This window comes from Pseudomonas sp. 43mfcvi1.1, from assembly GCF_900115935.1.
GTDB lineage: Bacteria > Pseudomonadota > Gammaproteobacteria > Pseudomonadales > Pseudomonadaceae > Aquipseudomonas > Aquipseudomonas bijieensis.
In genome coordinates this window covers 1-55,558 of sequence record NZ_UETT01000021.1, presented here as the reverse complement: position 1 = coordinate 55,558, position 55,558 = coordinate 1, and the positions used below count along the sequence as shown (strand labels likewise).

Annotated in this window: 61 protein-coding genes (1 of these 61 cut by a window edge); 18 read left to right on the top strand and 43 right to left on the bottom strand. The window is 60.7% G+C overall.

Annotation, left to right across the window (positions count from 1 at the left end; all coding sequences use genetic code 11):
- Both ribD and nrdR read right to left on the bottom strand, forming a co-directional pair.
- A protein-coding gene (gene ribD, locus DTP52_RS29215) for a bifunctional diaminohydroxyphosphoribosylaminopyrimidine deaminase/5-amino-6-(5-phosphoribosylamino)uracil reductase RibD (protein ID WP_109756436.1) crosses the window boundary here: on the bottom strand, window positions 1-1,102 show its 5' portion. Its footprint begins 32 nt before the window's first position; the window shows 1,102 of its 1,134 coding nt (coding positions 1-1,102); the start codon lies at window positions 1,100-1,102; its stop codon lies off the left edge, out of view.
- Complete coding sequence (gene nrdR / locus DTP52_RS29210; protein WP_013694316.1) at window positions 1,099-1,563, bottom strand: transcriptional regulator NrdR; 465 nt, start codon at window positions 1,561-1,563, stop codon at window positions 1,099-1,101. The genes ribD and nrdR overlap by 4 nt, the downstream gene beginning before the upstream one ends.
- Before the next feature lie 127 nt (window positions 1,564-1,690).
- Between nrdR and DTP52_RS29205 the strand changes: the two genes are divergently transcribed.
- The 3 genes from DTP52_RS29205 (at window position 1,691) to trxA (ending at window position 3,869) form a co-directional block, all read left to right on the top strand.
- Entirely contained in the window at window positions 1,691-2,155 is a 465-nt protein-coding gene (locus tag DTP52_RS29205) for a YbaY family lipoprotein (protein ID WP_109756435.1), read from the top strand.
- On the top strand, window positions 2,152-2,811 hold the full coding sequence (locus tag DTP52_RS29200; RefSeq protein ID WP_109756434.1) for a methyltransferase: 660 nt from the start codon (window positions 2,152-2,154) through the stop codon (window positions 2,809-2,811). The genes DTP52_RS29205 and DTP52_RS29200 overlap by 4 nt, the downstream gene beginning before the upstream one ends.
- Window positions 2,812-2,996: 185 nt before the next feature.
- A complete protein-coding gene (gene trxA / locus DTP52_RS29195; protein WP_109756433.1) occupies window positions 2,997-3,869 on the top strand; it encodes a thioredoxin in 873 nt (290 codons plus the stop codon).
- A 156-nt stretch (window positions 3,870-4,025) separates the two neighbouring features.
- Here the strand turns inward: trxA and DTP52_RS29190 are convergent, their stop codons facing one another.
- On the bottom strand, window positions 4,026-4,373 hold the full coding sequence (locus DTP52_RS29190) for a hypothetical protein (protein WP_109756432.1): 348 nt from the start codon (window positions 4,371-4,373) through the stop codon (window positions 4,026-4,028).
- Window positions 4,374-4,503: 130 nt separating this feature from the next.
- On the opposite strand from DTP52_RS29190, the gene DTP52_RS29185 reads away from it, so the two are divergent.
- The 5 genes from DTP52_RS29185 to DTP52_RS29165 all read left to right on the top strand — a co-directional run bounded on the left by DTP52_RS29185 (window position 4,504) and on the right by DTP52_RS29165 (window position 8,686).
- Window positions 4,504-5,079: a DUF2796 domain-containing protein gene (locus DTP52_RS29185; protein ID WP_109756431.1), complete on the top strand. Its 576-nt coding sequence runs from the start codon at window positions 4,504-4,506 to the stop codon at window positions 5,077-5,079.
- Window positions 5,080-5,257: 178 nt separating this feature from the next.
- Window positions 5,258-5,968, top strand: coding sequence for an ABC transporter ATP-binding protein (locus DTP52_RS29180; protein WP_109756430.1), 711 nt, complete (start codon window positions 5,258-5,260; stop codon window positions 5,966-5,968).
- Between the two features lies 1 nt (window position 5,969).
- On the top strand, window positions 5,970-7,235 hold the full coding sequence (locus DTP52_RS29175; protein WP_109756429.1) for an ABC transporter permease: 1,266 nt from the start codon (window positions 5,970-5,972) through the stop codon (window positions 7,233-7,235).
- Window positions 7,236-7,246: 11 nt separating this feature from the next.
- A complete protein-coding gene (locus DTP52_RS29170) occupies window positions 7,247-7,765 on the top strand; it encodes a DUF3299 domain-containing protein (protein WP_109756428.1) in 519 nt (172 codons plus the stop codon).
- A 222-nt stretch (window positions 7,766-7,987) separates the two neighbouring features.
- The gene (locus DTP52_RS29165; RefSeq protein ID WP_109756427.1) at window positions 7,988-8,686 is read left to right on the top strand and encodes an OmpW family protein; all 699 of its coding nucleotides are present in this window, start codon (window positions 7,988-7,990) and stop codon (window positions 8,684-8,686) included.
- Window positions 8,687-8,821: 135 nt separating this feature from the next.
- Here DTP52_RS29165 and DTP52_RS29160 read toward each other — a convergent pair whose 3' ends face one another.
- Window positions 8,822-9,751: an NAD-dependent epimerase/dehydratase family protein gene (locus DTP52_RS29160; RefSeq protein ID WP_109756426.1), complete on the bottom strand. Its 930-nt coding sequence runs from the start codon at window positions 9,749-9,751 to the stop codon at window positions 8,822-8,824.
- On the bottom strand, window positions 9,744-10,628 hold the full coding sequence (locus tag DTP52_RS29155; protein ID WP_109756467.1) for a sugar nucleotide-binding protein: 885 nt from the start codon (window positions 10,626-10,628) through the stop codon (window positions 9,744-9,746). Before DTP52_RS29155 ends, DTP52_RS29160 begins: the two co-directional genes overlap by 8 nt.
- Window positions 10,629-10,994: 366 nt before the next feature.
- On the opposite strand from DTP52_RS29155, the gene DTP52_RS29150 reads away from it, so the two are divergent.
- A complete protein-coding gene (locus tag DTP52_RS29150; RefSeq protein ID WP_109756425.1) occupies window positions 10,995-15,296 on the top strand; it encodes a DEAD/DEAH box helicase in 4,302 nt (1,433 codons plus the stop codon).
- A gap of 143 nt (window positions 15,297-15,439) precedes the next feature.
- Here the strand turns inward: DTP52_RS29150 and DTP52_RS29145 are convergent, their stop codons facing one another.
- Entirely contained in the window at window positions 15,440-17,530 is a 2,091-nt protein-coding gene (locus DTP52_RS29145; protein ID WP_109756424.1) for a mechanosensitive ion channel family protein, read from the bottom strand.
- Between the two features lie 276 nt (window positions 17,531-17,806).
- Between DTP52_RS29145 and DTP52_RS29135 the strand changes: the two genes are divergently transcribed.
- From DTP52_RS29135 to DTP52_RS29120, 4 genes are read left to right on the top strand one after another with little or no spacing between them, the layout of a single operon-like run.
- Window positions 17,807-18,733 (top strand): DUF72 domain-containing protein, encoded by a 927-nt coding sequence (locus tag DTP52_RS29135; protein WP_109756423.1) that lies wholly within the window; start codon window positions 17,807-17,809, stop codon window positions 18,731-18,733.
- Window positions 18,730-19,542 (top strand): endonuclease/exonuclease/phosphatase family protein, encoded by an 813-nt coding sequence (locus DTP52_RS29130; protein WP_109756422.1) that lies wholly within the window; start codon window positions 18,730-18,732, stop codon window positions 19,540-19,542. Before DTP52_RS29135 ends, DTP52_RS29130 begins: the two co-directional genes overlap by 4 nt.
- A complete protein-coding gene (gene clsB, locus DTP52_RS29125) occupies window positions 19,539-20,837 on the top strand; it encodes a cardiolipin synthase ClsB (RefSeq protein ID WP_109756421.1) in 1,299 nt (432 codons plus the stop codon). Before DTP52_RS29130 ends, clsB begins: the two co-directional genes overlap by 4 nt.
- Window positions 20,824-21,825: a lysylphosphatidylglycerol synthase domain-containing protein gene (locus DTP52_RS29120; protein WP_109756420.1), complete on the top strand. Its 1,002-nt coding sequence runs from the start codon at window positions 20,824-20,826 to the stop codon at window positions 21,823-21,825. Before clsB ends, DTP52_RS29120 begins: the two co-directional genes overlap by 14 nt.
- Before the next feature lie 138 nt (window positions 21,826-21,963).
- On the opposite strand, the gene DTP52_RS29115 is transcribed toward DTP52_RS29120, so the two are convergent.
- The 3 genes from DTP52_RS29115 to DTP52_RS29105 all read right to left on the bottom strand — a co-directional run bounded on the left by DTP52_RS29115 (window position 21,964) and on the right by DTP52_RS29105 (window position 25,147).
- Window positions 21,964-22,722, bottom strand: a complete 759-nt coding sequence (locus tag DTP52_RS29115; protein ID WP_109756419.1) for a S9 family peptidase — start codon at window positions 22,720-22,722, stop codon at window positions 21,964-21,966.
- Window positions 22,712-23,815, bottom strand: coding sequence for a DUF3182 family protein (locus tag DTP52_RS29110; protein ID WP_109756418.1), 1,104 nt, complete (start codon window positions 23,813-23,815; stop codon window positions 22,712-22,714). The genes DTP52_RS29115 and DTP52_RS29110 overlap by 11 nt, the downstream gene beginning before the upstream one ends.
- Before the next feature lie 333 nt (window positions 23,816-24,148).
- Window positions 24,149-25,147: a GlxA family transcriptional regulator gene (locus tag DTP52_RS29105; protein ID WP_109756417.1), complete on the bottom strand. Its 999-nt coding sequence runs from the start codon at window positions 25,145-25,147 to the stop codon at window positions 24,149-24,151.
- Between the two features lie 98 nt (window positions 25,148-25,245).
- On the opposite strand from DTP52_RS29105, the gene DTP52_RS29100 reads away from it, so the two are divergent.
- The gene (locus DTP52_RS29100; RefSeq protein ID WP_109756416.1) at window positions 25,246-25,800 is read left to right on the top strand and encodes a cysteine hydrolase family protein; all 555 of its coding nucleotides are present in this window, start codon (window positions 25,246-25,248) and stop codon (window positions 25,798-25,800) included.
- A 91-nt stretch (window positions 25,801-25,891) separates the two neighbouring features.
- Here DTP52_RS29100 and DTP52_RS29095 read toward each other — a convergent pair whose 3' ends face one another.
- Window positions 25,892-29,191, bottom strand: a complete 3,300-nt coding sequence (locus DTP52_RS29095; RefSeq protein WP_109756415.1) for an AAA family ATPase — start codon at window positions 29,189-29,191, stop codon at window positions 25,892-25,894.
- Window positions 29,192-29,401: 210 nt separating this feature from the next.
- Between DTP52_RS29095 and DTP52_RS29090 the strand changes: the two genes are divergently transcribed.
- The 3 genes from DTP52_RS29090 (at window position 29,402) to DTP52_RS29075 (ending at window position 33,123) form a co-directional block, all read left to right on the top strand.
- Window positions 29,402-31,327, top strand: a complete 1,926-nt coding sequence (locus DTP52_RS29090) for an MAC/perforin domain-containing protein (RefSeq protein ID WP_109756414.1) — start codon at window positions 29,402-29,404, stop codon at window positions 31,325-31,327.
- 186 nt (window positions 31,328-31,513) lie between these two features.
- Window positions 31,514-32,368, top strand: a complete 855-nt coding sequence (locus DTP52_RS29080) for a hypothetical protein (RefSeq protein WP_109756413.1) — start codon at window positions 31,514-31,516, stop codon at window positions 32,366-32,368.
- Window positions 32,369-32,496: 128 nt separating this feature from the next.
- Window positions 32,497-33,123: a hypothetical protein gene (locus tag DTP52_RS29075; protein WP_176689036.1), complete on the top strand. Its 627-nt coding sequence runs from the start codon at window positions 32,497-32,499 to the stop codon at window positions 33,121-33,123.
- 126 nt (window positions 33,124-33,249) lie between these two features.
- Here DTP52_RS29075 and DTP52_RS29070 read toward each other — a convergent pair whose 3' ends face one another.
- Together DTP52_RS29070 and DTP52_RS29065 are read right to left on the bottom strand one after the other, a co-directional pair.
- A complete protein-coding gene (locus DTP52_RS29070; RefSeq protein ID WP_024778338.1) occupies window positions 33,250-33,765 on the bottom strand; it encodes a single-stranded DNA-binding protein in 516 nt (171 codons plus the stop codon).
- Window positions 33,766-33,774: 9 nt separating this feature from the next.
- On the bottom strand, window positions 33,775-35,172 hold the full coding sequence (locus tag DTP52_RS29065) for an MFS transporter (RefSeq protein WP_109756411.1): 1,398 nt from the start codon (window positions 35,170-35,172) through the stop codon (window positions 33,775-33,777).
- A gap of 179 nt (window positions 35,173-35,351) precedes the next feature.
- On the opposite strand from DTP52_RS29065, the gene uvrA reads away from it, so the two are divergent.
- Complete coding sequence (uvrA, locus tag DTP52_RS29060; RefSeq protein ID WP_109756410.1) at window positions 35,352-38,186, top strand: excinuclease ABC subunit UvrA; 2,835 nt, start codon at window positions 35,352-35,354, stop codon at window positions 38,184-38,186.
- A 71-nt stretch (window positions 38,187-38,257) separates the two neighbouring features.
- Here the strand turns inward: uvrA and bfr are convergent, their stop codons facing one another.
- From bfr to tuf, 31 genes are all read right to left on the bottom strand, one after another.
- Entirely contained in the window at window positions 38,258-38,722 is a 465-nt protein-coding gene (bfr, locus tag DTP52_RS29055) for a bacterioferritin (protein WP_014340470.1), read from the bottom strand.
- Window positions 38,723-38,880: 158 nt separating this feature from the next.
- Window positions 38,881-40,329 carry a catalase gene (locus DTP52_RS29050; RefSeq protein WP_109756409.1) on the bottom strand — a complete coding sequence of 483 codons (1,449 nt, stop codon included), beginning with the start codon at window positions 40,327-40,329 and terminating at the stop codon, window positions 38,881-38,883.
- A gap of 225 nt (window positions 40,330-40,554) precedes the next feature.
- On the bottom strand, window positions 40,555-40,941 hold the full coding sequence (rplQ, locus tag DTP52_RS29045; RefSeq protein WP_003176402.1) for a 50S ribosomal protein L17: 387 nt from the start codon (window positions 40,939-40,941) through the stop codon (window positions 40,555-40,557).
- 42 nt (window positions 40,942-40,983) lie between these two features.
- The gene (gene rpoA / locus DTP52_RS29040; protein WP_003186012.1) at window positions 40,984-41,985 is read right to left on the bottom strand and encodes a DNA-directed RNA polymerase subunit alpha; all 1,002 of its coding nucleotides are present in this window, start codon (window positions 41,983-41,985) and stop codon (window positions 40,984-40,986) included.
- A 22-nt stretch (window positions 41,986-42,007) separates the two neighbouring features.
- Window positions 42,008-42,628: a 30S ribosomal protein S4 gene (gene rpsD, locus DTP52_RS29035; protein WP_003176404.1), complete on the bottom strand. Its 621-nt coding sequence runs from the start codon at window positions 42,626-42,628 to the stop codon at window positions 42,008-42,010.
- A gap of 18 nt (window positions 42,629-42,646) precedes the next feature.
- Window positions 42,647-43,036 carry a 30S ribosomal protein S11 gene (gene rpsK / locus DTP52_RS29030; protein WP_002555466.1) on the bottom strand — a complete coding sequence of 130 codons (390 nt, stop codon included), beginning with the start codon at window positions 43,034-43,036 and terminating at the stop codon, window positions 42,647-42,649.
- Between the two features lie 30 nt (window positions 43,037-43,066).
- Window positions 43,067-43,423 (bottom strand): 30S ribosomal protein S13, encoded by a 357-nt coding sequence (gene rpsM / locus DTP52_RS29025; RefSeq protein WP_003186020.1) that lies wholly within the window; start codon window positions 43,421-43,423, stop codon window positions 43,067-43,069.
- A 130-nt stretch (window positions 43,424-43,553) separates the two neighbouring features.
- The gene (rpmJ, locus tag DTP52_RS29020) at window positions 43,554-43,670 is read right to left on the bottom strand and encodes a 50S ribosomal protein L36 (RefSeq protein ID WP_002555468.1); all 117 of its coding nucleotides are present in this window, start codon (window positions 43,668-43,670) and stop codon (window positions 43,554-43,556) included.
- Between the two features lie 30 nt (window positions 43,671-43,700).
- Window positions 43,701-45,029, bottom strand: coding sequence for a preprotein translocase subunit SecY (gene secY / locus DTP52_RS29015; RefSeq protein ID WP_003186029.1), 1,329 nt, complete (start codon window positions 45,027-45,029; stop codon window positions 43,701-43,703).
- Entirely contained in the window at window positions 45,030-45,467 is a 438-nt protein-coding gene (gene rplO, locus DTP52_RS29010) for a 50S ribosomal protein L15 (protein WP_003186032.1), read from the bottom strand.
- A gap of 3 nt (window positions 45,468-45,470) precedes the next feature.
- A complete protein-coding gene (rpmD, locus tag DTP52_RS29005) occupies window positions 45,471-45,647 on the bottom strand; it encodes a 50S ribosomal protein L30 (protein ID WP_003186033.1) in 177 nt (58 codons plus the stop codon).
- Window positions 45,648-45,649: 2 nt separating this feature from the next.
- Window positions 45,650-46,150, bottom strand: a complete 501-nt coding sequence (gene rpsE / locus DTP52_RS29000) for a 30S ribosomal protein S5 (RefSeq protein WP_003186035.1) — start codon at window positions 46,148-46,150, stop codon at window positions 45,650-45,652.
- A 3-nt stretch (window positions 46,151-46,153) separates the two neighbouring features.
- Window positions 46,154-46,504: a 50S ribosomal protein L18 gene (rplR, locus tag DTP52_RS28995; RefSeq protein WP_003186037.1), complete on the bottom strand. Its 351-nt coding sequence runs from the start codon at window positions 46,502-46,504 to the stop codon at window positions 46,154-46,156.
- 10 nt (window positions 46,505-46,514) lie between these two features.
- On the bottom strand, window positions 46,515-47,048 hold the full coding sequence (gene rplF / locus DTP52_RS28990; RefSeq protein WP_053125864.1) for a 50S ribosomal protein L6: 534 nt from the start codon (window positions 47,046-47,048) through the stop codon (window positions 46,515-46,517).
- 12 nt (window positions 47,049-47,060) lie between these two features.
- Window positions 47,061-47,453, bottom strand: a complete 393-nt coding sequence (gene rpsH, locus DTP52_RS28985; protein WP_017848802.1) for a 30S ribosomal protein S8 — start codon at window positions 47,451-47,453, stop codon at window positions 47,061-47,063.
- 210 nt (window positions 47,454-47,663) lie between these two features.
- On the bottom strand, window positions 47,664-47,969 hold the full coding sequence (gene rpsN, locus DTP52_RS28980) for a 30S ribosomal protein S14 (protein ID WP_003186042.1): 306 nt from the start codon (window positions 47,967-47,969) through the stop codon (window positions 47,664-47,666).
- Window positions 47,970-47,982: 13 nt separating this feature from the next.
- Entirely contained in the window at window positions 47,983-48,522 is a 540-nt protein-coding gene (rplE, locus tag DTP52_RS28975) for a 50S ribosomal protein L5 (RefSeq protein ID WP_003186044.1), read from the bottom strand.
- A gap of 20 nt (window positions 48,523-48,542) precedes the next feature.
- Entirely contained in the window at window positions 48,543-48,857 is a 315-nt protein-coding gene (gene rplX / locus DTP52_RS28970; protein WP_003186046.1) for a 50S ribosomal protein L24, read from the bottom strand.
- An 11-nt stretch (window positions 48,858-48,868) separates the two neighbouring features.
- On the bottom strand, window positions 48,869-49,237 hold the full coding sequence (gene rplN, locus DTP52_RS28965) for a 50S ribosomal protein L14 (RefSeq protein WP_002555479.1): 369 nt from the start codon (window positions 49,235-49,237) through the stop codon (window positions 48,869-48,871).
- 23 nt (window positions 49,238-49,260) lie between these two features.
- On the bottom strand, window positions 49,261-49,527 hold the full coding sequence (gene rpsQ / locus DTP52_RS28960; protein WP_003194644.1) for a 30S ribosomal protein S17: 267 nt from the start codon (window positions 49,525-49,527) through the stop codon (window positions 49,261-49,263).
- 2 nt (window positions 49,528-49,529) lie between these two features.
- Window positions 49,530-49,721 (bottom strand): 50S ribosomal protein L29, encoded by a 192-nt coding sequence (gene rpmC, locus DTP52_RS28955; protein ID WP_002555481.1) that lies wholly within the window; start codon window positions 49,719-49,721, stop codon window positions 49,530-49,532.
- On the bottom strand, window positions 49,721-50,134 hold the full coding sequence (rplP, locus tag DTP52_RS28950) for a 50S ribosomal protein L16 (RefSeq protein WP_003186052.1): 414 nt from the start codon (window positions 50,132-50,134) through the stop codon (window positions 49,721-49,723). Before rplP ends, rpmC begins: the two co-directional genes overlap by 1 nt.
- 12 nt (window positions 50,135-50,146) lie before the next feature.
- A complete protein-coding gene (gene rpsC / locus DTP52_RS28945; protein ID WP_003176422.1) occupies window positions 50,147-50,833 on the bottom strand; it encodes a 30S ribosomal protein S3 in 687 nt (228 codons plus the stop codon).
- Window positions 50,834-50,846: 13 nt separating this feature from the next.
- Window positions 50,847-51,179 (bottom strand): 50S ribosomal protein L22, encoded by a 333-nt coding sequence (gene rplV, locus DTP52_RS28940; protein ID WP_003103908.1) that lies wholly within the window; start codon window positions 51,177-51,179, stop codon window positions 50,847-50,849.
- An 11-nt stretch (window positions 51,180-51,190) separates the two neighbouring features.
- The gene (rpsS, locus tag DTP52_RS28935) at window positions 51,191-51,466 is read right to left on the bottom strand and encodes a 30S ribosomal protein S19 (protein WP_002555486.1); all 276 of its coding nucleotides are present in this window, start codon (window positions 51,464-51,466) and stop codon (window positions 51,191-51,193) included.
- 16 nt (window positions 51,467-51,482) lie between these two features.
- Window positions 51,483-52,307, bottom strand: a complete 825-nt coding sequence (gene rplB, locus DTP52_RS28930; protein WP_003186055.1) for a 50S ribosomal protein L2 — start codon at window positions 52,305-52,307, stop codon at window positions 51,483-51,485.
- Window positions 52,308-52,321: 14 nt separating this feature from the next.
- Window positions 52,322-52,621: a 50S ribosomal protein L23 gene (gene rplW, locus DTP52_RS28925; protein WP_002555488.1), complete on the bottom strand. Its 300-nt coding sequence runs from the start codon at window positions 52,619-52,621 to the stop codon at window positions 52,322-52,324.
- Complete coding sequence (rplD, locus tag DTP52_RS28920; RefSeq protein ID WP_003186057.1) at window positions 52,618-53,220, bottom strand: 50S ribosomal protein L4; 603 nt, start codon at window positions 53,218-53,220, stop codon at window positions 52,618-52,620. Before rplD ends, rplW begins: the two co-directional genes overlap by 4 nt.
- A gap of 12 nt (window positions 53,221-53,232) precedes the next feature.
- Entirely contained in the window at window positions 53,233-53,868 is a 636-nt protein-coding gene (rplC, locus tag DTP52_RS28915; protein ID WP_003186059.1) for a 50S ribosomal protein L3, read from the bottom strand.
- A gap of 80 nt (window positions 53,869-53,948) precedes the next feature.
- Complete coding sequence (rpsJ, locus tag DTP52_RS28910) at window positions 53,949-54,260, bottom strand: 30S ribosomal protein S10 (RefSeq protein ID WP_003186070.1); 312 nt, start codon at window positions 54,258-54,260, stop codon at window positions 53,949-53,951.
- Between the two features lie 158 nt (window positions 54,261-54,418).
- A partial coding sequence (tuf, locus tag DTP52_RS28905; RefSeq protein WP_109756408.1) for an elongation factor Tu occupies window positions 54,419-55,558 on the bottom strand: 1,140 nt, incomplete at its 5' end.

The window sequence follows — 55,558 nt, the reverse complement described above, 5'->3', positions numbered from 1 at the left end:
TGACTCGCCAGTCATCGCCCACGGCGCGGATTTCAGTGATTTTCAGTTCCGGGGCATCTTTCATCTGCGCCAGCGGCCAGTCCAACAGCGGCCGAGCCGAAGACCCGAGGAACTTGCCGGCGATGAAAATCTGGAATTCGTCCACCAAGCCTTGCCGTGCGAAAGCCCCCGCCAGACGCGGACCGGCCTCCACCAACACCTCGTTGACGCCCCGCCCCGCCAGCTCCACCAGCAGCCGACGCAGATCGACCTGTCCGTCCTCGCCCGCCACGATCATGCATTCGGGGCCGTTGGCGTACTGTTCTTCCACCGCCATGCAGGTAGCGACCAGCGCCGGGCCGGCCTTGAAGAACGCTGCGTCGAGCGGCACCCGCAAACGACCGTCCACCAGCACCCGCAGCGGCGGACGGCTCATGGCCAACGCGGTCTGCTCCGGGTCCAGCCCGAGTTCATCGGCGCGCACGGTCAGCCGGGCGTTGTCCGCCAGCACCGTATCGGCGCCGGTCAGCACCACACTGGCCTGGGCGCGCAGGCGTTGTACCGCCGAACGTGCGGCCGGACCGGTGATCCACTGGCTTTCGCCGCTTTCCATGGCCGTGCGGCCATCAAGGCTCATGGCAAGCTTGACCCGCACGAACGGCAGGCCGTGTTCCATGCGCTTGAGGAAACCTTCATTGAGCTTGCGCGCCTCGCCTTCCAGTACGCCGCTTTCAGTAGCGATACCGGCCTGGGCCAGCCGTTGCAGGCCTCGCCCGGCCACTTCCGGGTTGGGGTCCTGCATCGCTGCCACCACCCGTGCCACGCCGGCATTGACCAGCGCGTCGGCACACGGCGGCGTACGACCGTGATGGCTGCACGGTTCGAGGGTCACGTAGGCCGTGGCGCCCCGGGCCTGTTCAGCGGCAGCGCGCAGGGCGTGGACTTCGGCATGGGGCTCGCCAGCGCGGATGTGCCAGCCTTCGCCGACAATCTGCCCGTCACGCACGATCACGCAACCGACCCGGGGATTGGGGTGGGTGGTGTAGTGACCGCGCCGCGCCAACTCCAGGGCACGGGCCATGTAGTGGGCGTCGAGGACGGCCTGCTGCGCCGGAATAGTCATTCTTTCACCGGTTCGCGGGCCAGCCGGTCGATTTCTTCGCGAAACTCGTTCAGGTCCTGGAAGCGCCGGTACACCGAGGCGAAACGGATGTAGGCGACTTCATCGAGCTTCTGCAGCTCGGCCATCACCAGCTCACCGACCACCAGGGACTTGACCTCGCGCTCGCCAGTGGCCCGCAGCTTGTGCTTGATGTGCACCAGCGCCGCTTCCAGGCGCTCGACGCTCACCGGGCGTTTTTCCAGGGCGCGCTGCATGCCGGCGCGCAGTTTTTCTTCGTCGAACGGCTGGCGGCTGCCGTCGGTTTTGATCAGGCGCGGCAACACCAGTTCAGCGGTCTCGAACGTCGTGAAACGCTCACCGCAAGCCAGGCATTCGCGGCGGCGGCGGACTTGTTCGCCCTCGGCGACCAGTCGCGAGTCGATGACCTTGGTGTCGTTGGCACCGCAGAAGGGACAGTGCATGGTGGCAGGCAACAAAAAAAGGGAGGGCCATGGTAGCGCATCCCACTGGCAAGACAAGCCATAGGGTTTACGGTATACAGACGGGCTTACCGTCAGATCCATGGAATTTACCTTGCTGGAGCCACACATGCCGCTACGATCGCTCGTTTTGCTCAGTTTTTTCAGCCTGCTGATGGCGTGCAGCAGCGATGCCCCCAAACCGGCTGCGCCCGCGCCGGCCCCGGCGCCGAAACAGGCTCAGGAAAAGGCTCGCCAGGCTGCCGAGCTGGGGCCACTGCCAGCTTATCAGCGGGAATTGAGCGGCACCCTGCAAGGCGTACCGGCCGGGGCCGAGGTCGAATTGGCGCTGCTGGTGATCGATGACAAGGACCGTCCGCAGCAACTGCTCGCCAGTTCCAGCCTGATCGGCACCAACCAGGCCCTGCCCTTCCGCTTGCGTTTCAACCCCGATGCCTTCCCGGTCGGCGCCCGGGTGGAACTGCGCGGCCGTGCCAGCCAGTCCGGCCAATTGATTCTGCACCTGCCGGAACAACGCATCAGCCAACCGACCACCCAGGCGTTGGGCACCCTGCAATTCGTCAAAGCGCCATGAATGCACCGCAAGACCTGCAACGGGCGTTGGGCGAGTTACTGGGCGACGCGCGCCTGGTGGCCTGCCCGCTACCCGACACTGACTTGAAATTGTGGCTGATCGACGGCGACAACATGGACCGCGCCTTCAGCCCGGAAGAAACCCGCCGCATCCTCCACGAACCGCCTTACTGGAGCTTCTGCTGGGCCAGCGGCCTGGCGATGGCGCGCTACCTGGCCGAACAGCCGCAGTGGGTCGAGGGCAAGCGGGTATTGGATTTTGGCGCCGGTTCCGGCGTGGCGGGCATTGCGGCGCTCAAGGCCGGGGCGCTGGAGGTGGTGGCCTGCGACCTGGACCCACTGGCGATTGCCGCGTGCCAGGCCAATGCCGCGCTCAATGACGTAGAGCTGGGTTATTCGACGGATTTCTTTGCCGAGGCCGATCGCTTCGACCTGATCCTGGTCGCCGACGTGCTCTACGACCGGGCCAACCTGCCGCTGCTCGATCAGTTCCTCAGCCGTGGTCGCGAGGCGTTGGTGGCCGATTCCCGGGTGCGGGACTTCCAGCATCCGCTGTACCGGCGCATCGAAATGCTGGAAGCCATGACTTTGCCTGATCTGGCTGAGCCGGAAGAGTTTCGGCATGTGAGCCTGTACCACGCGCGACGCGAGCTTTAAAAGCATCGCGAGCAGGCTCGCTCCCACAGTTGTTTTGTGGTGCCGGCAAATTCTGTGACCTGAACAAATCCCCTGTGGGAGCGGGCCTGCTCGCGATAGCGGCCTATCAGGCACCACAAGCCCGGCTTTCAGCCACCCCCACCAAGCCGTATAGTTGCCCCATTCAAGCGCTCTACGAGATTCCCATGACTCAGGAAACGCCCTACATCTTCGACGCCACCACGGCCGACTTCGACCAATCGGTGATCGCCAACTCTTTCCACAAACCGGTGCTGGTGGATTTCTGGGCCGAGTGGTGTGCGCCGTGCAAGGCGCTGATGCCGATGCTGCAAACCATCGCCGAGAGCTATCGGGGTGAGCTGCTGCTGGCCAAGGTCAACTGCGACATCGAGCAGGACATCGTCGCCCGCTTCGGCATTCGCAGCTTGCCCACCGTGGTGCTGTTCAAGGACGGCCAGCCGGTTGACGGCTTTGCCGGGGCCCAGCCGGAATCGGCCGTGCGCACGATGCTCGAACCCCATGTACAGATGCCGCCGCCAGCCGCTGCCGACCCGTTCGAACAAGCCCAGGCGCTGTTCGACGACGGTCGTTTCGCCGACGCCGAAGCCCTGCTCACGGTGCTGCTGGGTGAAGACAACACCAACGCCAAGGCCCTGATCCTGTACGCCCGTTGCCTGACCGAGCGCGGCGAGCTGGGCGAAGCGCAGACCGTGCTCGACGCGGTGAAAAGCGACGAGCACAAGGCCGCCCTTGCCGGAGCCAAGGCGCAGATCCAGTTCCTCGGCCTGGCCAAGCATCTACCGGACGCCGCCGACCTCAAGGCCCGCCTGGCGAAAGACCCGCAGGACGATGAAGCGGTGTACCAGTTGGCGATCCAGCAACTGGCGCGCCAGCAGTATGAAGCGGCCCTCGATGCGCTGCTCAAGCTGTTCGTACGTAACCGCAGCTACAGCGAAGGCCTGCCCCACAAGACCTTGCTGCAAGTGTTCGAACTGCTGGGCAATGATCATCCGCTGGTGACGACCTATCGTCGCAAGCTGTTCGCGGCGTTGTACTAGTGGCCTGTACGGTTAATTCGAGTACTCAAATTCGAGTGCCAGGGCTTGCCCGGCAAGGCGCCATGACGAGTCGTAGCCCGCTACGGCGAGGAATGGCAACGCAGACTGGCAAGTTCTGGCGCCGAAGTTGAGTGCACGAATTAGCCACACAGGCCACTAGGCCCCGACCCAACTGTAGAGCGGCGTATCGGCGCCGCTCAGCACCTTGACCTCGGCACAGTGGCGCAGGCGCACCAACAGGCGCTTGCCCGCCGAGGCGCTGCCGGTCAGGCCTTCAAGCTGTTCCAGCAGGTCCGGGCCGCTCAGTTGCCCGGCCTTGCGCAGCAGTTCCTTGGCGATCTGCCACTGGGCATCGTCCTGATTGGCCGGTTTGGCCGCAGGCGTTGCCGTGCTGTCGAGCTTGGCCGCTTGCAACTGCGCGCCGAGCTGCGCCCAGTCGCCCTCATCCATTTCGATCGACAAGTCCACCGGCCAATCGCCGACGGTTCCGCGTATCCGCAACATCACCGTGCTCCTGAATATTTCATGTACGCATGCTCCCATGGGCCTTGCGCGACGCCAAGCAGACGGTCAAACTCTGCGCACTTTCGTTATAAGATTACATAACACAATTTGTACTTTCTGGAGACTCGTCATGCGTCGTCTGCTTCTCGCTTTGCCGTTCGCCCTGCTGCCATTGGCTGTCGCTCACGCGGCTGCCGAGCATGACCACGATCATGAGCACGGCAGCCTCGGCGCCCATGAGCACGGGGTCGCCCGCCTCAACGCCTCGCTGGACGGCGAGATCCTGGAGCTGGAACTGGAAAGCCCGGCAATGAATCTGGTGGGCTTCGAACACGCCGCCACCAGCGCCGCCGACAAAGCCAAGGTGGCCGCTGTCCGGGCGAAGCTGGAGAAGCCGGCGGCGCTGATCAATCTGGCCGATGCCAAATGCACCCTGGAGCAGAAGGTGCTAAAAAGCCCATTGTTCGGCGACGAACCGGACCACGAAGAGCCTGCCGACGAGGATGGCGACGAGCACCACGAACACAGCGAAATCCACGCTCAATACCGGTTCCGCTGCGTCGCGCCTGGTTCCTTGACCCATCTGGACCTGGCACCACTGTTCAAGGAATTCCCCGCCACCCAGAAAATCCTGGTGCAACTGATCGGCCCGAGCGGCCAGCAAGGTGGGGAAATGACGGCCCAGGCGCCAGCCCTGAAGTTCTGACTCCACCGAAGCCCACACCGTTGACCGGTTGCGAGCACAAATGTGGGCAACATAGATCCAGTGTGGGAGCGAGCCTGCTCGCGATGAGGCCGGCACATTCAGCCCGGATGTCGCCTGACACACCGCTTCGCGAGCAGGCTCGCTCCCACAGGTGCTCCATTACCTTGAAATCACAACCATGACCCAAGCACTCATCGAACTCTCCGACCTGGGCTTCAGTTGGCCCGGGCATCCGCCGTTGCTGGATATCCCGGCGTTTCGCCTGGAAGCGGGTGAAACCTTGTTCCTCAAGGGCCCGAGCGGCAGCGGCAAGACCACGCTGCTGGGGCTTCTGGGCGGAGTGCAAACGCCGGATCGCGGCAGCATCCGCCTGCTCGGCCAGGAGCTCAGCGAACTGGGCGCCGGCCGCCGCGACCGCTTTCGCGTCGACCACACCGGCTACATCTTCCAGCAATTCAACCTGCTGCCGTTTCTCTCCGTACGGGAGAACGTCGAGCTGCCCTGCCACTTTTCCAAGCTCCGTGCTCAACGGGCCATCCAGCGTCACGGCAGCGTCGATCAAGCCGCCGCCACACTGCTGGCGCATCTGGGGCTGACCGATCCAAGCCTGCTGGAGCGCCGCGCCGACTCGTTGTCCATCGGCCAGCAACAACGGGTCGCCGCCGCCCGGGCGCTGATCGGCCAGCCGGAACTGGTGATCGCCGACGAACCAACCTCGGCCCTGGACTACGACGCCCGGGAAAACTTCCTGCGGCTGTTGTTCGCCGAATGCCGCGAGGCCGGCTCGAGCCTGTTGTTCGTCAGCCACGACCAGAGCCTGGCACCGCTGTTCGACCGCAACCTGTCGCTGGCCGATCTCAATCGCGCCGCCACGCCACTCGAGGTCTGAGATGTATTTGTTCCGTCTAGCCATGGCCAGCCTGGCGAACCGCCGCTTCACTGCGATCCTCACCGCTTTCGCCATCGCCCTGTCGGTGTGCCTGCTGCTGGCGGTGGAACGGGTGCGCACCGAGGCGCGGGCCAGTTTCGCCAGCACCATCAGCGGCACCGACCTGATCGTCGGTGCGCGCTCCGGTTCGGTAAACCTGCTGCTGTATTCGGTGTTTCGCATCGGCAACGCCACCAACAATATCCGCTGGGACAGCTTCGAACACTTCGCCAGCAACCCGAAAGTGAAGTGGGCGATCCCCATGTCTCTCGGCGATTCTCATCGTGGTTATCGAGTGATGGGCACCACCGAGGCCTACTTCGAACACTACCAGTACGGTCGCCAGCAACACCTGGAATTGGCCGATGGCCGGGCTTTCGCCAGCGACCCGTTCGAAGTGGTGCTCGGCGCCGAAGTGGCCGAGGCACTGCATTACAAGCTCGGCGACAAACTGGTACTGGCCCACGGCGTGGCGGCGATCAGCCTGGTCAAGCATGACGACAAGCCCTTCACCGTGGTCGGCATCCTCAAGCGCACCGGCACCCCGGTGGACCGCACGCTGCACATCAGTCTCGGCGGCATGGAGGCGATCCACATTGACTGGAAGAACGGCGTGCCGGCCCAGGGCAATGGCCGCATCAGCGCCGACCAGGCCCGCAACATGGACCTTACGCCCCAAGCGATCACGGCATTCATGCTCGGCCTCAACAGCAAGATTTCCACCTTTGCCTTGCAGCGCGAGATCAACGAGTTCCGCGGCGAACCGTTGCTGGCGATCCTGCCGGGCGTGGCGCTGCAAGAGTTGTGGAGCCTGATGGGCACGGCGGAAAAAGCCTTGTTCGTGATTTCGCTGTTCGTGGTGTTGACCGGGTTGATCGGCATGCTCACGGCGATCCTCACCAGCCTCAACGAACGCCGCCGGGAAATGGCGATCCTGCGTTCGGTGGGCGCGCGACCGTGGCACATCGCGACGCTGCTGGTGCTCGAAGCCTTTGCCCTGGCCCTGGCCGGGGTCACCGCCGGGCTGGCGTTGCTGTACATCGGCATCGCCGCTGCCCAGGGTTACGTGCAGTCGGCCTACGGTTTGTACTTGCCGCTGGGTTGGCCGAGCGAATATGAATGGACGCTCATGGCTGGCATCCTGCTCGCTGCCCTGCTGATGGGCAGCGTGCCCGCCTGGCGCGCCTATCGCCAATCGTTGGCCGATGGCCTGTCGATCCGTTTATGAGGACAGTGAAAATGCCCCGCGCCCTGCTTGCGCTGTTGTTGATAGTCGCCCTGCCGCTGTGGGCGGCCGAGCCGAGGGACTTGGCCTGGTCGGAAATGATCCCGCCAGACGCGCCGCCGGAAGTGCCGAACATGACCCCGCTGCACGACCTGTCGAAGATGGGTGACGCGTTGGCCGCCGAATCCGCGCCAGCGGCCAAGCAGGACCTGCCCAACGCCCCGGTGGTCAAGGCTCTCGACGGCCAGCAGATTCGTCTGCCGGGCTACATCGTGCCGCTGGAAGTCAGCGAGGAAGGCCGCACCACGGACTTCTTGCTGGTGCCGTACTTCGGCGCCTGCATCCACGTACCGCCACCGCCGTCCAATCAGATCGTGCATGTGAAAAGCGAGGTCGGGGTCAAGCTCGACGAGTTGTACCAGCCGTACTGGGTCGAGGGGCCGATGCAGGTCAAGCCGTCCACCAGCGAACTGGCGGATGCCGGGTATCAGATGGAGGCGCAGAAGATTTATGTGTATGAGCTGCCGGAGTGAATCTGGTGGTGATGTGTTGGCAATGAAATAGCTATCGCGAGCAGGCTCGCTCCCACATTGGACCGGATTGCTTCTGAAAAAACTCGGTCGACTGTGGGAGCGAGCCTGCTCGCGATGGGGCCCTTGAATGCTCATCACACTTTCATTGAGCTGAGTCAAAAGACCTGCCCAGACGGCTTCGTACCATAGGACATCAATTTTGAAATGTCCTCTGGAGCCCCCATGCACAAGTCCTTGCTCAGCGCTTCCCTCGTCGCCCTCGCGCTCGCCGCCCCACTCGCCCAGGCCCACACCGCTGGCGACATCATCGTTCGCGCCGGTGCCATTACCGTCAATCCAGAGGCCGACAGTTCCAGCGTCAAAGTCGACCGTGGCCCGCTGGCCGGCGCCGACCTGGGCGGCAAGGCGACCATGAGCAGCGACACGCAACTGGGCCTGAACTTCGCCTACATGATCACCAACAACCTGGGGATCGAACTGCTGGCGGCCTCGCCGTTCGAGCACGACGTGAAGATCAAAGGCACCGCCCTGGGCGCGGCCAACAACAAGCTCGGCACCCTCAAGCACCTGCCGCCAACCCTGAGCCTGGTTTACTACCCGCTCGACGCCAAGTCGGCGTTCCAGCCTTATGTCGGCGCCGGCATCAACTACACCTGGATCTACGACGAACACGTCGGCAGCGAAGCCAGCGCCAACGGCTTCAGCAACTTTCGCGCAAGCAACAGCTGGGGCATGGCGTGGCAAGTGGGCGCGGACTACATGTTGACCGACAACATCATGATCAACGGCCAGGTTCGCTACATCGACATCGACACCACTGCATATGTGGACAACAACGCCGTGGCCGGCGGGACCCGGGCCAAGGTGAATGTCGATGTGGATCCGTGGATCTACATGGTGGGGTTGGGCTACAAGTTCTAAACGGAATTTAAAGGTAAGAAAAACCCTGTGGGAGCGAGCCTGCTCGCGATTGCGTTGGGTCAGCCAGCATCAATGCCAGCTGACAAACCGCTATCGCGAGCAGGCTCGCTCCCACAGTTTTTGGTGGAATAGGACTTAGCGTCCCAGCAGCCGCGCCAGCCCCACGCTCATCGGCGTTTGCGCTGGAAAGCTGAAGCGTTCCAAGAGGCGGCGATTGTCAGCCCGCGAATGACGGATGTCGCCGGAGCGCGCCGGGGCGTAGCTGATCGGTGGCAGGTCGCCCACCACGGCGGCCAGGGCCTGGAGCATTTGCTTGAGGGTCGTGGCCTGGTTCCAGCCGACGTTCACCGCGCCCACTTCCACCGCGGGCTTCTCGATGGCCTGCACCAGCAAGTCCACCAAATCTTCGACATAGACAAAATCCCGGGTTTGCTCGCCGTCGCCGAACACGGTGATCGGCAGGCCTTTCTGTGCCCGTTCGCTGAAGATGCTGATGACCCCGGAGTACGGCGAGGACGGATCCTGGCGCGGGCCGTAGATGTTGAAGAAGCGAAACACCACCGGCTCCAGGGCGTGCTGGCGGCGATAGAAGTCCAGGTAGAACTCGCTGGCCAGCTTGTCCGAGGCATACGGCGTGAGCGGGGCCTTGGGCGTTTCCTCGTCGATGGACTCGCCTTCGCCGTTGTTGCCATAAACCGCTGCGCTGGAGGCGAACAGCACCCGTTTCACGCCGGCCTGGCGCATGGCCTCGCAAACGTTCAGGGTGCCGATGAAGTTGCTCTGGTGGGTGCGCACCGGGTCGTCCACCGAAGCCTGCACCGAGGCCACCGCCGCCAGGTGCGCCACCGCGCTGCAACCGGCCATGGCCCGCGCCACCAGTGCGGCATCGGCGACATCGCCCTCGATCAGTTCGACCGCCGGGTTGTCCAGCGGCAGGTTGCTGCGCTTGCCGGTGGACAGGTCATCGAGGATGCGTACCGAATGTCCCTTGGCGAGCAAGGCGTCGGTCAGGTGCGAACCAATGAAACCCGCGCCGCCAGTGATTAAAACAGGGCCTTCAGCCATGACGATAAAACCTATCCAGTAAGCCCGGGAGTGCCGCGCGCCAGGCGCGGGGCTTGATCCCGAAAGTGTGCAGAATTTTCTTGCAGGCCAGGACCGCGTGCTGCGGTTCTTCCGCCGCGTCCGGCCGTGCGGCGTGGGCCTGGGGGGTGGGCGACTCAATTGCCAGGGGATGCAGGGCGCGGGCTTCGGTGAGGATCGCCTGGCCCAGTGCCAGCGGCGTGGTCGCCTCGTGGCCGGCGTAATGGTAGGTGCCCCACAGCGGCGCGGCGCAATCGAGTTGCTTGAGCACCGAGATGATCACCCGCGCGGCATCGTCCACCGGCGTTGGATTACCCCGCCGGTCATCCGCCAGCAGTAGCTCTTCAGGCTGCTCGGCCCGGGCCAGGAAACGTCCGAGGATGCCGTCGGCGCTGTCGTCCAGCAGCCAGCCGAAACGCAGCAGCACATGCTGCGGGCAGGTGGCGCGCACACTCTGCTCGATCCGCCACAACGCCTGGCCGCGTAGGCCCAAAGGCACGGGCTCGTCCTTTTCGCTGTAGGCGGTGGCGCGGGAGCCATCGAACACCCGATAGCTCGACGGTTGCAACAAGATGATGTTGTGATGCTGGCACAGCCCGGCCAGGCGCTCGACCGCGCGCTCCTGGCCGGCCAGGCGCTGCTCGCTGACGGCCTCGGCCTGAAACCAGTCGAAGTAGTACGCCAGGTTGATCAAGGCGTCCGGGCGGGTGTCGTCGAGCAGTTGCGTCAGGCTCGCGGCATCCCAACCGTCTTCGGGCGGGCGGGGGGCAAGAAAACCGATGTCTTCTTCTGCACCGAGGCGAATCAGCGCCTGCCCAAGGGCATTTCCGCCGCCCAGTAACATAAGGCGCATTCGCATAAAGTCAGCAGGCCCAGTCTGTTGGCACAAGAATTTGGTCGACAACGCCCACAGGCGTTGCCGGAATCGTTGCATTTTGCGGGTTTAGTGCGCAACCGTCATCCGTAAAGTGCAGATCATCAGGTTTGACGGTCTTTCAAGGCTGGTCGCTGACTTGTGGCGAGGGGATTTATCCCCGCTGGGCTGCGTAGCAGCCCCAACCAAGCAAATGAGGTGAATCTGACCCACCCAGGTGGCAATTACAGGGACTGCTGCGCAGTCCAGCGGGGATAAATCCCCTCGCCACAGGGACAGTATCAACCTCAAGCTCTGCACAGGTCCCGGACGGTACTTGCATCTTCCCCCTCCCACCCGCATAACTGCCCCATGAATCTGCCTCTCCCCGCCGACCACGCCATGGCAGGCTTTCACCCCGCCGTTCGCGCCTGGTTCAGCCAGACTTTCCCGGCGGTCACGGCCGCCCAGGCCCAGGCATGGCCGTTGATCGGCCAGCGGCGTTCGACCCTGGTGGCGGCGCCCACCGGTTCGGGCAAGACCCTGACGGCGTTTCTCGCGGTGCTCGACGAGCTGGTGCATCGCGGCCTGGAACAAGGCGGCCTGCCGGACCAGACCCTGGTGGTCTATGTCTCGCCGCTCAAGGCCTTGAGCAACGATATCCAGATCAACCTGCAAACCCCACTGGCCGGCATCACCGAGCAGTTGCAGAAAATGGGCTTGCCGCCCTTGCCTATCAGCACCGCCGTGCGCACCGGCGACACGCCGCAAAAAGACCGCTCGGCAATGCGCAAGACCGCGCCGCACATTCTGGTGACCACGCCCGAATCGCTCTACGTGCTGCTCGGCTCCGACTCCGGCCGGCAAATGCTCGCCAGCACGCGCACGGTGATTGTCGACGAAATCCATGCCATCGCCGCCAGCAAGCGCGGCAGTCACTTGGCCTTGAGCCTGGAGCGCCTGCAAGCCCTGTGCGCCGAACCGCTGGTGCGCATCGGCCTGTCCGCCACGCAAAAGCCCATCGAAGCGGTGTCACGTTTTCTCGTCGGCGAAGGACGCACATGTGAAATCGTCGACATCGGCCACGCCCGCCCCCGGGACCTGGATATCGAGGTGCCGCCCGTACCGCTCTCGGCGGTGATGGCCAATGACGTCTGGGAGCTGGTCTACAACCGTCTCGCCGAGCTGGCCCGGGAACATCGCACCACCCTGGTGTTCGTCAACACCCGGCGCCTGGCCGAACGCCTGAGCCGGCACCTGAGCGAGCGCCTGGGCAAAGACGCCGTAGCCGCCCATCACGGCAGCCTGGCCAAGGAGTTTCGCCTCGACGCCGAACAACGCCTCAAGCGCGGCCAATTGCAGGTGCTGATCGCCACCGCGTCCCTGGAGCTGGGCATCGATATTGGCGATGTCGACCTGGTGTGCCAGATCGCTTCGCCCCGTTCGATCTCGGCGTTCGTGCAACGGGTCGGTCGCTCCGGACACCAGGTGGGCGGCACGCCCAAGGGACGGTTGTTCGCCACCAGCCGTGACGACTTGATCGAATGCGCCGCCCTGCTCGATTGCGTGCGCCGTGGCGAGCTGGACATTTTGCACATCCCCAAGGCGCCGCTGGATGTGCTGGCCCAGCAGATCGTCGCCGAAGTCAGTTGCCAGGAATGGCCGGAACAGGCGTTGCTGGAGACCTTGCGTCGCGCCTCGCCCTACGCCGAACTGGACGACGATCACTACCAGGCGTTGCTGCACATGCTCGCCGAAGGCCTTAACGGTCGCCAGGGCGTGCGCAGCGCCTACCTGCACCGCGATGCCGTCAGCCGCACCTTGCGCGGGCGCCGGGGCAGCAAGCTAACCGCCGTGACCAGTGGCGGAACCATCCCGGACAACGCCGACTACAGTGTGCTGCTCGAACCCCAAGGGCTGAACATCGGCAGCGTCAACGAAGATTTCGCCGTGGAAAGCATCGCTGGCGATGTGTTCCAGTTGGGCAATACGTCGTACCGCATCATTCGCGTCGAGACCGGTCGCGTGCGGGTCGAGGACGCCCAGGGCCAACCGCCGACCATCCCGTTCTGGCTCGGCGAAGCCCCGGGGCGCAGCGCCGAACTGTCCCAGGCCGTGGCTCGCCTGCAAGCCCAGCTCGATCAACTACTCGGCGCCACGCCAGGCGATCTGCAACCGGCCCTCGACTGGCTCACCGGCACCTTGCAACTGAACTTGGCCAGCGCCGAGCAACTGGTGGACTACCTGGCCCCGGCACGCCGGGCCTTCGGCGCCCTGCCGTCCCAGGACACGTTGCTGATGGAGCGGTTTTTCGACGAGTCCGGCGGCACGCAACTGATCATCCACACGCCCTTTGGCAGCCGTATCAACCGCGCCTGGGGCCTGGCCTTACGCAAGCGCTTCTGCCGCACCTTCAATTTCGAATTGCAGGCTGCCGCCAGTGAAGACGCCATCGTGCTCTCGCTGTCCACCAGCCACAGCTTCGAGCTGGACGAGGTCTGGCGCTACCTCAACAGCCACAGCGCCGAACAGATCCTGGTCCAGGCGGTGCTGGATGCGCCGTTGTTCGGCGTGCGCTGGCGCTGGAATGCCAGCGTGGCCCTGGCCTTGCCGCGCTACAGCGGCGGGCGCAAAGTCGCCCCGCAGATCCAGCGGATGAAAAGCGAAGACCTGATCGCCAGCGTGTTCCCGGACCAGATCGCCTGCCTGGAGAACCTGGCCGGCGAGCGCGAGATCCCCGACCACCCGCTGGTGGAGCAGACCCTCGACGATTGCCTGCACGAAGCCATGGACAGCGAAGGCTGGCTGACGCTGTTGCGGCGCATGGAAGCGGGCGAGATTCGCCTGGTCAGTCGCGACCTGCCGGCGCCCTCGCCCCTGGCGGCAGAAATCCTCAGTGCCCGGCCCTACACCTTTCTCGACGACGCGCCGCTGGAAGAACGGCGAACCCAGGCGGTGATCAACCGGCGCTGGAGCGATCCACAGTCCACCGACGACCTTGGCGCCCTGGACGCCGAGGCCATCCAGTCAGTCCGCGATGAAGCCTGGCCGACGCCGGCCAATCTCGATGAAATGCACGAAGCGCTGATGAGCCTGGCCTGTATCGCCGACAGCGAAGCCAGCGCCCATCCGCCGTGGCTGGCCTGGTTGCAGACCCTGGCCGAACGCGGTCGCGCCAGCCACGTGCAGATCAGCGCCGAACGCGGGCTGTGGGTGGCGCTGGAACGGCTGACGTGTCTGCAAGCGGTTTATCCACAGGTCCAATGGCAACCGCCACTGACGCCCCTGGCCGGTTTCGATGAAGCCTGGGACAGCGACGCAGCCGTGGTGGAAATGCTTCGCGCCCGGCTCAGTGCCTTTGGTCCGCTGCCGTTGAAGGCCATCGCCTACCCACTGGGGTTGTCCACCCCGCAGGTCACCCAGGCCCTGGCACAACTGGAACAGCAAGGCTACGTGCTGCGCGGCCGGTTCACGCCGGGCACCGGGCAGGAGGAGTGGTGCGAGCGGCATTTGCTGGCGCGCATCCATCGCTATACGGTCAAACGTCTGCGCCGGGAAATCGAGCCGGTGATGTTGCAGGATTTCATGCGCTTTCTGTTCGACTGGCAGCATTTGTCGTCGTCGACCCAAGGCCGCGGAAATGCCGTGCTGCCATCGATCCTGAGTCAATTCGAAGGCTACCCTGGCGCCGCGTCAGCCTGGGACAGTGACCTGCTGCCAGCGCGAATCAAGGACTATTCGCCCGGTTGGCTCGATGAACTTTGCCGCAGTGGCAAATGGGTATGGATGCGCCTGAGCGCGCGCCAGAAACCTTCCGCCAGCGCCCTGCGCAGTACGCCGGTGGTATTGCTGCCGCGCAATCAGGTGGCGTTGTGGAGCAGCCTGGCCGGGCAAACAGCCCTCGATGAGCTTTCGCCCAAGACCCAAAAAGTCCATCAGGCCCTCAGCGAACACGGCGCGCTGTTTTTTGATGAACTGGCCCACGAAGCCCACCTGCTGCGCAGCGAACTGGAAATCGCCTTGCAGGAACTGGTGGGCGCCGGGCTGGTGAATGCCGACAGCTTCGCTGGCTTGCGCGCGCTGATCACCCCGGCCAGCAAACGCCAGGCCCGTAGCAGCCGGCGCGGGCGCGGCGCGTTTGTCGGTGGCATGGACGACGCCGGGCGCTGGGCCTTGTTGCGTCGCAGTTCGCCGCAACCCCAGGCAACCCCTATAGCGCCAGAGACCCTGGAACACATCGCCATGACCTTGCTGCGCCGTTATGGCGTGGTGTTCTGGCGCCTGCTGGAGCGGGAGGCCGATTGGTTGCCGAGCTGGCGTGAGCTGCTGCGCACCTTTCATCGCCTGGAGGCGCGGGGCGAGATTCGTGGCGGCAGGTTCGTCAGTGGCCTGGCGGGCGAACAATTCGCCCTGCCCGAGGCCATCCCGCTGCTGCGCGAAACCCGCCGCCGTCCCGCCGATGGCAGCCTGGTGGTGGTGTGTGGCGTCGACCCGCTGAACCTGGCCGGCACCCTGTTGCCGGGGGCGAAAGTGCCGGCACTGGCGAGTAATCGGTTGGTGTATCGCGATGGCTTGCCGGTGGCGGCGCAGATTGCTGGCAAGCAGCATCTTTGGGTCGAGTTGGATGGGCAGGGGATGGCTGAGCTGAGGAACAAGCTCATTCAGAAAGGTTGAGGTGGTTGCACTGGCCTCATCGCGAGCAGGCTCGCTCCCACAGTTGATTTGTGGTGAACGCAAATTCCGAATCCACTAAAGATCCATTGTGGGAGCGAGCCTGCTCGCGATGAGGCCAGCAGCCCGCCACAAAACCTTCCCAACTACTGAGGTTGATTGGGCACCTCATCTCGCTCTTCTTGCAACTCCTCGACAAACCGCTTCGGCATCACCACCTGCTGTGGATAAGTCTGCGCGAAATGCACCGCCGGGTGGTTATCCACAAGCTTCTTCAGGTGTTGGTTGAACGCCCGGCTCACCGCATATTGCCCACCGGACACGGTGCGGAACTGCGCCGTGAGCACCACGCCATTGAGGTCCATCTTGTCCACGCCGAACACATCCAGCGGCCCTTGCAGGTTGAACTTGAGGAACGGGTCTTCGGAGATCGCGCGCCCGGCTTCGCGGATCAGCTCGATGGCCTGGTCGACATCGGTGTCGTAAGTGAATTGCACGGAGAAAAACGCAAAGGCAAATTGCCGCGATTGGTTGGTCACGGCCTTGATCTGGCCGAACGGCACCGAATGCACGAAGCCCTTGCCGTCGCGCAGGCGCAAAGTGCGGATGGTCAGGCCTTCGACCGTGCCGGCGTGACCGGAGCTGAGCACCACCCAGTCGCCGATGGACAGCGTGTCTTCGATGATGATGAACAGCCCGGTGATCACGTCCTGCACCAGTTGCTGCGAACCGAAACCGATCGCCAGCCCCACCACCCCGGCACCGGCCAGCAACGGCGCGACGTTGATGCCCAGGTTGGCCATGGTGGTGATTGCGCAAATCACTACCAGGATGATTTTTGCCGCGTTGCGCAACAGCGGCAGGATGGTCTTGACCCGGGTGCTGGGCTGGCGGGCCCCGCGCTTGTTCAGCGGCGGTTTCAAGGCTTCCTGGATCGCCGTGTCGAGCACCACCCAGGTGAGCCAGGTCATCAGGAAGATCAGCCCGATGCGGCTCAAGGAATCGCTGATCGCCCGGCCCACGGCATTGCGTGAGGCGAACTCGAACAGGGAAATACCCCAGATCCGCCCGAGAATCTCGATGAACGCCACCGCCATGACGATCCTCAGCAAGGCATGCAGCAGGCTCAGCAGACGCCCCTTGTAGGCGCTGTTGCGCTGGATGGCTTCGGCCTTGGGCGATTTGAAGACATGTTGGAACACGGTGCTGAGAAACACCGTCGCGATCAGCAGGATGGTGGTGAACAAGGCACAACGCAGGGCTTTCTGGTTGTCCTCGCCAACACCGATCAGGCTCACCGCCGACACCAGTACCATCAACAGGATCGGCCAATACCAGAGCCCGGAGAAAATCCGCAGCGACTCCTGCAAGGCTGGCTGCTTCAAGCGCTGGGCCAGCGGGCGGTTGCGGATCAGGTGCGCCACGGGCCTGCGCATGCGAATCACCAGCCAGCCAAAGATCACCGAGGCGAACAAACCCGTGAATACCGCGATGCTGCTGGTGATGTTGCCACCCAGTTGCCGGGCGATCTGCGGGCTGGTCAGGGCATCGCTGAGGGCGGCGAGAAAGCCGATCATGAACAACGGCCGGGGACAGAAACGGCGGATCATCGCCACCGCCCGACGTTTGTGCCCGGCATTGAACATCACGATTACGCAAAGAAATACCGACGTGGAGAAAATGCCGCTGCTGGTGGCGTAGGCGAAGCACAGCGCCAGGGCCCGGCCAACCGAAACCTGCAGGAAGTGGCTGACGTACAGGGTCAGCGGCAGGCAGATCACCGCCGCAGCGGTGTATGGCAGCAGATAACCGAGCAAGTCACGCAGGCGCTGGCGGGTACGCAGCCAGCGGCGCCGCCCCAGGTGTCGCAACAACAGCCGCGCCCCCGACCAGATCAACGCAAAAACGCCGATCCAGACGCCCGACAACAACAGGAAATCCCCCGCCACGCGCCAGGAGGAACGGGACGTCTGGTCTACCAGCCGGTCCATCTCATCCGCCGCCCGATCCGCCCGCAAACGCCAGGCGTCCACCAGGCTCTGGTTGAGGTCGAGCTTGTCCTGGACGTCATCGATGCTCGAGCTGATCGCCCCCAGCAAACCGCCCTGTACCAGCGGCGCGGGCTCGGCGGGCGGTTCGTCGGGCTTGGAGGTGCCGGGGACAGCGGCGGTCCCGTAGGCGCTGGTGCCGCTCATCGCCAGCAAGAACAGCAGCAATACAGTGCTCAATCGAGACAAAACGCGAGGCTCCTTCACACGGGATCGGTAAGGAACTGATCAATATTGGGCCGGCAAGTTCGCTCCGAAGGTCAATACAAAACCTTGTGGCGAGGGAGCTTGCTCCCGCTGGGCTGCGCAGCAGCCCCAAGACACAGGGCCGCTGCGCGCCCCAGCGGGAGCAAGCTCCCTCGCCACAAGTTCACTGCCGCCGGGCACTCCATCGAAACTTTCCAGCGCGCGCGGCGGTCATCAAAAGACACAGGCTGCACGAGGTCATTGGCACGGGAGGGATACATGACGGCGATCCACATTGGTATTTCCGGCTGGCGCTACACGCCTTGGCGGGGGGACTTCTACCCCAAGGGGCTGACCCAGAAACGGGAATTGCAATTCGCCTCGCGCGCGGTCAACAGCATCGAAATCAATGGATCGTTCTACGCCCTGCAACGTCCCGAACGGTATGCCCAGTGGTACGCCGAAACGCCGCCCGGCTTCGTGTTCAGCGTCAAGGCCCCGCGGTTCATTACCCACATCAAGCGCCTGCGAGATATCCACAAGCCGTTGGCCAATTTCTTCGCCTCCGGCGTGTTGGAGCTCAAGGAAAAACTCGGCGCGATTCTCTGGCAGTTTCCCCCCAGCTTCAAATTCGACCCCGAGCTGTTCGAAGACTTCCTCAAGCAACTGCCCCACGACACCGAAAGCGCCGCCGCCCTGGCCCGCGAGCACGAACCACGCCTGGACGGCCACGCCAGCACCACGACGGACAAAAAGCGCCCGCTGCGCCACGCCGTGGAAATCCGCCACGAGAGCTTCATCGCCCCGCACTTCGTCACGTTGCTCAAGCGCTACGACGTGGCCCTGGTGATCGCCGACACCGCCGGCAAATGGCCCTATCGCGAAGACGTCACCAGCGATTTCGTCTACCTGCGCCTGCACGGTGCCGAGGAACTGTACGCCAGTGGCTACACCGACGCAGCGTTGAAACGCTGGGGCGAGCGGATCGCGGCCTGGAGTCATGGCAAGCAACCTGCCGACGCCCACTTGATCGACCCAAACAAGAAACCCCGGGCACGCAAGCACCGGGAAGTGTTCTGCTATTTCGACAACGACATCAAAGTCCGCGCGCCCTACGACGCACGGCACTTGCTGGAGCACTTCGATCTGGACAAAGACCTCGCTACCGCGCCCGGCGTGCGCCCGGCCGAGGGAGTATTGCCATGAGCATTCCGGAATCCACCGAAGCGAGCCGCGACCCGATCCAGCACTTGGGCCAGGACCTTGACCGGGTCAGCCGCTTCACCGTCCTGACGGTCAATACCCACAAGGGCTTCACTGCCCTGAATCGCCGCTTCATCCTGCCGGAACTGCGCGAGGCGGTGCGCAGCGTGTCCGCCGACGTGGTGTTTTTGCAGGAAGTGCATGGCACCCACGAACATCACCCCCAGCGCTACAGCAACTGGCCGAGCATGCCGCAGTACGAGTTCCTCGCCGACAGTCTCTGGCCGCAGTTCGCCTATGGGCGCAACGCGGTCTATCCGGCGGGCGACCACGGCAATGCGCTGTTGTCGAAATTCCAGATCATCCGCCACGACAATATCGACGTGTCCATCAGCGGCCACGAAAGCCGCGGCATGCTCCACAGCGTGCTGCGCCTGCCGGGCGCCGACGGCCCGCAAGTCCACGCCATTTGCGTCCACCTGGGGCTGCGCGAAGGGCATCGGGTCGAGCAATTGCAACTGCTTTGCCAGCGCTTGAGCGAGCTGCCGCCCGAGGCTCCCGTGATCGTCGCCGGGGACTTCAACGACTGGCGCGGCAAGGCCAGCGAGCTGCTCAAGCCCTGCGGCCTGCGCGAAGTGTTCGCCGAGCGGTTGGGCAAGCCAGCCCGCAGCTTTCCGGCCCGCCTGCCCATCCTGCGCCTGGACCGCATCTATGTGCGTAACCTCAAGGCCCATCATCCCAAGGTGTTGAGCGTACGACCCTGGTCGCACCTCTCCGACCATGCACCGCTGTCGGTGGAGATCGAATTATGAGCGCGACGGTGAACAAGGCGACGGTGGAGCAAATTGAAGTTCCGCCCACCGAGCGCAACCCGGCACTGGCCGATATCGAATACGGCTGGCACGGCAACAATCGCGTCAAGCTGCTGGAAAACGGCGAGGAATATTTCCCCAGGGTTTTCGAAGCCATTCGCCGGGCCGAGACAGAAATCCTTCTGGAGACCTTCATTCTGTTCGAGGACAAGGTCGGCTGCGAACTGCGGGACCTGCTGGTGGAGGCCGCCCAGCGTGGCGTGCGCATCACCGTCAGCCTCGATGGCTTCGGCTGCGGTGAGCTGACCACCGAATTCCTCGCCTCGTTGAGCGATGCCGGGGTGCGCTTGCAGATGTTCGACCCGGCGCCCCGCTACTTGGGGATCCGCACCAACTGGTTCCGTCGCCTGCACCGCAAGATCGTGGTGGTGGACGGGGTGATTGCGTTTATCGGCGGGATCAATTTTTCCGCCGACCACCTGGGCGATTTCGGTCCCGAGGCCAAGCAGGACTATTCCGTGGAGGTCAAAGGCCCGGCGGTGGTGGATATCCATCACTTCGCGCTGTTGCAGAGCGGCCGGCCCGCCCGGGCCAAATACTGGTGGCAACGCCGCCGCAGCCGCCGCAACGAGCTGGCGTTCAGCGACCATGACGGCCAGGTGCGCCTGGTCTATCGGGACAATCACGAACACCAGACCGATATCGAAGAGGTCTACCTGCAAGTGCTGCGCAGTGCCCAGCGGCGGGTGGTGATCGCCAATGCCTATTTCTTCCCCGGCTACCGGTTGCTGCGCGAGATCCGCAACGCGGCGCGGCGTGGCGTGCAGGTGCGGCTGATCCTGCAGGGCCAGCCGGACATGATGATCGCCAAGCTCGCCGCGCGCATGCTCTACAGCTACCTGCTCAAGGCCGGCGTGGTGATCTACGAATATTGCGAGCGACCGCTGCACGGCAAGGTCGCCCTGGTGGATGAGGACTGGAGCACGGTGGGGTCGAGCAACCTCGACCCGCTGAGCCTGTCCCTGAACCTGGAAGCCAATGTGCTGATCCGCGACCGGGCGTTCAACCGCGAGCTGTTCGAGCGCCTCGATTACCTGAGCCGCAACCATTGCACCGTCATGCCGGAAAACCACGCGCCCCGGGGCCTGTTGTGGCGCATGACCATCGGTTTCATGGTGTTCCACTTTTTGCGCCACTTCCCGGCCTGGGCCGGCTGGCTGCCGGCCCATAAACCGCGTCTGAAACCTTTTTCGCCGCCGACGGCGGTCCGGAGCGAACCCCATGAACCACTCTGAAGCGCATGCTGCGCCGAGAGATGCCCATGCGCCGGAGCAGGCCAAGCCCAAATCCCGCTGGAACCGCTGGAAAAGACCGCTGACCCTGGCGTTTTTCCTGCTGTTGATCGTGCTGTTCACCGCCCTGGCCCGGCGTATCGATTGGTCCGAAGTATTCGCCACCCTGGCCGACTTCAAGGTACGCACCTTGATCATTGCCGCCGCGCTGACCATCACCAGCTTCATCACTTATGCCTGCTTCGACCTGATCGGTCGCACTTACATCCGCCAGAAACTGGGTTGGCGGCAGATCTTGCCGGTGGGGGTGATCAGTTACGCGTTCAACCTCAACCTCAGTGCCTGGGTTGGCGGCATCGCCATGCGCTATCGGCTGTATTCGCGGCTGGGGGTCAGCACCGGCAACATCGCCAAGATCCTTGGCCTGAGCCTGGCCACCAACTGGTTCGGCTACATGACCCTGGCCGGGGCGGTGTTCAGCAGCGGCCTGGTGACAATGCCGCCGGGCTGGAAACTCAGCAGCGATGCGCTGCAAGGCGTCGGCGTGCTGTTATTGCTGGCGAGTGCCGCTTACCTGGCGGCCTGTCGGTTTTCCAAGCGGCGGGCCTGGACCGTTCGCGGCATGGAAATCAATCTGCCGTCCCTGCGCATGGCGGTGCTGCAACTGGCGTTGGGCGCGCTGAACTGGTCGTTGATGGCGGCGGTGATTTTCACTTTGCTGCCCAGCAAACTGGATTATCCAATGGTGCTCGGGGTATTGCTGATCAGCAGCATTGCCGGGGTCATCACCCATATTCCGGCGGGGCTTGGGGTACTGGAGGCAGTGTTCATCGCGCTGCTGCAGCACGAGGTGTCGCGGGGTAGTCTGCTGGCGGGGCTGATCGCTTACCGGGCGATCTACTTCATCTTGCCGTTGTTGATCACAGTCGTGATGTACCTGGTGATCGAGGCGAAGGCCAAGGCGTTGCGGGTCAAGCCCGGGCTTAAATGATTGGGTGCCTAGTCGGGGCCCATCGCGAGCAGGCTCGCTCCCACAAGGGATAGGTGGTGATCATCAATTTTGTGCTCACCGCTGATCCAACGTGGGAGCGAGCCTGCTCGCGATGACGCCCGCCTGAACGCCACACATCTACCGTTCCTGGATAATGCTCAACCGCTCTCCCACCACCATTTCCGTGATCCAGCCCACCAGGATCGAGGTGTAGGCCTGTTGTGACACAGGGTCGCTCAGCGCATGGTCGGCGCCGTCGATGATGCGGTGGGTCAGCGAATGGGTCTGCTGGCACGCCGCCCGGTAGCTCATGATCGTGGCATGGGGCACATGGTCGTCGGTCTCCGATTCCACCAGCAACACATCGCCGGTGAACTGCGAACACGCCTGCAAGGCACGATTGGTGCTGGCGTGTACCAGGGTGCTGCGGTAATCGAGCAGGTCGCTCTTGTCCAGGTCGCGCTTGGGCGTGTGCCATTGCTCGTCGCGGTACAGCGCCGGCACCCGCAGGGCCAGCCAGCGCACCGGGCGCAGCGAGGTCAGGATCGAGGCCAGGTAACCGCCATAACTGGTGCCCACCACGGCAATCGCCGAGGTATCCAAGGCTGGGTGGGCGAGCAAGCGGTCGTATGCCGCCAGCAGATCCCGCAGGTTGTCCTCGCGGGTGACCCGTGACAATGGGATCCCCGCCCCGCCGGTGTGCCCGCGCAGGTCGAAGGTCAGGCACACGCAACCGAGGCCGGCGATGCCTTTGGCCCGTTCCAGGTCCCGCTCCTGGCTGCCACCCCAACCGTGCACGAATAACACGCCAGGGACTTTCGACTTGGGGCTCAGGAACGTCCCGTTCATGCGTTCATCGTCGATCTCGATCTGAATGGTTTCACTTCTAGCCGTCATAGGATTGAACCGTTACATATTTGAGAAGGAAGTCGCTGTTGTGCGCCGCGCCGCGATAGACCTCCCTGGCGCCGGTCGGCAGCGCTTGGTCGAGGTAGGTTTCCACCGAGGACACTCGCACCGCGCTGGTTTCAGGCGTTTCGACGAACACCTGCAACGCCGCCAGTTCGGCGCTGCTGGCGCCGCCCATGCGCCACGACTGCTCCAACACACCGCCACGAGGCTGGCCGGCAGCATCCAGGCCCTGGGCGATGTCGTAATTGCGCCGCGACGCAAAAAAACTCGGATAGGCCTGGTTGGCGGCGTCATCGAACACTTGCGCCAGGCGCACCGCCTCGCGCACATCGTCGGGCAGTTCGAGCCTGAGCAACTCGATATAGCCGCCCTGCACCACTAGCAAATCCGACCCGCCGTACACCTCCAACCCTTCGCTGTCGTGGGTCAGGTGCTGCACGCCGCAATAGCTCAGGACCTTGCCGTTGATGAAGCTCTGGCCGACGCTCTGGGTCTTGACCTCGTTGAGGTGCTGTTCCAGCACCACCCCTTCGCGAAACAGCGCCTGGGCGTCCGGCGCGGCGGCTATTTCATCGAACTGGGCCAGGCTCTTGATCAGCCGTTGGCCACGTCCGGCACAAGCATGGATCGGCTTGAGGCGGATGGGCCCGGTGTACAGCAAGTGCTCAGCGGCCGGGCGCGCATCCTTGAGCGAAAAAACCGTCACGCCATCGAGCACCGCGCCTCGGGTGAGCTTGGCAAACAGAGGCGACCAGCCTTTGGGTGCCACGGCGTCCTTATTCAACAGACCATGGGTAATCGCCTTGGTGCAGATAAAATCGTGCTCGACATATCCACCCCACACATCCTCCGGCCCCTTGACCGCCAGGCGCATCAAGGCCTCGGGCCCGATCAGGGTTTGCGTGGGCAATAGGTATGGATCATGACCGCCATGGGGGTCATGACTGTCGCCATACTCCCACCCCAGGATCTGTGCCAGCCACTGGGCCAGTGCACGATTGGTCTCGACCTCATGGCGCGGCGCTTGTGGATTGACCGAATAGGCCACGACCCGTTTGTTGCGATTGACTGATGTCATGCGTTGCCCTTTTTCCTGCGCTCGATGGCTGTAGATAAGGGAGGGTGCAGAGATCAGGCCAACGGGGGCATGGACAGCGGCGGGTCAGCCAAGCGGGCGTATCGTGCGCAGTTGATAGCACCTGGCCCGTTTCATTCTGCACGACATACGGTCGGCATCCCGCAAATTGCACGATGCCCAGCAGCAGACGTCACCCCCTGTGGCAAGGGAATTCATGTGGGAGCAAGGCTTGCCCGCGATGCAGGCGCTGCGGTCTTTCAGAAATTGAGGCGCCTGTTCGCGGGCAAGCCTTGCTCCCACATAGCGGGGATAAATCCCCTCGCCACAAAGGAGTCACTGCTGTTTGGGAGAACCCAGCGGGTTCACCCCAAACCTCGCCCGATAATCACTCGGCGCCAATCCGGTGATTTTCTTGAATGTCGTGCGAAAGGCACTCGGGTCCTGGTAACCGACGGTCCAGGCGATGTGGTCGATGGTGCCATTGGTGAACTCGAGCATTTCCCGGGCCTTGCCGACTCGAAGGTGCTGGCAGTATTCGGTGGGCTTGAGCCCGGTGGCGGCGCGGAACCTGCGCAGGAAGGTACGTTCCTCCAGCCCGGCCCGTTCGGCCATCGCCCCGAGGGAAACCTCTACCGCGCCGCTGCTTTGCAGCCAATGCTGGACCTTGAGAATCGCCCCGTCGCCATGGCCGAGGATAGGCGCAAAGTTGCTGCCGCACTGGCTCGCACTGTCGCTGTGCTCGATCACCAGGAACTGCGCCGTACGCGTGGCGATGCTGGGCCCGAGCAGGCGGTCCACCAGGCGCAGCCCCAGTTCCGACCAGGCCATCAGCCCGGCGGTGGTGATCAGGTCGCCGTCGTCGACGATGGGTTTGTCGGCGTTGAGCTTGATCTTCGGGTAACGGGCGGCGAAGGACTTGGCCGAGGTCCAGTGGGTGGTGGCGCTGCGCCCATCGAGCAGGCCGCTTTCGGCCAGCAGGATCGAGCCGACGCACACCCCGCCCAGCACGGTGCCGCCCGCATGCTGCGCCCGCAGCCAATCCATCAGCGTTGGCGATGCCAGGTCGTCGTCGAAACCAGCGATGGAGGGCGGAATCAGCAACGCCACCAACGGACCCGCCGGGCCGGTTTCGCTGTCGAAGACCCGCCGCGGCGCCTCGTCGCTGCCGGCCTGCCAATGACTGACCCGCAGCCGCGGCAACTGCACGCTGGCGTGCTCGGCCGCGATCCGCTGGGCCACACCGAACAGATCGGTCAAGCCATGCACCGCCGCCAGTTGGGCACCGGGGTAGATGAGCACCCCAAGTTCGGCAACTGCCCTTTGCTGCGTCATTGTCAGTTTTCCCTCGCTTATTGTCGTTGCGGCCAATCCTCGAAGCGGCGACAAAAGCCAATACTGGCCTCACACCCAATCTGATCGAGGAAGCCCCCATGTCCAAGCAAGCGCTCATCGTAGTCGATATCCAGAATGACTACTTCCCCCAGGGCAAATGGCCGTTGGTCGGTGCCCAAGCCGCCGCCGATAACGCCGCCCGCCTGATTGAAGCCTTTCGCCAGACCGGCGACAGCGTGGTGCACATCCGCCACGAATTCACCTCCGACGACGCGCCATTCTTCACCCCTGGCTCCGAAGGTGCACAGTTGCACCCCAAGGTGCTCAACCGCGCCGACGAGCCGGTGGTGCTCAAACATTTCGTCAATTCGTTTCGCGAAACCGAACTGCAAGCCATCCTCGATCATCAGGGCATCGAGCAACTGGTGGTGGTCGGCAGCATGAGCCACATGTGCGTCGATGGCGTGGTTCGGGCGGCGGCGGACCTGGGCTACGGCGTCACCGTGATCCATGATGCCTGCGCCACCCTCGACCTGGAGTTCAACGGCGTCGTCGTGCCTGCGGCCCAGGTGCATGCGGCGTTCATGGCCGCGCTGGGGTTTGCCTACGCGAGTGTGGTGAGCACCGAGCAATTCCTGGCGGCCAATGGCTAAACACACGGCCCCTCTAAGAAATCGCAAAAAAAACCGCGCTTCGATGAAGTGCGGTTTTTGTCTCGAGTCTCTACGGTGTGCAGGGAAACGATCAAACATCCAGTACCTGCAACAACCTCGGCATCGTCGCCACGAATCCCATCTGCTGCGCTTCGCGCGCCACCCCTTTCAACTTCTCGCCGCTGGCTCGATCGGCGCTGCGCAGCCACTGCCCCGCCACATCGATCAACCGCACGTGATGGTTGATCCAGGCGCACGACGCCGACTCGGGCAACGCCGCCATCTGTTGCCCATGCCAGATCGCTTGTTCGGTATTGCCCGCCAACAGGCAGGTTTCAGCAGCGGCCACCCGAAAGCGCAAGGCATTATGGGCCAGGCAGGCCAGGGTGAGTTGGGCTTCGCCCGTCGCCAAGGCCTGTTGGCTGAGCTGCACATCCTCGCTGATCATCGCCAGGCTGCCGTAGACCCAGGGCCCGATGTAACGCTGCAGCTCGAAGCGTTCCACCAGGCTCGCCGCCTCCATGATCAAAGTCTGCGCCAGCCCGCGTTCGCCCTGGCGCAACGCCACCCGCGCCAACCCTTCCAGCAGGATCGCTTCGAAACGGCTGGCACCAAGGTTGCGCGCCAGCGCCAAAGCGCAGGTCAGCTCTTGTTCCGCCAAGGCATCCTGGCCGCCCGCCACCAGCACCCAGGCCGCAGTGAGTCGCGAGAACACCTGTGCCCGATGATTGCCCAGGCGGGTGCTGCATTCGATGGCCTCCATGGCATCGCGCAAGGCTTGCTCCGGCTGGCCCAGGTAGAGCTGCGCCGAGCCACGGGCGCTGCGATTGCCCGCCTCCACGTGTGCCCAGCCATTGCGCTCGCAAAGGCGTACGCATTGATCGAAAACCTCGTAGGCGGTCTGCATGCGCCCTTGTGCGTAATAGGAGTCGCCAATGCCACTCAAGGCCTTGGCCTCGGTTTGCAGGTCCCGGCCGATGCGGGCAAAGGACAAGGCCTCTTCATGGAGCCGGCGACATTCGGCGTAATCGCCCCGTGGAAAATAGATGTTCCCGCGCAAGTGATTCAGCCGCGCCAGCGCTGTATGGGCCTGCATGGCTTGGGCGATGGGCAGCATGGCCTCGATCAGGCGCTCCTCCTCGTCCAGGCAATCGAGGGTATTGAGGACAGCTGCCAACCCCAGCGCGGCCTCGATCTGATCCTGTGGTTGCTCGGCCAATGCCAATGCCCGCTGCAAATGCGCCCGTGCCTCCACGGTCTGGCCCAGGCCCGAGCACGCCTGGCCGCATAACAACGCAAAGGAAAAATTGCCCTGGGCACGCTCGGCATACGCCGAGCCTTGCCGGGCCAGGGCAAGAACGCTGTCGTACTGGCAGGCCAAGCGCTTTTCGGCCATGGCGAGCAACAGCGCGTCGAACGCCGCCGGATCGTTGGCTCGCAGCAAATGCTGGGCATAAAGCACCCGATCACGCTCGCGGTAAAGGCTCGCCACCTCACCGTGCAATTGCTCGCGAAGCAGCGTGGGCATCGCGTCGTAGAGACAGTGCATGACCAGGTCGTGAACGAACAGATAGCTGCCTGGCTCGACTTCCCGCAGCAAGCCCTGGCGCATGTCCGTCGTTGGCAGATAACCAGGCTGCCCCAGCGCTTCGCGCCACAGCGTCAGCTCGAAGCGATTGCCCAGCACGGCGGCGTAATGCAGGGCGCGACGTTGCTCGGGGGCCAGTTTGTCAAAGCGGGTCTGGACCAGATGCCGCAGACTGTCGGGAAAAACACCTTGCTGGCTGGATAACAGTTGCGTCAGGTACAGCGGATTGCCTTGGGCGCGGGCGACACATTCGGCCCGGTAGCACGGCTCGACCTCGGTGAATTGCTCCGCCAGGAGCGTGGCCTCCCGCGCCCGGATCGGCGCGATGTCGAGCAGGCTCATGGGGCTGGAGGAATGCGCACGAATCTCACCGTCCAGCGGATCACCTTCAGGGCGGGACGTCAGCAGCCAGACGACCGGTGCTTCGTCAGTAGCATCGAGCAGCTTGCCCAACAGCGTAAACAGCGCGGTATCGCCCCAGTGCAAGTCTTCGAGGCAGATCAACAAGGGCTGTTGCACCGCGACGCGCAGCAACACTTCGAGTAAAGCCTGGAACAGCCCCTGGGTACGGGCCTGGTTGCTCATCGCGCCATACAGGATCGGAGGCTCGACAGACGACACGCCCGTCAGCACTTGCAAGAACATTCGATGTTCGGCGGCCACTTTCAGGCGCGACAAGGCAGCGTCCAACAGTGACGCGCTGATGGGCGGCGCGCTCCCCAGGTTGAGCAGGCTGGCCACCAATTGACCCAAAGGCCACAGGCTGTTGTCCATGCCGAAATCCAGCACATCGCCGCGATGGCAGGCGAAACCACGCTGCCGGGCCATTTCGAAAAACTCGCTGACCAGGCGAGTCTTGCCAATGCCCGCCATGCCGCGCACATAGACGATGTGCCCATCCTGGCATTCCTGGGTGGCCTCGATCACCGCCTTGAACTGCAATAATTCGATGGCCCGTCCCACCAAGGGGCGTGGCGCGTTTTCGTCGAGGCTGCGCGGGCGCAGGCATTTACGATAGGCCCGAAACTCATCGTCACTGGACGAAAACTCAAACCGTGCTGCGAGTTGTTCCAGCAGGTTCTGCGCAACATACACCGGCGCGTGCCCATGACGATCCAGCAGCGGCTTTTGCGCGAGCAAGGCCGGCACGGCCGCAGGCTCCGTGGTTTCGGCACTCAGGCGCACAAGCCGCAGCAACAAGGCATGGCCGGGCGTGACGAAGTGTTCCCGGCTCAGCGCCAACGCGCAGAGCAGGCCCCGCTCGCTATCACTGCGATACGCTTGTGGAGAGCCGAACTGGGCAATCATCACCTCCTGCGTAATCCCCAGTGGAACGCCTCCGAACTGACGCACCAGACGCTCGATTTCCTCCGTCAACGCCGCTGCGGGCAGCCCATCGATCCGAAAGGACAGTTCAAGCACATAGCGGATAACGCTGTCATCGACCTGTTTCAGCGCCTGTTGCGCAAAGGCGGCCTGGTGCAACTCGCTCATCGTCTGTTGGATGTGGGCCAAAGCCGCCGAGGCGGGATCGCCCAGCAGCGCGCTCACATCGACCCCGAAGGCCGTCGCCAGGTGCCGAGCGGTGCGGTAAAGCACTGGCTTGCCGGTTTCGGCGCGTTTGATGGAAGCGATCGAGACGCACAAATGCCGGTTCAGGCACGCCTCGGCCAGGGTTTCCTGGCTCAGGCCATGCTGTTTGCGCAGGCCTTTCAACGACACGCCGTCCAGCAGGACACGACCATCGGATATCGAGGCATCGCGCTTGGGCAGGGCAGCAAAGGTGTTGTGTCGGGTGTCCATGTCGATAGCCCTCTACCCTGGGACAACGGCAGCCGATCGAGTGTACTCCAGCGTCTCCTCCGGATTCACGAAAAGATGGCATTTGGCCTGATACCAAACTGATACCGGACTGACACCGCTCTGGACTGTCCGGTTATCCCTCGCCTCCAGATACTCGCTCCCATCAATTGGCACCCAGTTGACACAAACCTGAACGATGAGAGAAAGGCGATGAACGATGGACTGAAGGGCAACGCAGGCGACGAATTGCGGGATATCGGCGGTTCGCAACTGCTGGGGCGTGGACTGAACCGGCTCGACTGGGCCGACGACAGCAAGGAGTGCCAGAAGGTTGGTGATACCGAGTCAGGCAAACGCGCCGTGCCGTACCGGAAAACGGCCTACAACGTGGGGAAAAACGTCACCATGTCCACGGTCGTGGCCAACGACAATTTCTCGACCGAGACGTTTTCCTCCCGCGACGAATACGAAAAGCATACCCGGACCAGTGTCGAGGCCTCCGGCAAATATGGCGCCTTTTCCGCCGGCTTCAAAGCCACCTTCGGCAGCGACATCAAGACGCTCGAAGAACGCGAAGCCGCGCTCTACAGTCACACGGTGCGGTTATGGAAACTGACCTTCGAAGTCAACCCCGCCAATGCCACTGAAGCGTTCAAGAAGCGTGTCGATGACCTGCCCAAGACCTTCGATCCAGGCAACCCGACGCCGTTCTTCAATTTTCTCGTCGATTTTGGCGTCGATATCGTCAGCGAAGTGACCGTCGGCGGCTCGCTGAACTATGCGATGACCGCCCTCAAGCACTTCCTCAGCCAGGCCAACACCCTCGATGCGATGGTCAAGGCCGAATACGGCGCATTCGTCAGTGGTAGCGCGACGACGTCGATCTCGGAAACGGTCAAGAAAAACATCGCCCATCGCAACGCCAACCTGACCACCCAGGGAGGCACGCACGCTATCGCTTTCAACGCAGTGGACCCCAGCAATTGCAACGCGGAGTTCGGCAAATGGCGTGAATCGCTGCCCGACGATCCGACGGTGGTGGAGTTGAAAATCGCGCCGGTCTATCGCTTCGTCAAGGAAGGCGAGACCCGTTCAGCCCTGGAGCAAGCCTACCAGTGGTACACCAGCTACAAAGCGGAAATTGAAGGGACTTGGCAAGAGTCGGTGGTTGTCCTCGGCCGCTCCGGACGGCAAACCACCCCCAAGGGCACGGCAACCGGCCCGGCCTTGCGAATGGTGTTCGTCGACAACAAAAGCAAGGAAACCAGCGATAGCTTTCACTACCCACCCGCAGCGACTGCATCTGCCACGGAGTTTGACCAGTTCTGGGATGCACTGGCCCTGCTGCTGAGACAAAAAAGCGGGCATAAATTGCTCCTGGCCACCGAGCGCTGGCCGCGCGACTCACGCTACTACCCGGGGTACGCCATGCGTGAAGCCCTGCTGTCCAATGGCGCCAGTGAGGTTTCACTCAAGCGCTGGGAAACGCTGACCAAGCACATGCAACCCAACCCGTTGTCCGGCCTGACCTATGTACTGGCGGGCAATGACGTCGAGGCGCCCGGTGTCGATGGACTCATTGCCGGTTTTGGCCAGGCGGGCAAGGATCTCAACCCGACGGTGAAGATCAAGGCGCGTCTTGCCCACGACTCGTTCGGCAAGGTCAAGCTGGTCAAAATGGATAAGACCGAGGAAGACCCTCGCACCGCCTTGTACATCGTGCGTAGCAATACCGGCGACAAACCGGCACTGGCGGTCGATTCGCAAAACAAAACCCGTATTGCCATGCAAACGCCCGACAGGCACAACCCCGGGCAATTCTGGTACATGCCCGAGCTGGAAAAACCTTATCCGGAAATCAACCACCCGGTCCTGTTGATCAATTACGAGACGGGGGCCTGTTTGCAGGGCATGCACGACCAGGGCGACTGCCGGCTCAAGCCCATCGAGCCGGGTCGCCAACAGGACGATGTCATTTGGGACCGGCGCGGCGATGAGGTGTTTCACCTGTTGATGGTCTACTACTGGATGGACGCTTTGTGCCTGACCCAGGTTGAAAAGCGCGCCGCCGTCCGGCCTTGGCGCCAGCCTCACGGCATGGATTGGTTACGCGAGCCGCATCGTCCGTATAGTTGATAGCCGATAGTTACCCCCTGTAGGAGCGAGCTTGCTCGCGATAGCGGTGGTTCAGCGTGCTTCAATGTTGAATGTGCCGCCGCCATCGCGAGCAAGCTCGCTCCCACGGATTCATGATTTGATTGACTGGTATTGGGCGACAGAACGCCCTTCCTCTAGCCCTCTTGCGTGCGTGGTCCCTATCCGATGCAAGTCTTCAACTGTGTCCCCTTTATCGGCGACGGCGTGGAAACAGCGCTCGATCCCCGTCGCTTCCCCTATCTGTTCAACGATCATGGGTTGGCACAGCCGAGTGCCCAGGTGCGTGGCAACCTGATCCCGCTCAACCCCGAGAACCCGGCCCTGTCCCTGGGCACTCGCTACTCCGGCATCAGTTGGAGGGACCGTGAGGTTCCCACGAGCACCGGTTCCTACTGGATCAAGACGTTCGATTTCCACGCCAGCGAAGTGCACTACGAACCGATCTGGGCAACCCGGGAAACGGCGCAAGCCTTCGGCATGACCCTGCTCGGCAACGGCGAATGCCTGCACTTCGAGTACGACCAACTGATCCTGGGCCAATACACCTACGGCAAATGGGCCGGCCACCAATCGCCCTACCTGGGCCCGGCGCGCCAGCGCGAACTGCTGACCTACAACCCGACCGACCTTGAATACCACAACTTTCCCCACGCGTTTTTTTCCCGCTACGGGCGCTTGCCGCTGGTGATCAGCGTCGCCCGCTGGCGGCCCGCGTCGAGGGAGATTCATTTGGCCGACCTATGGGTCAAGCCCGGCGATGCGCTGGTCCTGCCGCCCAAGCATTACCCTGACATTGCTCCCAGTGACGCCCTTGGCGTCGAAAACTGGCCGGCCGTCGTGGACATGCATGGCAATCGAAACTCGGCATTGGCCTGCTGGTTCGGGGACGGTGAGGACTGTTTGCTGACGGAGACGATCCTGGCCAATTCAACCTTGATGAACTCCCCCCAGGGCAAACCGCACTATCACGAAGAGAAGACGCCGACGCGGCATGAGTTGCCAGCCAATTATCGTCCTTGAAAGGCGTGGGCATGGGACAAAACAGCCCCCGGGGCTTACGCGCCCTGGGGCCATGGTGATTTTTACTAGGCATATTTGAGCAATAACGATAAGAATGGCCAGGTAGCGTCCCCCCAAGAGCCAGCCGCATGAAACGCACTCCCCCGTCGCGCCTGGTCTGCTCCCCGGGCCCGACCGACACCGTCGCATCGGCACCACCGCATCCCCCCACCTGGGATTACCCAAGCGAAATCCCCAGGACGGGATACCTGGGTACCATGTTGTACACCGTGGCGTTATTGCTTGCCTTGCCGCTCTACGGGTTGGCGGTGTTATCGATCAACCTGTTCTACGACGGACGAGGCCTGCCGAGCATTCATACAAAAGTGCTTGAAGACCCTCTGGTCTTGACGCTCATGTTCGTCAGCGCATTGGTGGCCATGGGCGTCATTCGCTGGCTCGCCGCCGGGCCTGAAGTGCTCGGCTTCTGTTTTGACGAAGACCAGCAATGCCTCACCTTCACCCAACGGCGCCCGGCCCGAGAAGCCAGCGAAGTATGTGTGCCATACAGCGCCATCCACTCCATCAGGCCCTACATGGCGAATGCTTTCGCCAATGGCTGTCACTTTGAGGTGTGCTTCGCCGGGGACAATGGCAAGCCGATCGAACGTCGATTCTGGGTGCATGTACCGGTGCAGGACATGGCGTTCCATGCCGCGTGGTTGAGGCAATCAGTTGGCGAGAGGATGCATGAAGTCGTGGTCTTGGATTTGTGAGCGGCCGAAGTTGCCCATTTCTCAAACCACGAACATACCTGCCTGTGCCAAATGCCCAATAAAAAGCCCCAAGCGCAGAACGCTTGGGGCTTTTCAGGAACTACCTGGGCAATTCCCAAGTAGGAATCAGAACGGAATATCGTCATCAAAGCTGTCGAAATCCGGAGCCGGTTGCGGCGCGGCCTGTTGTGGGGCCGGGCGTTCGCGTTGTGGCTGTGGAGCGGACTGCGGACGAGGCGCCTGCTGACGCGGAGCCGACTGCTGGTAGTTGTTGCCACCTTGTTGCTGGTCGCCCTGTGGACGGCCACCCAGCAGTTGCATGGTGCCTTGCATGTCGACCACGATTTCGGTGGTGTAGCGCTTGATGCCGTCTTTTTCCCACTCGCGGGTCTGCAGCTTGCCTTCGATGTACACCTGCGAACCCTTGCGCAGGTATTCGCCGGCGATCTCGGCCACCTTGCCGAACATCGACACGCGGTGCCACTCGGTCTTCTCGACCTTCTGGCCGGTCTGCTTGTCGGTCCACTGTTCGCTGGTCGCCAGACTCAGGTTGGTCACGGCGTTGCCGTTGGGCAGGTAGCGAACTTCAGGATCCTGGCCGCAAGTACCGACCAATATGACTTTGTTAACCCCACGGGCCATAACGTTCTCCTAGGCTTCGCACGTGGTCGGGGCCGGGTTGTTCACCAGGCGCTCGAGCGTCGCGCGATCCAATAATTCGGTGTCGAGTTTGATATACACGGCCGCCTCGTCGGCGACCACCACTGCATCGGTTACTCCAACGACGGCCTTCAGACGCTCGGTCAGGCCAGCCTCACGAATCGCCTCGGGCGATAAGGGCAAGCGCAGGCTCGTCACATAGGGAGGTTCGCGCATGGTAACAGCAAAGGCCAGCCAAAGTGCAGCCAGCGCGGCACATCCCAGGAACACAACCGACAAACCGCCATGCTGGAACAGCCAGCCACCGAGGATCCCACCCAACGCCGAGCCGAGGAACTGGCTCGTGGAGTAGACCCCCATCGCCGTACCCTTGCCGCCCGCCGGGGAAACCTTGCTGATCAGCGAAGGCAGCGAAGCCTCCAGCAGATTGAACGCGGTGAAGAACACCACGGTGCCAATCACCAGGGCCCGCAGGCTATCGCCGAACTGCCAGAAGAATAGCTCAGTGAGCATCAGCGTCACGACGGCGCCGAGCAAAACTCGTTTCATTTTGCGTCGTTTCTCGCCATAGATGATGAATGGAATCATGGCGAAGAACGAAATCAGCAGCGCGGTCAGGTAGACCCACCAGTGCTGCTCCTTGGGCAGGCCGGCCTTCTCGACCAGGGCCAGCGGCAGGGCTACGAAGCTGGACATCAGCATAGCGTGGAGCACAAAAATACCCAGGTCCAGGCGCAACAGGTCCGGGTGCTTGAGCGTCGGGATCAACGCCTGGCGCGCCACCCCGGACTCACGGTGCTGCAACGGCCCGGTGGCACGCGGCACCATGAACGCGACGATCAGGATCCCTACCAGCGCCATGGCCCCGGTCGCCAGGAACAGGCCCGACAGGCCAAAGGCACGGGTCAGCAAGGGACCGACCACCATGGCCACGGCGAACGACAGGCCGATGGTCATGCCGATCATGGCCATGGCCTTGGTCCGATGTTGTTCGCGGGTCAAGTCTGACAACAGCGCCATGACGGCCGCGGAAATGGCCCCGGCGCCTTGCAGGATTCGTCCGGCGATCACGCCCCAGATCGAATCGGCATTGGCCGCCAGCACACTGCCGAGGGCGAAGACGATCAGCCCCAGGTAGATGACCGGACGTCGACCGATGCGGTCGGAAATGATCCCGAACGGGATCTGGAAGATCGCCTGGGTCAGGCCATAAGCGCCAATCGCCAACCCGATGAGGGCCGGGGTCGCGCCCGCCAGGTCCATGCCATAGGTCGCCAGCACCGGCAACACCATAAACATGCCCAGCATACGGAAGGCGAACACCAGGGCCAGACCGCTTGCTGCGCGTGTCTCGCCGCTACTCATGCGTTCGCTGTGGGGATCTTGCATGGAAAAACCTCATGTGAACCGGCGGCGATTCTACCAGTCCCATCGATTGAGAGGGTATATGGCGACCGTTTGCCGCGCAGTCTTCATGTATGGCTGCAAACTCACTTTCAATAGTGTGCATCCATCCAGTATTTGCCCGTATACTCCTACGTTTTCGACGCCCGCCGAGCGAGGCCACTTTGGACAAGATCCTGATTCGTGGGGCCCGTACCCACAACCTGAAGAACATCGACCTGACCCTGCCACGGGACAAGCTGATCGTCATCACCGGCCTGTCCGGATCCGGCAAATCATCCCTGGCCTTCGACACCTTGTATGCCGAAGGCCAGCGACGTTATGTCGAATCGCTGTCGGCCTACGCCCGGCAGTTCCTGTCGATGATGGAAAAACCCGACGTCGATACCATCGAAGGCCTGTCGCCGGCGATTTCCATCGAACAGAAGTCGACCTCCCATAACCCTCGGTCGACGGTCGGTACCATCACCGAGATCTACGACTACTTGCGCCTGCTGTATGCGCGCGTCGGTATTCCCCGTTGCCCCGATCACGACATTCCCCTGGAAGCCCAGACCGTCAGCCAGATGGTCGACCTGGTGCTGGCCCAGCCGGAAGGCAGCAAGCTGATGCTGCTGGCCCCGGTGGTTCGCGAGCGCAAGGGCGAACACCTGATGGTCTTCGAAGAACTGCGCGCCCAGGGTTTCGTGCGGGCCCGGGTCAACGGCAAGCTCTGCGAGCTGGACGAACTGCCGAAGCTGGATAAACAGAAGAAGCATTCGATCGATGTGGTGGTCGACCGCTTCAAGGTCCGGGCCGATCTGCAACAGCGGCTGGCCGAGTCCTTCGAGACCGCGTTGAAGCTGGCCGACGGCATCGCCCTGGTCGCACCGATGGACGACGAGCCTGGCGAAGAAATCATCTTCTCCGCACGCTTCGCCTGTCCGATCTGCGGCCACGCCATCAGCGAACTGGAACCCAAGCTGTTCTCCTTCAACAACCCGGCCGGCGCCTGCCCGACCTGCGATGGCCTGGGGGTCAAGCAGTTCTTCGACACCAAGCGGCTGGTCAACGGCGAGCTGACCCTGGCCGAAGGGGCGATTCGCGGCTGGGACAGGCGCAACGTCTATTACTTCCAGATGCTCGGTTCGCTGGCGGCCCACTACAAGTTCAGCCTGGACAAGCCGTTCAACGAGCTGCCCGCCGACCAGCAGAAATTCATCCTGCAGGGCAGCGGCTCGCAGAATGTCGACTTCAAATACCTCAACGACCGCGGCGATATCGTCAAACGCTCCCATCCGTTCGAAGGCATCGTGCCGAACCTGGAACGACGCTACCGCGAGACCGAGTCGGCCAGCGTGCGCGAAGAACTGGCCAAGTTCCTCAGCACCCAGCCCTGCCCCGATTGCCGAGGCACCCGTCTGCGCCGCGAGGCGCGGCATGTGTGGGTCGGTGAAAAGACCCTGCCGGCGGTGACCAACCTGCCGATTGGCGACGCCACCGATTATTTCGGCGGCCTGAAACTGACCGGTCGTCGTGGCGAAATCGCTGACAAGATCCTCAAGGAAATCCGCGAACGCTTGCAGTTCCTGGTGAACGTCGGCCTGGACTACCTGACCCTCGATCGCAGCGCCGACACTTTGTCCGGCGGCGAAGCCCAGCGCATCCGCCTCGCCAGCCAGATCGGCGCCGGCCTGGTGGGGGTGATGTACATCCTCGACGAACCGTCCATCGGCTTGCACCAGCGGGACAACGACCGGCTGCTCGGGACTTTGAAGCACTTGCGGGACATCGGCAACACGGTGATCGTGGTCGAGCACGACGAGGACGCCATCCGCCTGGCCGACTATGTGGTGGACATCGGCCCGGGCGCTGGCGTGCATGGCGGGCATATCGTTGCCCAGGGCACCGCTGCCGAGGTCATGGCGCATCCCGATTCGCTGACGGGCAAGTACCTGTCGGGCCGGGTCAAGATCAAGGTCCCGGCCAAGCGCACGCCGCGCAACAAGAAGCTATCGCTGACCCTCAAGGGTGCTCGCGGCAACAACTTGCGCAACGTCGACCTGGAAATCCCGATCGGCCTGCTGACCTGCGTTACCGGGGTGTCCGGCTCCGGCAAGTCGACACTGATCAACAACACCCTGTTCCCCCTCAGCGCCACGGCCCTGAACGGCGCCACCACCCTGGAAGCTGCCGCCCACGACAGCATCAAGGGCCTGGAGCACCTGGACAAGGTGGTCGACATCGACCAGAGCCCGATTGGCCGCACGCCGCGCTCCAACCCGGCGACCTACACCGGGTTGTTCACGCCGATCCGCGAACTGTTCGCCGGCGTGCCGGAGTCCCGTTCAAGAGGCTACGGGCCGGGGCGGTTCTCGTTCAACGTCAAGGGCGGGCGCTGCGAAGCCTGCCAGGGCGATGGCTTGATCAAGGTGGAAATGCACTTCCTGCCAGACATCTACGTACCGTGCGATGTGTGCAAGAGCAAGCGCTACAACCGCGAAACCCTGGAGATCAAGTACAAGGGCAAGAACATCCACGAAACCCTCGAGATGACCATCGAGGAAGCCCGGGTGTTCTTCGACGCGGTGCCGGCCCTGGCGCGCAAGCTCCAGACGCTGATGGATGTGGGCTTGTCGTACATCAAGCTGGGGCAGTCGGCGACGACGCTGTCTGGCGGCGAGGCCCAGCGGGTCAAGTTGTCCCGCGAGCTGTCCAAGCGCGACACCGGCAAGACCCTGTATATCCTCGATGAGCCGACCACGGGCCTGCACTTCGCCGATATCCAGCAGTTACTCGATGTGCTGCACCGCCTGCGCGACCATGGCAATACCGTGGTGGTGATCGAACACAACCTGGATGTGATCAAGACCGCTGACTGGCTGGTGGACCTGGGACCGGAAGGCGGCTCCAAGGGCGGTCAGATCATCGCCGTAGGAACACCGGAACAAGTGGCCGAGATGAAGCAGTCCCACACCGGGCACTACCTCAAGCCGCTGTTGGAGCGTGATCGGGACTGATTTCACCCGAGCACGAAAAAGCCCCTGTCATCTCACCGATGACAGGGGCTTTTTGTTTTTCGGTGGGAGCGTCAGAACTGCGATTGCAGGTAGTTTTCCAACCCGATCAGCTTGATCAGGCCCAACTGCTTCTCCAGCCAGTAGGTATGGTCTTCTTCGGTGTCGTTGAGCTGGATCCGCAGGATCTCGCGAGTCACGTAGTCATTATGCTGCTCGCAGAGCTCGATGCCTTTGCACAGCGCAGCGCGGACTTTGTACTCCAGGCGCAGGTCGGCGGCGAGCATGTCGGGCACCGTGGTACCGACATCCAGGTCATCGGCACGCATGCGTGGTGTGCCTTCGAGCATCAGGATCCGACGCATGAGTGCATCGGCGTGTTGGGTTTCTTCTTCCATCTCGTGGTTGATACGTTCGTAGAGCTCGGTAAAACCCCAATCCTCGTACATCCGCGAATGGATGAAATATTGATCACGGGCTGCCAGTTCGCCTGTCAGCAACGTGTTGAGGTAATCGATTACGTCTGGGTGACCTTGCATCGCCCTACATCTCCACAAGCTTTTAAAGGTTGTAGTTTGAACCAAGCTGACCGCAAGGTCACGACCTCAACGCAATAAAAGCGAAGAAAATCCGAGAAAACCAGGCTAAATAACGCAAAAACCGCCCTAATGAGGGCGGTTCTGCTTCTCGTTTAGACTTAGTTCAGCGCTACGCCCAAGGCTTTTGCGATGCCTTCCCCATAGGCGACATCCGCCTTGAAGAAATGCTGCAACTGACGGTCAACGACATCTGCCGATACACCGGCCATCGCACCGGCGATATTGCTGATCAGCAGGGCTTTCTGCTCATCGTTCATCAGGCGGAACAACGCACCGGCGTGGCTGTAGTAATCGGTGTCTTCACGATGATCGTAACGGTCCGCAGCGCCACTGAGGGCCAGTGCCGGCTCCGCGTAACGCGGGGCCTGCTTCGGCGTCTCCACATAGCTATTAGGCTCGTAGTTCGGTGCCGCCCCGCCATTGCTGCCAAACGCCATCGCGCCGTCGCGCTGGTAGGTATTGACCGGGCTGCGCGGCGCATTCACCGGCAATTGCTGGTGATTGGTGCCCACACGGTAGCGGTGCGCATCGGCGTAGGCGAAGACACGACCCTGCAACATGCGATCCGGCGAGAGGCCAACCCCTGGCACCATATTGCTAGGGCCAAACGCCGCCTGCTCGACTTCGGCAAAGTAGTTCAGCGGGTTCCGGTTGAGTTCGAGCTCACCGACTTCGATCAACGGAAACTCTTTCTGCGACCAGGTCTTGGTGACATCGAACGGATTTTCGTAATGCGCGGCGGCTTGGGCCTCTGTCATGACCTGGATGCAGACGCTCCATTTCGGGAAATCGCCGCGCTCGATGGCATTGAACAAGTCACGCTGGGCGTAATCCGGGTCGGTACCCGCCAGACGTGCCGCTTCAGCCGGAGCCAGGTTCTTGATCCCTTGCTTGGTCTTGTAGTGCCACTTCACCCAGTGGCGCTCACCCTGTGCATTGATCAGGCTGTAGGTGTGACTGCCGAAGCCATGCATGTGGCGGTAGCCATCTGGAATGCCGCGATCGGAGAACAGAATGGTGACCTGATGCAGCGCCTCAGGCGAGTGCGACCAGAAATCCCACATCGCCTGGGCGCTTTTCAGGTTGCTTTGCGGCAGACGTTTCTGGGTATGGATGAAGTCCGGAAACTTCAATGGATCACGGATGAAGAAAACCGGCGTGTTGTTGCCGACGATGTCCCAGTTGCCTTCCTCGGTGTAGAACTTCAGGGCGAAACCGCGCGGATCGCGTTCAGTGTCGGCCGAACCACGCTCGCCACCCACGGTGGAAAACCGCAGGAAGGTGGGTGTCTGCTTGCCGATCGACTCGAACAACTTGGCGCTGGTGTACTGGGTGATGTCCCGGGTAACGGTAAACGTGCCGTAGGCGCCCGATCCCTTGGCGTGTACGCGACGCTCGGGAATGTTCTCGCGGTTGAAGTGAGCAAGCTTCTCGATCAGGTGAAAGTCGTCGAGCAGCAACGGGCCACGCGGGCCGGCGGAACGAGAATTCTGGTTATCGGCGACAGGAGCGCCGCTGGCGGTCGTAAGCGTTTTGGTCTGGCTCATGCTCAATCTTCCTAGGTCGGTCTTCAAACTGCCGGCTAATCGGCTGGAAAGGAGTATTGATCATGTTAGTGACAGTATCCAAATTCATTAAATCATGGACATCGATAGTCATTATCTAATGCTGAATACTTGCTGATAGCCAAGCCAGGCGAAACGGCTGCCTACTTTTCTATCAGGCACAAAAAACCGGGCACTAGGCCCGGTTCTTCGTTACAGACTGTCGTCTTACTCGGCGCTTACAGCTTCGCCAGCAGTAGCACGATCAACCAACTCGACGTACGCCATAGGCGCGTTGTCGCCAGCGCGGAAACCGCACTTGAGGATGCGCAGGTAGCCACCCTCACGGGTAGCGTAGCGCTTGCCCAGGTCGTTGAAGAGCTTACCAACGATAGCTTTCGAACGAGTACGGTCGAAAGCCAGACGGCGGTTAGCCAGGCTATCTGTCTTGGCCAGAGTGATCAGCGGCTCAGCAACGCGACGCAGTTCTTTGGCTTTTGGCAGAGTAGTTTTGATCAGCTCGTGCTCGAACAGCGACACCGCCATGTTTTGGAACATGGCCTTGCGGTGCGAGCTGGTGCGGCTCAGGTGACGACCACTTTTACGATGACGCATGGTTCATTCCTTACCAAACACAACGTTCGGTGATTACGACGATCAGGCAGTCGCCTTGTCGTCCTTCTTAAGACTTGCAGGCGGCCAGTTGTCGAGGCGCATGCCGAGGGACAGACCGCGGGAGGCCAGAACGTCCTTGATTTCAGTCAAGGATTTCTTGCCAAGGTTCGGAGTCTTCAACAGCTCTACTTCGGTACGCTGAATCAGGTCACCGATGTAGTAGATGTTTTCCGCCTTAAGGCAGTTAGCCGAACGTACAGTCAGTTCCAGATCGTCAACCGGGCGAAGCAGGATCGGATCGATCTCGTCTTCCTGCTCGACAACCACTGGCTCACTGTCACCCTTGAGGTCGACGAACGCAGCCAACTGCTGTTGCAGGATGGTTGCAGCGCGGCGAATAGCCTCTTCAGGATCCAGGGTACCGTTGGTTTCCAGATCAATAACCAGCTTGTCCAGGTTGGTACGCTGTTCGACACGGGCGTTTTCCACCACGTATGCGATACGGCGAACCGGGCTGAACGAAGAGTCAAGCTGCAAGCGACCGATGCTGCGGCTTTCGTCTTCATCGCTCTGACGCGAGTCGGCCGGTTCATAACCACGACCACGAGCTACGGTGAGCTTCATGTTCAGGGCGCCGTTAGACGCCAGGTTAGCGATTACGTGATCGGGGTTAACGATCTCGACATCATGATCCAGCTGAATATCGGCAGCGGTAACCACCCCCGAACCCTTCTTCGACAAGGTCAGCGTAACTTCGTCACGACCGTGCAGCTTGATAGCCAGACCTTTAAGGTTCAACAGGATTTCAATTACGTCTTCCTGTACACCTTCGATGGCGCTGTACTCGTGGAGCACACCGTCAATCTCGGCCTCGACTACTGCACAGCCGGGCATTGAGGACAACAGGATGCGGCGCAGCGCGTTGCCCAGGGTGTGGCCGAAACCACGCTCGAGAGGCTCGAGTGTGATCTTGGCGCGGGTTGGACTGACAACCTGCACATCAATATGGCGGGGTGTCAGGAACTCATTTACCGAAATCTGCATGGATGCACCTATTTTCTAGCCCTTACTTGGAGTAGAGCTCGACAATCAGGCTTTCGTTGATGTCGGCGGACAGATCACTGCGAGCAGGAACGTTCTTGAAAACGCCCGACTTCTTCTCAGTGTCTACTTCTACCCATTCTACGCGGCCACGTTGGGCACACAGATCGAGAGCTTGGACAATGCGAAGTTGGTTCTTTGCTTTCTCGCGAACAGCAACCACGTCACCAGCACGAACCTGGTAGGACGGAACGTTTACGGTCTGACCGTTAACGCTGATCGACTTGTGCGATACCAGCTGACGGGATTCGGCACGAGTAGAACCGAAACCCATACGGTATACAACGTTGTCCAGACGGCATTCGAGCAGTTGCAACAGGTTTTCGCCGGTTGCGCCTTTCTTGCCAGCTGCTTCTTTGTAGTAGCCGCTGAATTGACGCTCGAGAACGCCGTAGATACGACGGACCTTCTGCTTTTCACGCAGTTGGGTGCCGTAGTCGGACTGGCGACCGCGGCGTTGGCCGTGGATACCAGGTGCTGCTTCAATGTTGCACTTCGATTCGATCGCGCGCACGCCGCTCTTCAGAAAAAGATCGGTGCCTTCGCGACGAGCGAGTTTGCATTTTGGACCAATGTAACGAGCCATTCTTTACAATCTCCTGGATTACACGCGGCGCTTCTTCGGCGGACGGCACCCGTTGTGCGGGATTGGCGTCACGTCGGTGATGCTGGCGATCTTGTAGCCACAGCCGTTCAAAGCGCGGACTGCGGATTCACGACCTGGACCTGGACCCTTGACGTTAACGTCGAGGTTTTTCAGGCCGTATTCCAGCGCAGCTTGACCAGCACGCTCAGCAGCTACTTGAGCAGCGAACGGGGTGGACTTGCGGGAACCGCGGAAACCCGAACCACCGGAGGTAGCCCAGGAAAGAGCGTTACCTTGACGGTCGGTAATGGTCACGATGGTGTTGTTAAAAGAAGCATGGATGTGGGCGATGCCATCAACCACTGTCTTTTTAACTTTTTTACGAGGACGAGCAGCAGGTTTTGCCATGATTAAATTCCTGTCGATTCGCTGGGGCGATTACTTGCGGATCGGCTTACGCGGACCTTTACGGGTACGCGCGTTGGTCTTGGTACGCTGACCGCGTACTGGCAGACCACGACGATGACGCAGACCGCGATAGCAACCGAGGTCCATCAAGCGCTTGATTTTCATGTTGATTTCGCGACGCAGGTCACCTTCAGTGGTGAACTTCGCCACTTCGCCACGCAGCTGTTCAATTTGCTCGTCGCTCAGATCCTTGATCTTTGCCGCTGGGTTGACCCCAGTCACTGCACAAATTTTCTGTGCAGTAGTGCGACCAACACCATAGATGTAGGTCAGCGAGATAACAGTATGCTTGTTATCTGGAATGTTGACGCCTGCAATACGGGCCATTCAGTGGGACTCCAATTGACAGCTACCTACGCCCCGGAAGCCAAGAAATAGGGCGCGAGATAATATCGCTGTAATAACAAATAATCAACCCGGCAGCGCACTAGCTGCCGGGCTTAAAGCACAATCACACTCAGCCTTGGCGCTGTTTGTGACGCGGTTCCGCGCTGCAAATTACCCGAACAACACCTTCGCGGCGAATAATCTTGCAGTTACGGCACAGCTTTTTCACCGATGCACGAACTTTCATCACCAACTCCTCGAACCTTATGGACGCTACTCAGCGCAACATGCCGCTGCCGTAGCCCTTCAGGTTGGCTTTCTTCATCAGGGATTCGTACTGGTGCGAAACGAGGTGCGATTGTACTTGGGACATGAAGTCCATCACAACCACGACCACGATCAGCAACGAGGTCCCGCCAAGGTAGAACGGTACGTTTGCCGCAACCACCAGGAACTGGGGCAACAGACAGACGGCCGTCATGTAAAGAGCACCGAACATGGTCAAGCGAGTCAGAACGCCATCAATGTAGCGCGCAGACTGCTCACCTGGACGGATGCCCGGAATAAAGGCACCGGACTTCTTCAGGTTTTCCGCTACGTCTTTCGGATTGAACATCAACGCCGTATAGAAGAAGCAGAAGAAAATAATCCCTGCACTAAACAGCAGAATATTCAACGGCTGACCAGGAGCGATCGACTGCGAGATGTCCTGCAACCAGCCCATACCTTCAGACTGGCCGAACCAGGCACCCAACGAAGCCGGGAACAGCAAGATGCTGCTCGCGAAAATAGCCGGAATTACACCGGCCATGTTCACCTTCAACGGCAAGTGGCTGGTCTGCGCAGCAAACACCTTGCGGCCCTGCTGACGCTTGGCGTAGTGAACAGCAATACGACGCTGACCACGCTCGATGAACACCACGAAACCGATAATCGCTACTGCCAGCAGACCGATGGCAACCAGGGCGAAGATATTGATATCACCCTGACGCGCAGACTCGAAAGACTGCCCGATCGCTCTCGGAAGACCGGCGACGATACCTGCGAAGATCAACATCGAGATACCGTTGCCTACACCACGCTCAGTGATCTGCTCACCCAGCCACATCATGAACATCGCACCCGCCACAAAAGTGGTTACTGCAACGAAATGAAAGCTGAAGTCAGCAGTGAACGAAACGCCCTGCCCCGCCAAACCAATGGACATGCCAATGGCCTGGACGAGAGCGAGGACGACAGTGCCGTAGCGGGTGTACTGGCTGATCTTGCGACGGCCAGCTTCACCTTCCTTCTTCAACTGCTCCAACTGCGGGCTGACGGCGCTCATCAGTTGCATGATGATCGATGCCGAAATGTACGGCATGATCCCCAGTGCAAAGATGCTCATCCGCTCCAGCGCGCCGCCGGAAAACATGTTGAACAAGCTAAGAATGGTCCCCTCATTCTGTCGAAACAGGTCCGCGAGTCGGTCCGGGTTGATACCTGGAACCGGGATGTGTGCGCCTATTCGGTAGACGATAATCGCCAGGAACAGAAAACGCAGACGAGCCCAGAGTTCAGACATACCGCCTTTGCCGAGCGCAGAGAGAGCACCTTGCTTAGCCATTTATTCCTCGAACTTGCCGCCAGCTGCTTCGATAGCCGCACGCGCACCTTTGGTGGCGCCGATTCCCTTTCCGATGGTGACAGCACGAGCAACTTCGCCCGACAGCATGATTTTCACACGCTGAACGTTCTGGTTGATCACGTTGGCATCCTTCAGGGACTGCACGGTGACGATGTCGCCATCCACTTTGGCCAGCTCGGACAGACGCACTTCTGCGCGGTCCATGGCTTTCAGGGAAACGAAACCGAACTTCGGCAGGCGACGATGCAGCGGCTGTTGACCGCCTTCAAAGCCTGGAGCAATAGTGCCACCGGAGCGGGAGGTCTGACCTTTGTGGCCACGGCCACCGGTCTTGCCCAAACCACTACCGATACCACGGCCCGGACGATGCTTTTCGCGACGGGAACCCGGCGCTGGACTCAGATCATTGAGTTTCATCGATTAACCCTCGACACGCAGCATGTAGTAAGCCTTGTTGATCATCCCGCGATTCTCGGGAGTATCCAGGACTTCTACAGTGTGACCGATGCGACGCAGACCCAGACCCTTAACGCACAGTTTGTGGTTAGGGATGCGGCCGGTCATGCTTTTGATCAGCGTAACTTTTACGGTAGCCATGATCAGAAGATCTCCTTGACGCTTTTGCCACGCTTGGCGGCAATGGATTCAGGAGACTGCATTGCCTTCAAACCCTTGAAAGTGGCGTGAACCACGTTTACTGGGTTAGTCGAGCCGTAGCACTTGGCCAGAACGTTCTGAACGCCAGCAACTTCGAGGACAGCACGCATAGCGCCGCCAGCGATGATACCGGTACCTTCAGAAGCAGGCTGCATGTACACCTTCGAAGCGCCATGGGCGGACTTCATTGCGTACTGCAGAGTGGTGCCGTTCAGATCAACCTGGATCATATTGCGGCGAGCAGCTTCCATTGCCTTCTGGATCGCAGCAGGCACTTCACGCGACTTGCCACGGCCGAAGCCAACACGGCCTTTACCATCACCCACTACGGTCAACGCAGTGAAAGTGAAGATACGGCCGCCTTTAACGGTTTTGGCTACGCGGTTAACTTGAACCAGCTTCTCGATGTAGCCTTCGTCGCGCTTTTGGTCGTTATTTGACATAACTTAGAACTCCAGCCCAGCTTCACGAGCAGCATCAGCCAGCGCCTTGACGCGGCCGTGGTACTTGAAGCCAGAGCGGTCGAAAGCCACCTGCGAGACGCCAGCGGCTTTAGCACGCGTAGCGACCAGCTGGCCAACCTTAGTGGCCGCGTCGATGTTGCCAGTGGCGCCATCACGCAGTTCTTTATCCAAAGTCGAGGCACTTGCCAGGACTTTGTTGCCGTCGGCCGAAATGACCTGGGCGTAGATGTGCTGCGACGAGCGGAACACGCAGAGACGCACGACTTCGAGTTCGTGCATTTTCAGGCGTGCTTTGCGAGCGCGACGCAGTCGAGTAACTTTTTTGTCGGTCATTTGCTATGCCCTACTTCTTCTTGGCTTCTTTACGACGGACGACTTCGTCCGCGTAGCGCACACCTTTGCCTTTGTACGGCTCTGGTGGACGGAAGTCGCGGATCTCGGCGGCCACTTGACCTACCAGCTGCTTGTCGATGCCCCGGATCAGGATATCGGTCTGGCTAGGAGTCTCAGCGGTGATGCCTTCCGGCAGTTCATAATCCACTGGGTGCGAGAAGCCAAGAGCCAGGTTCAGCACTGTGCCTTTTGCTTGCGCTTTGTAACCAACACCGACCAGCTGGAGCTTGCGCTCGAAGCCTTGGCTCACGCCTTGGACCATGTTGTTTACCAACGCACGAGTGGTACCAGCCATTGCGCGAGTCTGTTGATCGCCATTGCGAGCAGCGAAACGCAGCTCACCAGCTTCTTCAACGATCTCAACGGACGAATGGATGTTCAGTTGCAGAGTGCCCTTGGCACCCTTCACCGAAAGCTGTTGGCCTGCGAATTTGACTTCGACACCGGCTGGCAGCTTAACGGGGTTCTTAGCGACGCGTGACATGCTTATCCCCCCTTAGAACACAGTGCAAAGAACTTCGCCGCCGACACCGGCAGCGCGCGCAGCACGATCCGTCATCACACCTTTGTTGGTGGAGACGATAGACACGCCCAGGCCGCCACGAACTTTCGGCAGATCCTCAACGGACTTGTACTGACGCAGGCCAGGACGGCTAACGCGCTTCACTTCCTCGATGACCGGACGGCCTTCGAAGTACTTCAGCTCGATGGACAGCAGTGGCTTGATTTCGCTGCTGATCTGATAACCCGCAATGTAACCTTCGTCCTTCAGGACTTTGGCAACAGCTACCTTCAAAGTAGAAGATGGCATGCTTACGACGGACTTTTCAGCCATCTGGGCATTACGGATACGAGTTAGCATGTCCGCTAACGGGTCCTGCATACTCATGGGCTAGACGCTCCTAATACACAAAAAATTAGCCTTTCGGCTAGTACGTGTCGCCGAGCGCATCCGTGCAATAAAAACACGGGCTCAGGCGAGCCGGGTATTCTAGACACACCCCACAAATGAATCAAGCCCCAAAAGGGGCTTGATTCAAGTTCAAGGTCACCGACGGTCAGGATCTTGCGATCCCGAGCGCCGCGACTTTGACAGTGCTTACCAGCTGGCTTTAACCAGACCTGGAACGTCACCACGCATTGCAGCTTGACGCAGCATGTTACGGCCAAGGCCGAACTTGCGGTACACGCCGTGCGGACGACCAGTCAGGCGGCAGCGGTTACGCATGCGCGAGGCACTTGCGTCACGTGGCTGCTTCTGCAGGGCTACGGTAGCTTCCCAACGCGCTTCTGGACTTGCGTTCAGATCAACGATGATAGCTTTCAGCGCTGCACGCTTGGTGGCGTACTTGGCAACGGTGAGCTGACGCTTCAGCTCACGGTTCTTCATGCTCTTCTTGGCCATTTTCCTACTCCAATCAGTTGCGGAACGGGAATTTGAAAGCGCGCAGCAGTGCGCGACCTTCGTCATCCGTCCGAGCAGTGGTGGTCAGGGTAATGTCCAGACCGCGGAGAGCGTCGATCTTGTCGTAATCGATTTCCGGGAAAATGATCTGCTCTTTAACGCCCATGCTGTAGTTACCACGACCATCGAAGGACTTGGCATTCAGGCCGCGGAAGTCGCGAACCCGAGGCAGGGAGATCGACAGCAGACGATCCAGGAACTCGTACATACGCTCACGGCGCAGGGTCACTTTGACGCCGATCGGCCAACCTTCACGGACTTTGAAGCCAGCGATGGATTTCCGAGCGTAAGTCACGACGACTTTCTGACCGGTGATCTTTTCCAGGTCAGCAACAGCGTGCTCGATGACTTTTTTGTCGCCGATCGCTTCGCCCAGACCCATGTTCAGGGTGATTTTGGTAACGCGCGGAACTTCCATCACGTTCGAAAGCTTAAGTTCTTCCTTAAGTTTCGGTGCGATTTCCTTCCGGTAAATCTCTTTTAGTCGTGCCATGGTCTTCTACCTAGCAGTGTTCAAGCATCAACCGCTTTTTGGGTCGACTTGAAGACACGAATTTTCTTACCGTCTTCTACTTTGAAACCAACGCGGTCAGCCTTGTTGGTTTCGCCGTTGAAGATGGCGACGTTGGAAGCGTGCAGTGGCGCTTCTTTCTCGACGATACCGCCCTGTACGCCCGACATCGGGTTAGGCTTGGTATGACGCTTGACCAGGTTCAGACCACCAACAACCAGACGGTTGTCAGCAAGAACCTTCAGCACCTTACCGCGCTTACCTTTGTCTTTGCCGGCGATCACGATGATCTCGTCGTCACGACGAATCTTTTGCATGTCGGATCTCCTTACAGCACTTCTGGGGCGAGCGAGACGATCTTCATGAACTTCTCAGTACGAAGTTCACGGGTCACTGGCCCAAAGATACGGGTGCCGATCGGCTCTTGCTTGTTGTTCAACAGAACAGCAGCGTTGCCATCAAAGCGGATGATGGAGCCGTCAGCACGACGGACGCCATGGCGAGTGCGGACTACGACAGCAGTCATCACTTGGCCTTTTTTCACCTTACCGCGAGGAATTGCTTCCTTGACGGTAACTTTGATGATGTCACCGATACCAGCGTAACGACGATGGGAGCCACCCAGCACCTTGATGCACATAACACGGCGAGCGCCGCTGTTATCGGCCACATCGAGCATGGATTGAGTCTGAATCATATAATTTCTCCGACCCCTAGCCCTTAGACTTCCACAGCGCGTTCGAGAACATCAACCAGCGCCCAAGACTTGGTCTTGGCCATCGGACGAGTTTCACGAATAGTGACTTTGTCGCCGATGTGGCACTGATTGGTTTCGTCGTGCGCGTGCAGCTTAGTCGAACGCTTAACGTATTTACCGTAGATCGGGTGCTTAACGCGACGCTCGATCAGAACGGTGATGGTTTTGTCCATCTTGTCGCTGACAACACGGCCAGTCAGCGTACGGACAGTTTTTTCGGCTTCAGCCATGATTACTTACCTGCCTGCTGGTTGAGCACAGTTTTCACGCGAGCGATGTCACGCTTAACTTGCGAGAGCAGATGAGACTGCCCCAACTGGCCAGTTGCTTTCTGCATACGCAGATTGAACTGGTCGCGCAGCAGGCCGAGCAGTTGCTCGTTCAGCTGCTGTGCTGATTTTTCACGAAGTTCATTCGCTTTCATCACATCACCGTCCGTTTAACAAAGGAGGTGGCGAGCGGCAGCTTTGCAGCAGCCAGGGCGAAAGCCTCACGCGCCAGCTCTTCAGAAACACCCTCGATTTCATACAGGACTTTGCCTGGCTGAATCTGGGCAACCCAGTACTCCACGTTACCCTTACCTTTACCCATCCGAACTTCGAGTGGCTTCTTGGTGACAGGCTTGTCCGGGAATACACGGATCCAGATCTTGCCGCCACGTTTTACGTGACGGGTCAGAGCACGACGCGCTGACTCGATCTGACGAGCGGTGAGACGACCACGAGCAACAGACTTCAGCGCGAACTCGCCGAAGCTGACTTTGCTACCGCGCAATGCCAGGCCACGGTTGTGACCGGTCATTTGCTTGCGGAACTTCGTACGCTTTGGTTGCAACATTTGGCGTACCCCTTACTTAGCAGCTTTTTTACGAGGCGCTGGTGCTTGTGGCTTCAGTTCTTCTTGGCGACCACCAATTACTTCGCCTTTGAAGATCCAAACCTTTACACCGATCACACCGTAGGTGGTGTGAGCTTCGTAGTTGGCATAGTCGATGTCGGCACGCAGGGTGTGCAGTGGCACACGACCTTCGCGATACCATTCAGTACGTGCGATTTCAGCACCGCCGAGACGACCGCTCACTTGGATTTTGATGCCTTTGGCACCAATGCGCATTGCGTTCTGTACAGCGCGCTTCATAGCGCGACGGAACATTACGCGACGCTCCAGCTGCTGAGCTACGCTCTGCGCAACCAGCATACCGTCGAGCTCCGGCTTGCGGATCTCTTCGATATTGATGTGCACAGGCACACCCATTTGCTTGGTCAGGTCCTGACGCAGTTTCTCAACATCTTCACCTTTCTTCCCGATAACGATACCTGGACGAGCGGTGTGGATGGTGATACGTGCAGTCTGCGCCGGACGATGGATATCGATACGGCTTACGGACGCGCTTTTTAGTTTGTCTTGGAGATACTCACGCACCTTCAGATCAGCGAACAAGTAGTCCGCATAAGTCCGACCGTCTGCGTACCAGACGGAGGTGTGCTCCTTGACGATTCCCAGGCGAATGCCAATGGGATGTACTTTCTGACCCATCTCTTCGACTCCGTTACTTGTCAGCAACCTTGACAGTGATATGGCAAGACCGCTTGACGATGCGATCAGCACGGCCTTTGGCACGTGGCATGATGCGCTTCAGCGAACGCCCTTCGTTGACGAAAACGGTGCTGACCTTCAGGTCATCAACGTCTGCGCCTTCGTTATGCTCGGCGTTGGCTACGGCCGACTCCAGCACTTTCTTCATGATCTCGGCGGCTTTCTTACTGCTGAAAGCCAACAGGTTGAGCGCTTCGCCCACCTTCTTCCCGCGGATCTGGTCGGCGACCAAGCGGGCTTTCTGGGCGGAGATTCGAGCGCCCGACAACTTAGCGGCTACTTCCATTTCCTTACCCCTTAACGCTTGGCTTTCTTGTCAGCCACGTGCCCACGGTATGTGCGGGTACCGGCGAACTCGCCCAGTTTGTGGCCGACCATGTCTTCGTTCACGAGAACTGGGACGTGTTGGCGACCGTTGTGTACTGCGATGGTCAGACCGACCATTTGTGGCAGGATCATCGAACGACGCGACCAGGTCTTAACTGGTTTGCGATCGTTCTTTTCCGCCGCCACTTCGATCTTCTTCAGTAGGTGAAGATCAATAAAAGGACCTTTTTTCAGAGAACGTGGCACTGTCGTATCCCTCTATTTACTTGCGACGACGGACGATCATTTTGTCGGTACGCTTATTACCACGAGTCTTCGCGCCCTTAGTCGGGAAGCCCCATGGCGATACCGGATGACGACCACCAGAGGTACGACCTTCACCACCACCATGTGGGTGGTCAACCGGGTTCATGGCAACACCACGAACGGTTGGGCGAACGCCACGCCAGCGCTTGGCACCAGCTTTACCCAACGAACGCAGGCTGTGCTCGGAGTTCGAGACTTCGCCCAGGGTCGCACGGCATTCAGCCAGTACTTTACGCATCTCACCAGAACGCAGACGCAGGGTCACGTAGACACCTTCACGAGCGATCAGCTGAGCCGAAGCACCAGCGGAACGAGCGATCTGTGCGCCTTTACCTGGCTTCAATTCGATGCCGTGTACGGTGCTACCAACTGGAATGTTACGCAGTTGCAGAGCGTTGCCCGGCTTGATCGGTGCCAGGGCACCTGCGATCAGCTGGTCGCCAGCACTCACGCCTTTAGGGGCGATGATGTAGCGGCGCTCGCCATCTGCGTACAGCAGCAGAGCGATGTGAGCAGTACGGTTTGGATCGTATTCGATACGCTCGACGGTGGCAGCGATGCCATCCTTGTCGTTGCGACGGAAGTCGACCAGACGATAATGCTGCTTATGACCACCACCGATGTGACGAGTGGTAATACGGCCATTGTTGTTACGACCACCAGACTTCGATTTTTTCTCGAGCAGCGGTGCGTGAGGAGCGCCTTTATGCAGCTCCTGGTTGACCACCTTGACCACAAAACGGCGGCCAGGGGAAGTCGGTTTGCATTTAACGATTGCCATGATGCACCCCTTCCTTACTCAGCACTGCTGCTGAAATCGAGATCTTGGCCTGGCTGAAGGGAGATAACTGCCTTCTTCCAGTCATTACGCTTGCCCAGACCGCGAGCAGTGCGCTTGCTTTTACCCAGAACGTTCAGGGTAGTCACGCGCTCTACTTTCACGCTGAACAGGCTTTCGACGGCCTTCTTGATTTCCAGCTTGGTTGCGTCGGTCGCAACCTTGAAAACGAACTGGCCTTTCTTGTCTGCCAGAACCGTAGCCTTCTCGGAAACGTGCGGGCCAAGCAGAACTTTAAATACGCGTTCCTGGTTCATCCCAGCAGCTCCTCGAATTTCTTCACGGCCGACACGGTGATCAACACCTTGTCGTATGCGATCAGACTGACCGGATCGGAACCTTGCACGTCACGAACGTCGACGTGTGGCAGGTTGCGAGCAGCCAGGTACAGGTTCTGATCAACAGCGTCAGACACGATCAGGACGTCAGTCAGGCCCATGCCGTTCAGCTTGTTCAGCAGATCTTTGGTTTTCGGTGCTTCAACAGCGAAGTCCTGAACCACGACCAGACGATCAGTACGCACCAGCTCAGCAAGGATGGAACGCATTGCTGCGCGATACATCTTCTTGTTCAGCTTCTGGGAGTGATCCTGAGGACGAGCTGCGAAAGTGGTACCGCCGCCACGCCAGATTGGGCTACGGATAGTACCGGCACGAGCACGGCCAGTACCTTTCTGACGCCATGGGCGCTTGCCGCCACCGGAAACGTCGGAACGGGTCTTTTGCTGCTTGCTACCTTGACGGCCGCCAGCCATGTAGGCCACGACTGCTTGGTGAACCAGCGTCTCGTTGAATTCGCCGCCAAATGTCAGTTCGGAAACTTCGATCGCTTGAGCGTCATTTACATTTAATTGCATGTCAGCTTCCCCTTAACCGCGAGCCTTGGCTGCTGGACGTACAACCAAGTTGCCGCCAGTAGCGCCAGGAACAGCGCCCTTGACCAACAACAGATTGCGTTCAGCGTCCACGCGCACTACTTCGAGGGACTGCACGGTCACGCGCTCAGCGCCCATATGACCGGACATTTTTTTGCCCTTGAATACACGACCAGGAGTCTGGCACTGGCCGATAGAGCCTGGAACGCGGTGGGATACGGAGTTACCGTGGGTGTTATCTTGCCCGCGGAAGTTCCAACGCTTGATCGTACCCTGGAAGCCTTTACCCTTGGACTGACCGGTTACATCAACCAGTTGGCCAGCGGCGAAGATTTCAGCGTTGATCAGATCGCCGGCCTGGTACTCGCCTTCTTCAAGGCGGAATTCCATTACGGTACGACCAGCGGCAACGTTCGCCTTGGCGAAGTGGCCAGCCTGAGCTGCTGTTACACGCGAAGCACGACGCTCGCCGACAGTGACTTGCACTGCACGATAGCCATCGGTCTCTTCAGTTTTGAACTGGGTGACGCGATTCGGCTCGATCTCAATGACCGTGACCGGAATGGAGACACCTTCTTCGGTGAAAATACGGGTCATACCGCATTTACGACCGACTACACCAATAGTCATGTTGTAAACCTCATGAGTGTACGGGGCTTTCACCCGCTATGGCCGCCCATTTCAGAGCGTTACACGACTAAGACCGAGTCTTAGCCGAGGCTGATCTGCACTTCCACACCGGCCGCAAGATCGAGCTTCATAAGTGCATCAACGGTTTTATCCGTTGGCTGGACGATGTCCAGAACGCGCTTATGAGTACGGATCTCGTACTGGTCACGCGCGTCTTTGTTGACGTGCGGGGAGACCAGAACGGTGAACCGCTCTTTACGGGTAGGCAGTGGAATTGGACCACGCACTTGAGCACCAGTACGTTTCGCGGTTTCCACGATTTCCTGGGTGGATTGGTCGATCAGGCGATGGTCAAAAGCCTTCAACCTGATACGGATTTGCTGATTTTGCATTGGATTTCAGACTCCGGCTGCTATTCCCACCGGGCGCAATACGCCCGTTAAAAGGAGGCGCAATTCTATAGACGCCCCTGATAGGTGTCAACCCAATAAAAAAGCCCCCGCTAAGCGGGGGCTTTTTCAACTCATCAAGCTGACTCTATATAAGAGACTTACTCGATGACTTTGGCTACGACGCCGGCGCCGACGGTACGACCGCCTTCACGGATAGCGAAACGCAGACCGTCTTCCATCGCGATGGTCTTGATCAGGGTAACAGTCATCTGAATGTTGTCACCTGGCATTACCATTTCAACGCCTTCTGGCAGCTCGCAGTTACCAGTCACGTCAGTAGTACGGAAGTAGAACTGTGGACGGTAGCCTTTGAAGAACGGAGTGTGACGACCGCCTTCTTCCTTGCTCAGAACGTAAACTTCTGCGGTGAACTTGGTGTGCGGCTTGACGGTGCCTGGCTTGACCAGAACCTGGCCACGCTCAACGTCGTCACGCTTGGTGCCGCGCAGCAGCACGCCGCAGTTCTCGCCAGCACGACCTTCGTCGAGCAGCTTGCGGAACATTTCAACGCCGGTGCAGGTAGTTTTCTGAGTGTCGCGCAGACCGACGATCTCAACTTCTTCCTGGATACGGACGATGCCACGCTCAACACGACCAGTCACAACAGTACCGCGACCGGAGATCGAGAATACGTCTTCGATTGGCATCAGGAACGGCTTGTCGATAGCACGCTCTGGCTCTGGGATGTAGCTGTCCAGAGTTTCCACCAGCTTCTTGACAGCAGTGGTGCCCATTTCGTTGTCGTCTTGGCCGTTCAGAGCCATCAGAGCCGAACCGATGATGATCGGAGTGTCATCACCTGGGAAGTCGTAAGTGCTCAGCAGGTCGCGCACTTCCATCTCAACCAGTTCCAACAGCTCAGCGTCGTCAACCATGTCAGCCTTGTTCAGGAAGACAACGATGTACGGAACGCCTACCTGACGGGACAGCAGGATGTGCTCACGGGTTTGTGGCATCGGACCATCAGCGGCCGAGCAAACCAGGATCGCGCCGTCCATCTGGGCAGCACCGGTGATCATGTTTTTTACGTAGTCGGCGTGACCTGGGCAGTCAACGTGTGCGTAGTGACGCACGGCCGAATCGTATTCAACGTGAGCGGTGTTGATGGTGATACCACGAGCTTTCTCTTCCGGGGCGCTGTCGATCTTGTCGAAGTCAACCTTGGCCGAACCGAAAACTTCGGAGCAGACACGGGTCAGAGCAGCGGTCAGCGTGGTTTTACCGTGGTCAACGTGACC

Coding starts and splice junctions, on each gene's coding strand:
- nrdR (WP_013694316.1), bottom strand. CDS start 1,563: ATGCACTGTCCCTTCTGCGGTGCCAACGACACCAAGGTCATCGACTCG.
- DTP52_RS29205 (WP_109756435.1), top strand. CDS start 1,691: ATGCCGCTACGATCGCTCGTTTTGCTCAGTTTTTTCAGCCTGCTGATG.
- DTP52_RS29200 (WP_109756434.1), top strand. CDS start 2,152: ATGAATGCACCGCAAGACCTGCAACGGGCGTTGGGCGAGTTACTGGGC.
- trxA (WP_109756433.1), top strand. CDS start 2,997: ATGACTCAGGAAACGCCCTACATCTTCGACGCCACCACGGCCGACTTC.
- DTP52_RS29190 (WP_109756432.1), bottom strand. CDS start 4,373: ATGTTGCGGATACGCGGAACCGTCGGCGATTGGCCGGTGGACTTGTCG.
- DTP52_RS29185 (WP_109756431.1), top strand. CDS start 4,504: ATGCGTCGTCTGCTTCTCGCTTTGCCGTTCGCCCTGCTGCCATTGGCT.
- DTP52_RS29180 (WP_109756430.1), top strand. CDS start 5,258: ATGACCCAAGCACTCATCGAACTCTCCGACCTGGGCTTCAGTTGGCCC.
- DTP52_RS29175 (WP_109756429.1), top strand. CDS start 5,970: ATGTATTTGTTCCGTCTAGCCATGGCCAGCCTGGCGAACCGCCGCTTC.
- DTP52_RS29170 (WP_109756428.1), top strand. CDS start 7,247: ATGCCCCGCGCCCTGCTTGCGCTGTTGTTGATAGTCGCCCTGCCGCTG.
- DTP52_RS29165 (WP_109756427.1), top strand. CDS start 7,988: ATGCACAAGTCCTTGCTCAGCGCTTCCCTCGTCGCCCTCGCGCTCGCC.
- DTP52_RS29160 (WP_109756426.1), bottom strand. CDS start 9,751: ATGGCTGAAGGCCCTGTTTTAATCACTGGCGGCGCGGGTTTCATTGGT.
- DTP52_RS29155 (WP_109756467.1), bottom strand. CDS start 10,628: ATGCGAATGCGCCTTATGTTACTGGGCGGCGGAAATGCCCTTGGGCAG.
- DTP52_RS29150 (WP_109756425.1), top strand. CDS start 10,995: ATGAATCTGCCTCTCCCCGCCGACCACGCCATGGCAGGCTTTCACCCC.
- DTP52_RS29135 (WP_109756423.1), top strand. CDS start 17,807: ATGACGGCGATCCACATTGGTATTTCCGGCTGGCGCTACACGCCTTGG.
- DTP52_RS29130 (WP_109756422.1), top strand. CDS start 18,730: ATGAGCATTCCGGAATCCACCGAAGCGAGCCGCGACCCGATCCAGCAC.
- clsB (WP_109756421.1), top strand. CDS start 19,539: ATGAGCGCGACGGTGAACAAGGCGACGGTGGAGCAAATTGAAGTTCCG.
- DTP52_RS29120 (WP_109756420.1), top strand. CDS start 20,824: ATGAACCACTCTGAAGCGCATGCTGCGCCGAGAGATGCCCATGCGCCG.
- DTP52_RS29115 (WP_109756419.1), bottom strand. CDS start 22,722: ATGACGGCTAGAAGTGAAACCATTCAGATCGAGATCGACGATGAACGC.
- DTP52_RS29110 (WP_109756418.1), bottom strand. CDS start 23,815: ATGACATCAGTCAATCGCAACAAACGGGTCGTGGCCTATTCGGTCAAT.
- DTP52_RS29105 (WP_109756417.1), bottom strand. CDS start 25,147: ATGACGCAGCAAAGGGCAGTTGCCGAACTTGGGGTGCTCATCTACCCC.
- DTP52_RS29100 (WP_109756416.1), top strand. CDS start 25,246: ATGTCCAAGCAAGCGCTCATCGTAGTCGATATCCAGAATGACTACTTC.
- DTP52_RS29095 (WP_109756415.1), bottom strand. CDS start 29,191: ATGGACACCCGACACAACACCTTTGCTGCCCTGCCCAAGCGCGATGCC.
- DTP52_RS29090 (WP_109756414.1), top strand. CDS start 29,402: ATGAACGATGGACTGAAGGGCAACGCAGGCGACGAATTGCGGGATATC.
- DTP52_RS29080 (WP_109756413.1), top strand. CDS start 31,514: ATGCAAGTCTTCAACTGTGTCCCCTTTATCGGCGACGGCGTGGAAACA.
- DTP52_RS29075 (WP_176689036.1), top strand. CDS start 32,497: ATGAAACGCACTCCCCCGTCGCGCCTGGTCTGCTCCCCGGGCCCGACC.
- DTP52_RS29070 (WP_024778338.1), bottom strand. CDS start 33,765: ATGGCCCGTGGGGTTAACAAAGTCATATTGGTCGGTACTTGCGGCCAG.
- DTP52_RS29065 (WP_109756411.1), bottom strand. CDS start 35,172: ATGCAAGATCCCCACAGCGAACGCATGAGTAGCGGCGAGACACGCGCA.
- bfr (WP_014340470.1), bottom strand. CDS start 38,722: ATGCAAGGTCACCCAGACGTAATCGATTACCTCAACACGTTGCTGACA.
- DTP52_RS29050 (WP_109756409.1), bottom strand. CDS start 40,329: ATGAGCCAGACCAAAACGCTTACGACCGCCAGCGGCGCTCCTGTCGCC.
- rplQ (WP_003176402.1), bottom strand. CDS start 40,941: ATGCGTCATCGTAAAAGTGGTCGTCACCTGAGCCGCACCAGCTCGCAC.
- rpoA (WP_003186012.1), bottom strand. CDS start 41,985: ATGCAGATTTCGGTAAATGAGTTCCTGACACCCCGCCATATTGATGTG.
- rpsD (WP_003176404.1), bottom strand. CDS start 42,628: ATGGCTCGTTACATTGGTCCAAAATGCAAACTCGCTCGTCGCGAAGGC.
- rpsK (WP_002555466.1), bottom strand. CDS start 43,036: ATGGCAAAACCTGCTGCTCGTCCTCGTAAAAAAGTTAAAAAGACAGTG.
- rpsM (WP_003186020.1), bottom strand. CDS start 43,423: ATGGCCCGTATTGCAGGCGTCAACATTCCAGATAACAAGCATACTGTT.
- rpmJ (WP_002555468.1), bottom strand. CDS start 43,670: ATGAAAGTTCGTGCATCGGTGAAAAAGCTGTGCCGTAACTGCAAGATT.
- secY (WP_003186029.1), bottom strand. CDS start 45,029: ATGGCTAAGCAAGGTGCTCTCTCTGCGCTCGGCAAAGGCGGTATGTCT.
- rplO (WP_003186032.1), bottom strand. CDS start 45,467: ATGAAACTCAATGATCTGAGTCCAGCGCCGGGTTCCCGTCGCGAAAAG.
- rpmD (WP_003186033.1), bottom strand. CDS start 45,647: ATGGCTACCGTAAAAGTTACGCTGATCAAAAGCATGACCGGCCGCATC.
- rpsE (WP_003186035.1), bottom strand. CDS start 46,150: ATGTCAAATAACGACCAAAAGCGCGACGAAGGCTACATCGAGAAGCTG.
- rplR (WP_003186037.1), bottom strand. CDS start 46,504: ATGACCGACAAAAAAGTTACTCGACTGCGTCGCGCTCGCAAAGCACGC.
- rplF (WP_053125864.1), bottom strand. CDS start 47,048: ATGTCACGCGTCGCTAAGAACCCCGTTAAGCTGCCAGCCGGTGTCGAA.
- rpsH (WP_017848802.1), bottom strand. CDS start 47,453: ATGAGTATGCAGGACCCGTTAGCGGACATGCTAACTCGTATCCGTAAT.
- rpsN (WP_003186042.1), bottom strand. CDS start 47,969: ATGGCCAAGAAGAGCATGAAGAACCGTGAGCTGAAGCGTCAGCTCACC.
- rplE (WP_003186044.1), bottom strand. CDS start 48,522: ATGGCACGACTAAAAGAGATTTACCGGAAGGAAATCGCACCGAAACTT.
- rplX (WP_003186046.1), bottom strand. CDS start 48,857: ATGCAAAAGATTCGTCGTGACGACGAGATCATCGTGATCGCCGGCAAA.
- rplN (WP_002555479.1), bottom strand. CDS start 49,237: ATGATTCAGACTCAATCCATGCTCGATGTGGCCGATAACAGCGGCGCT.
- rpsQ (WP_003194644.1), bottom strand. CDS start 49,527: ATGGCTGAAGCCGAAAAAACTGTCCGTACGCTGACTGGCCGTGTTGTC.
- rpmC (WP_002555481.1), bottom strand. CDS start 49,721: ATGAAAGCGAATGAACTTCGTGAAAAATCAGCACAGCAGCTGAACGAG.
- rplP (WP_003186052.1), bottom strand. CDS start 50,134: ATGTTGCAACCAAAGCGTACGAAGTTCCGCAAGCAAATGACCGGTCAC.
- rpsC (WP_003176422.1), bottom strand. CDS start 50,833: ATGGGTCAGAAAGTACATCCCATTGGCATTCGCCTGGGAATCGTCAAG.
- rplV (WP_003103908.1), bottom strand. CDS start 51,179: ATGGAAGTAGCCGCTAAGTTGTCGGGCGCTCGAATCTCCGCCCAGAAA.
- rplB (WP_003186055.1), bottom strand. CDS start 52,307: ATGGCAATCGTTAAATGCAAACCGACTTCCCCTGGCCGCCGTTTTGTG.
- rplW (WP_002555488.1), bottom strand. CDS start 52,621: ATGAACCAGGAACGCGTATTTAAAGTTCTGCTTGGCCCGCACGTTTCC.
- rplD (WP_003186057.1), bottom strand. CDS start 53,220: ATGCAATTAAATGTAAATGACGCTCAAGCGATCGAAGTTTCCGAACTG.
- rplC (WP_003186059.1), bottom strand. CDS start 53,868: ATGACTATTGGTGTAGTCGGTCGTAAATGCGGTATGACCCGTATTTTC.
- rpsJ (WP_003186070.1), bottom strand. CDS start 54,260: ATGCAAAATCAGCAAATCCGTATCAGGTTGAAGGCTTTTGACCATCGC.